The sequence below is a fragment of the Bradyrhizobium sp. genome (assembly GCF_027307225.1).
Classification (GTDB): domain Bacteria; phylum Pseudomonadota; class Alphaproteobacteria; order Rhizobiales; family Xanthobacteraceae; genus Bradyrhizobium.
Window position 1 is genome coordinate 1 of the sequence record NZ_DAHUXJ010000135.1, and the last position, 42,553, is coordinate 42,553.

Annotated in this window: 36 protein-coding genes and 1 tRNA gene; 10 read left to right on the forward strand and 27 right to left on the reverse strand. The window is 61.5% G+C overall.

Annotated elements, in window-relative coordinates:
- Nucleotides 1–1,071 (reverse strand): IS630 family transposase (locus tag M6D32_RS22470; protein ID WP_298260379.1); only part of this gene is annotated, 1,071 nt, incomplete at its 3' end.
- Between the two features lie 38 nt (nt 1,072–1,109).
- Here M6D32_RS22470 and M6D32_RS22475 point away from each other — a divergent pair.
- On the forward strand, nt 1,110–1,391 hold the full coding sequence (locus M6D32_RS22475) for a helix-turn-helix domain-containing protein (RefSeq protein ID WP_298260381.1): 282 nt from the start codon (nt 1,110–1,112) through the stop codon (nt 1,389–1,391).
- A 23-nt stretch (nt 1,392–1,414) separates the two neighbouring features.
- On the opposite strand, the gene M6D32_RS22480 is transcribed toward M6D32_RS22475, so the two are convergent.
- The 5 genes from M6D32_RS22480 to M6D32_RS22500 all read right to left on the reverse strand — a co-directional run bounded on the left by M6D32_RS22480 (nt 1,415) and on the right by M6D32_RS22500 (nt 8,354).
- On the reverse strand, nt 1,415–2,725 hold the full coding sequence (locus M6D32_RS22480; RefSeq protein ID WP_298260383.1) for a divalent metal cation transporter: 1,311 nt from the start codon (nt 2,723–2,725) through the stop codon (nt 1,415–1,417).
- A 157-nt stretch (nt 2,726–2,882) separates the two neighbouring features.
- Nucleotides 2,883–4,910: a YgiQ family radical SAM protein gene (locus tag M6D32_RS22485; RefSeq protein WP_298260385.1), complete on the reverse strand. Its 2,028-nt coding sequence runs from the start codon at nt 4,908–4,910 to the stop codon at nt 2,883–2,885.
- A gap of 85 nt (nt 4,911–4,995) precedes the next feature.
- Nucleotides 4,996–6,159 carry an LLM class flavin-dependent oxidoreductase gene (locus M6D32_RS22490; RefSeq protein WP_298260387.1) on the reverse strand — a complete coding sequence of 388 codons (1,164 nt, stop codon included), beginning with the start codon at nt 6,157–6,159 and terminating at the stop codon, nt 4,996–4,998.
- Nucleotides 6,160–6,323: 164 nt separating this feature from the next.
- Complete coding sequence (locus tag M6D32_RS22495; protein ID WP_298260389.1) at nt 6,324–7,289, reverse strand: sensor histidine kinase; 966 nt, start codon at nt 7,287–7,289, stop codon at nt 6,324–6,326.
- Nucleotides 7,290–7,406: 117 nt separating this feature from the next.
- Nucleotides 7,407–8,354, reverse strand: coding sequence for a L,D-transpeptidase family protein (locus tag M6D32_RS22500; protein WP_298260391.1), 948 nt, complete (start codon nt 8,352–8,354; stop codon nt 7,407–7,409).
- A gap of 249 nt (nt 8,355–8,603) precedes the next feature.
- On the opposite strand from M6D32_RS22500, the gene M6D32_RS22505 reads away from it, so the two are divergent.
- Both M6D32_RS22505 and M6D32_RS22510 read left to right on the forward strand, forming a co-directional pair.
- On the forward strand, nt 8,604–8,831 hold the full coding sequence (locus M6D32_RS22505; protein ID WP_298260393.1) for a hypothetical protein: 228 nt from the start codon (nt 8,604–8,606) through the stop codon (nt 8,829–8,831).
- A gap of 56 nt (nt 8,832–8,887) precedes the next feature.
- A complete protein-coding gene (locus M6D32_RS22510; protein WP_298260395.1) occupies nt 8,888–9,067 on the forward strand; it encodes a hypothetical protein in 180 nt (59 codons plus the stop codon).
- A 47-nt stretch (nt 9,068–9,114) separates the two neighbouring features.
- Here M6D32_RS22510 and M6D32_RS22515 read toward each other — a convergent pair whose 3' ends face one another.
- The 3 genes from M6D32_RS22515 to M6D32_RS22525 form a co-directional block, all read right to left on the reverse strand.
- Nucleotides 9,115–11,118, reverse strand: coding sequence for a methyl-accepting chemotaxis protein (locus tag M6D32_RS22515; protein WP_298260397.1), 2,004 nt, complete (start codon nt 11,116–11,118; stop codon nt 9,115–9,117).
- Nucleotides 11,119–11,126: 8 nt separating this feature from the next.
- Nucleotides 11,127–12,134, reverse strand: coding sequence for a TRAP transporter substrate-binding protein DctP (dctP, locus tag M6D32_RS22520; RefSeq protein WP_298260399.1), 1,008 nt, complete (start codon nt 12,132–12,134; stop codon nt 11,127–11,129).
- 151 nt (nt 12,135–12,285) lie between these two features.
- Entirely contained in the window at nt 12,286–15,414 is a 3,129-nt protein-coding gene (locus M6D32_RS22525; protein WP_298260401.1) for an EAL domain-containing protein, read from the reverse strand.
- Between the two features lie 105 nt (nt 15,415–15,519).
- Between M6D32_RS22525 and M6D32_RS22530 the strand changes: the two genes are divergently transcribed.
- Complete coding sequence (locus M6D32_RS22530; protein ID WP_298260403.1) at nt 15,520–16,875, forward strand: squalene monooxygenase; 1,356 nt, start codon at nt 15,520–15,522, stop codon at nt 16,873–16,875.
- A 66-nt stretch (nt 16,876–16,941) separates the two neighbouring features.
- On the opposite strand, the gene M6D32_RS22535 is transcribed toward M6D32_RS22530, so the two are convergent.
- The 4 genes from M6D32_RS22535 to ggt all read right to left on the reverse strand — a co-directional run bounded on the left by M6D32_RS22535 (nt 16,942) and on the right by ggt (nt 23,991).
- On the reverse strand, nt 16,942–20,241 hold the full coding sequence (locus M6D32_RS22535; protein WP_298260405.1) for an adenylate/guanylate cyclase domain-containing protein: 3,300 nt from the start codon (nt 20,239–20,241) through the stop codon (nt 16,942–16,944).
- A gap of 437 nt (nt 20,242–20,678) precedes the next feature.
- Nucleotides 20,679–21,389 (reverse strand): methyltransferase domain-containing protein, encoded by a 711-nt coding sequence (locus M6D32_RS22540; protein WP_298260407.1) that lies wholly within the window; start codon nt 21,387–21,389, stop codon nt 20,679–20,681.
- Between the two features lie 261 nt (nt 21,390–21,650).
- Complete coding sequence (locus tag M6D32_RS22545) at nt 21,651–22,070, reverse strand: hypothetical protein (RefSeq protein WP_298260409.1); 420 nt, start codon at nt 22,068–22,070, stop codon at nt 21,651–21,653.
- A gap of 274 nt (nt 22,071–22,344) precedes the next feature.
- A complete protein-coding gene (ggt, locus tag M6D32_RS22550; protein WP_298260446.1) occupies nt 22,345–23,991 on the reverse strand; it encodes a gamma-glutamyltransferase in 1,647 nt (548 codons plus the stop codon).
- A gap of 685 nt (nt 23,992–24,676) precedes the next feature.
- On the opposite strand from ggt, the gene M6D32_RS22555 reads away from it, so the two are divergent.
- Entirely contained in the window at nt 24,677–26,695 is a 2,019-nt protein-coding gene (locus tag M6D32_RS22555; RefSeq protein ID WP_298260411.1) for a hypothetical protein, read from the forward strand.
- Nucleotides 26,696–26,769: 74 nt separating this feature from the next.
- On the opposite strand, the gene M6D32_RS22560 is transcribed toward M6D32_RS22555, so the two are convergent.
- From M6D32_RS22560 to M6D32_RS22575, 4 genes are all read right to left on the reverse strand, one after another.
- Entirely contained in the window at nt 26,770–27,381 is a 612-nt protein-coding gene (locus M6D32_RS22560) for an HD family hydrolase (RefSeq protein WP_298260413.1), read from the reverse strand.
- A gap of 165 nt (nt 27,382–27,546) precedes the next feature.
- Nucleotides 27,547–28,170 carry a DNA-3-methyladenine glycosylase I gene (locus tag M6D32_RS22565; RefSeq protein WP_298260415.1) on the reverse strand — a complete coding sequence of 208 codons (624 nt, stop codon included), beginning with the start codon at nt 28,168–28,170 and terminating at the stop codon, nt 27,547–27,549.
- Nucleotides 28,167–29,048, reverse strand: a complete 882-nt coding sequence (locus M6D32_RS22570) for a folate-binding protein (RefSeq protein WP_298260417.1) — start codon at nt 29,046–29,048, stop codon at nt 28,167–28,169. Before M6D32_RS22570 ends, M6D32_RS22565 begins: the two co-directional genes overlap by 4 nt.
- Before the next feature lie 67 nt (nt 29,049–29,115).
- On the reverse strand, nt 29,116–29,379 hold the full coding sequence (locus M6D32_RS22575) for a hypothetical protein (protein WP_298260448.1): 264 nt from the start codon (nt 29,377–29,379) through the stop codon (nt 29,116–29,118).
- Between the two features lie 397 nt (nt 29,380–29,776).
- Between M6D32_RS22575 and M6D32_RS22580 the strand changes: the two genes are divergently transcribed.
- Nucleotides 29,777–31,210 carry an adenylate/guanylate cyclase domain-containing protein gene (locus tag M6D32_RS22580; protein ID WP_298260419.1) on the forward strand — a complete coding sequence of 478 codons (1,434 nt, stop codon included), beginning with the start codon at nt 29,777–29,779 and terminating at the stop codon, nt 31,208–31,210.
- A gap of 183 nt (nt 31,211–31,393) precedes the next feature.
- Here M6D32_RS22580 and M6D32_RS22585 read toward each other — a convergent pair whose 3' ends face one another.
- From M6D32_RS22585 to M6D32_RS22595, 3 genes are all read right to left on the reverse strand, one after another.
- Complete coding sequence (locus tag M6D32_RS22585) at nt 31,394–31,768, reverse strand: TIGR02301 family protein (RefSeq protein WP_298260421.1); 375 nt, start codon at nt 31,766–31,768, stop codon at nt 31,394–31,396.
- A gap of 246 nt (nt 31,769–32,014) precedes the next feature.
- Nucleotides 32,015–32,401, reverse strand: coding sequence for an NUDIX hydrolase (locus M6D32_RS22590; RefSeq protein WP_298260423.1), 387 nt, complete (start codon nt 32,399–32,401; stop codon nt 32,015–32,017).
- A 97-nt stretch (nt 32,402–32,498) separates the two neighbouring features.
- On the reverse strand, nt 32,499–32,999 hold the full coding sequence (locus tag M6D32_RS22595; RefSeq protein WP_298260425.1) for a hypothetical protein: 501 nt from the start codon (nt 32,997–32,999) through the stop codon (nt 32,499–32,501).
- A gap of 62 nt (nt 33,000–33,061) precedes the next feature.
- Here M6D32_RS22595 and M6D32_RS22600 point away from each other — a divergent pair, with 62 nt between their 5' ends.
- Nucleotides 33,062–33,820 (forward strand): SOS response-associated peptidase, encoded by a 759-nt coding sequence (locus M6D32_RS22600; RefSeq protein ID WP_298260426.1) that lies wholly within the window; start codon nt 33,062–33,064, stop codon nt 33,818–33,820.
- Nucleotides 33,821–33,828: 8 nt separating this feature from the next.
- Here M6D32_RS22600 and M6D32_RS22605 read toward each other — a convergent pair whose 3' ends face one another.
- From M6D32_RS22605 to M6D32_RS22625, 5 genes are read right to left on the reverse strand one after another with little or no spacing between them, the layout of a single operon-like run.
- Complete coding sequence (locus M6D32_RS22605; RefSeq protein ID WP_298260428.1) at nt 33,829–34,461, reverse strand: arylsulfatase; 633 nt, start codon at nt 34,459–34,461, stop codon at nt 33,829–33,831.
- A gap of 53 nt (nt 34,462–34,514) precedes the next feature.
- Nucleotides 34,515–35,096 carry an NUDIX domain-containing protein gene (locus M6D32_RS22610; RefSeq protein WP_298260430.1) on the reverse strand — a complete coding sequence of 194 codons (582 nt, stop codon included), beginning with the start codon at nt 35,094–35,096 and terminating at the stop codon, nt 34,515–34,517.
- 21 nt (nt 35,097–35,117) lie between these two features.
- Nucleotides 35,118–35,567, reverse strand: a complete 450-nt coding sequence (locus tag M6D32_RS22615; protein WP_298260432.1) for a GNAT family acetyltransferase — start codon at nt 35,565–35,567, stop codon at nt 35,118–35,120.
- Complete coding sequence (locus M6D32_RS22620; protein WP_298260434.1) at nt 35,564–36,991, reverse strand: FAD-binding oxidoreductase; 1,428 nt, start codon at nt 36,989–36,991, stop codon at nt 35,564–35,566. The genes M6D32_RS22615 and M6D32_RS22620 overlap by 4 nt, the downstream gene beginning before the upstream one ends.
- A 37-nt stretch (nt 36,992–37,028) precedes the next feature.
- Nucleotides 37,029–38,012 (reverse strand): L-threonylcarbamoyladenylate synthase, encoded by a 984-nt coding sequence (locus tag M6D32_RS22625; RefSeq protein WP_298260436.1) that lies wholly within the window; start codon nt 38,010–38,012, stop codon nt 37,029–37,031.
- A gap of 74 nt (nt 38,013–38,086) precedes the next feature.
- Between M6D32_RS22625 and M6D32_RS22630 the strand changes: the two genes are divergently transcribed.
- Nucleotides 38,087–38,163 (forward strand) — tRNA-Pro (locus tag M6D32_RS22630).
- Nucleotides 38,164–38,239: 76 nt separating this feature from the next.
- Here the strand turns inward: M6D32_RS22630 and M6D32_RS22635 are convergent.
- Both M6D32_RS22635 and M6D32_RS22640 read right to left on the reverse strand, forming a co-directional pair.
- Nucleotides 38,240–39,448 (reverse strand): site-specific integrase, encoded by a 1,209-nt coding sequence (locus tag M6D32_RS22635; protein WP_298260438.1) that lies wholly within the window; start codon nt 39,446–39,448, stop codon nt 38,240–38,242.
- 406 nt (nt 39,449–39,854) lie between these two features.
- The gene (locus M6D32_RS22640; RefSeq protein ID WP_298260440.1) at nt 39,855–40,256 is read right to left on the reverse strand and encodes a hypothetical protein; all 402 of its coding nucleotides are present in this window, start codon (nt 40,254–40,256) and stop codon (nt 39,855–39,857) included.
- A 375-nt stretch (nt 40,257–40,631) separates the two neighbouring features.
- Here M6D32_RS22640 and M6D32_RS22645 point away from each other — a divergent pair, with 375 nt between their 5' ends.
- Together M6D32_RS22645 and M6D32_RS22650 are read left to right on the forward strand one after the other, a co-directional pair.
- Complete coding sequence (locus M6D32_RS22645; RefSeq protein WP_298260442.1) at nt 40,632–40,856, forward strand: hypothetical protein; 225 nt, start codon at nt 40,632–40,634, stop codon at nt 40,854–40,856.
- A gap of 1,476 nt (nt 40,857–42,332) precedes the next feature.
- Nucleotides 42,333–42,553, forward strand: a 221-nt coding sequence (locus M6D32_RS22650) for a DUF5131 family protein (RefSeq protein ID WP_298260444.1), incomplete at its 3' end; no start/stop codon positions are given.

Genomic DNA, 42,553 nt, shown 5'->3' on the forward strand with positions numbered 1-42,553 from the left:
TTTGTCGGTTGTGAACATCCATTTGATGCGGGCTCGGGTTTTATTTCGCCGTCGTTGCCATGCTGCGATTTCGTTTCGGAGCTTTTTGGGGTCGTCGATGCGGCGGCCGAGACACTGGCGCTGAAGCACGCTGATCTCGCACTCGACCATGTTGAGCCAACTGGCGTGCTTCGGGGTGAAGTGGAACTCGAGGCGGCGCAGGATGCGGCGGGCCTCGGCGGGCGCGAAGGCCTCATACAGCGCCCCAGGCTTGTGGATCGACAAATTGTCCTGCACGACACGGATGCAGGCGGCATCGGGATAATGGACGTCGACGAGTTCGCGCATGCAGTGCGCGTAGTCCACGGCGGCGCGGCGGTCGGTGACTTTGACGTTGCGCCAGCCGCGATGAGGATCGAAGGTGACGAAGAGATTGACGGTGCCGTTGCGGCGGTACTCGTAATCGTAGCGCTCGCGCTGTCCCGGTTGGGCCGGGATCGGCTGGCGCACCTCGCCGATCAGCTGCACGGGGGTCTCGTCAAAGCAGACCAGCGGCCGCTCGGGATCCGGCGCTTCAGCATAGAGATCGAGCACATCTTCCATGCGGGCGACATATTCGCCATCGACATGGGGAATGCACCACATGTCCCTGCGCCATGGCTTGAGGTCGTTCTCGGCCAGCCGGCGACGCACGGTCTCGCCCGACAGGCTGTCGTGATCGGTGAGCTTGACCATCGTGTCGGCCAGCAGCGTCAGCGTCCAGCGTTTGCGACCGGCGGGCGGCTTGGCGCATGCCGTCGCCACCAGCAGGGCCTCTTCCTTGCCGGTCAGCTTGCGTTCTGCGCCCGGACGCGGCTCCTCGCTCAAGGCCCGCTCCAGATTGCCTTCCACGAAGCGGCGCTTGGTCCGGCTGACGGTGGAGAGGCTGACACTCACGGTCCGGGCAATCTCCTCGTCGCGGCGGCCCCTATCGGCCGCCAGCAAAATCTGCGCCCGCTTGAGCTTGCGGGCGGCATGCCTGCCGCCGCCGAGCATCGCCGTCAGTTCATCGCGCTCGGCTTGGCTCAATTCGACCCGATAACGTACATTCATGCTTTGCCTCCTTGTCGGAGGCCGGGACGAATCGATTCATGAGTCAAAAATCAGGCGCGCGCTTCACCGAGAAGCAGGGGCACTACCTCGCTTTCATCCATACCTATTCGTACATGTTCGGACAGCCACCCGCAGAAACCGACATGCAGCGCCACTTCCGCGTCAGCCCGCCTTCGGTCCACCAGATGATCGTCACCCTCGAACGAAACGGCTTCATCCGACGTCAACCCGGCGTCCCCAGAAGCATCGAAATCCTCGTGCCGCCGGAAAACTTGCCGATTCTCGAATGGCTCGGTATCAAAACGTCAAAATCACTGTGATGAACCACTAGTCGCCCCGCGGCTTAAACCGGTGAACCCATGAACGTCGTGGCGATCATCCCGACGATGCAGAAGCCCATCGCGGCGGTCGAGGCCCAGCCCAACCAATAGAGCGGCCCGGTGACGATGAGCTTTCCCATCACCTTGGGTCGGCGCGCCAGCAGCATCAGAATCACCATGACGGGGGCTGCGAGCACGCCATTGACGACGGCGCTCCAGTACAAGGCCTGAATCGGATCGAGCGGCGTGAAGTTCAAGCCGATACCGCAGAGGCCCGAGAAGCCGAGCACGGAATAGAACGCGACGGCCTCCCTGGGCTTGCGCGAGAGGCCCACTTTCCAGCGGCGGCCTTCGCTGATGGCGTACGCCGTCGCCCCGGCAAGGACGGGGACGGCCAAAAGCCCGGTCCCGATGATTCCCAATGCGAAGATGAGTTCCGCGAGGGGGCCTGCGATCGGTCTTAGCGCCTCCGCGGCCTGGGCGGAGCTTTGGATGTCGGTCTTGCCATTCGCATGAAGCGTCGCGGCCGTCGTAAAAATGATCGACAGCCCGATCAGGTTCGAGCACGCCATGCCGATCAGCGTGTCCAGCCGAATCCGACGATATTCCTTCGGCGCTTTGGACGGCTCCTGCTTGAGTGGTCTCTTGTCGGGGTCGATCCGCTGCTCCTCGGCTTCCTGCGAGGACTGCCAGATGAAGAGATAGGGCGATATCGTGGTGCCGAGGATGGCCACAAGCGTGGTGAGGAACGCGGCGTCCAGGCTCAGACGCGGAATGAGCGCGCCCTTCAATGCTTCCATCGGCGGCACTTTGACGACCGCGAGCGCGATCACGTAGGCAAACAGGCTGAGTGTCAGCCACTTCAGCACGGATACATAGCGCTGATAGTCGAAAAAGATTTGGGCAAGGATGGAGATTGCTCCGAAGAACACCACGTAGCCGATCGCAGGGCCGCCGATGATGAGCCTCAAGGCGTCGCCCATCGCGCCGAGATCGGCGGCGATGTTGATGCTATTGGCAATGAAGAGCAGGAGCACCAGGCCCCAGATGTAGACCGGACCGAAGTTGCGGCAGACGTTGCCGGCGATGCCATGGCCGGTAACGCGCCCGATGCGCGCCGAGATCTCCTGTATAGCCGTCATGAGCGGATACGTCAGCAGCATGGTCCACCCCACGCCGAAGCCGAGCTGGGCGCCGGCCTGGCTGTAGGTGCCGATGCCGGACGGATCGTCGTCGGAGGCGCCGGTTATCAGACCGGGACCCAAAGTGGAGAAGAAACGCCGCAGCCGGAAACTGGCCCGCTTCTGAACTTTTGGTTGGAGCGTCGCATCCATCGTGCGTTCCGCACTCCAAAAAGGCCGCGGCGGAATGCCGGGCCTGCGCCCTCGGAGTGGTCTGGATTTTCTCAACGTCTGAAAAGGGTTCCGGGTCCTCCTGCCGGCAGCGGCAGGGCCGATTGAGCGGGACGGGAATGCCGCTCCGGCAGCGGCATCACTTGTTCAAGGGGACGCCCTTGGTGGTGAAGCGCTGCATCCTGCCGCCGCGCACGGGCCGCCGCGTGCCGGCGGCTTTGCCGGTGCCGGGCGGCTGGTAGGACGGCACGAGCTGGTCGGGGCGCGAGCCGATCAGGTCGGCGCGGCCCATCTGCTTCAGCGCTTCGCGCAGGATCGGCCAGTTGTCGGGGTCGTGATAGCGCAGGAATGCCTTGTGCAGCCTTCGCTGCTTCAGCCCCTTGATGGCCTCAACCTTGTCGCTGCCACCGTGCCGCACGCCGCGCAGCGGGTTGACGCCGGTATGGTACATGGCGGTCGCGGTCGCCATCGGCGAGGGCAGGAATGTCTGCACCTGATCGGCGCGGTAGCGGTTCTTCTTAAGCCAGAGCGCGAGGTTCATCATGTCCTCGTCGGTCGTGCCCGGATGCGCGGCGATGAAATACGGGATCAGGTAGTATTTCTTGCCGGCCTGTTTTGCCGCAGCTTCGAACATCTGCTTGAAGCGGTCATATGCGCCGATCCCCGGTTTCATCATCTTGTCGAGCGGGCCGCGTTCGGTGTGCTCGGGGGCGATCTTCAAGTAGCCGCCGACGTGATGGGTGACGAGCTCCTTGACGTATTCCGGGCTCTTGACCGCAAGATCGTAGCGCACGCCGGAAGCGACCATCACCCGCTTGACGCCCTTGACCTCGCGCACCTTGCGATAGAGACGGATCAGATCGTCGTGCGAGGTGTTGAGGTTCTCGCAGATGTCAGGGAAGACGCATGACAGCCGGCGGCACAGCGCCTCGACCTTTGGGTCCTTGCACGCCATCCGGTACATGTTGGCGGTCGGCCCGCCGATGTCGGAGATGACGCCGGTGAAACCCGGCGTGCGGTCGCGAATGCGCTCGATCTCGCGCAGCACCGAGCCTTCCGAGCGGTTCTGGATGATGCGGCCCTCGTGCTCGGTGATGGAGCAAAACGTGCAGCCGCCGAAGCAGCCGCGCATGATGGTCACCGAGAACTTGATCATCTCCCAGGCCGGGATCTTGGCGTCGCCGTAGGATGGATGCGGCGCGCGGGCATAGGGCAGGTCGTAGACGGCGTCCATCTCGGCGGTGGAGAGCGGGATCGGCGGCGGGTTCAGCCAGAGGTCGCGGTCGCCGTGGCGCTGCACCAGCGGCCGCGCATTGCCGGGATTGCTCTCCCGGTGCAGCACGCGCGAGGCGCGCGCATAGGCCTCACGGTCCTCTTCGACCTGCTCGCACGACGGCAGCCGGATCACCGTGTCGCCGCGCTGGCGCGCCGCGCCTTCATCGGCGGAGTCGAGATCGTCGGCATGCAACTCGGCGTAGTTTTCAGGCACGCGGCGAAACAGCGCGACGCCGCGGATGGAATCGAGGTTGCGCGGCGCTTCGCCCGCGGCGAGCCGGTGCGCGACCTCGACGACGGCACGCTCGGCGTTGCCGTAGAGCAGGAGGTCTGCCTTGGCGTCGGCCAGGATCGAGCGGCGCACCTTCTCGGACCAGTAGTCGAAATGCGCGATGCGCCGTAACGATGCTTCAATGCCGCCAAGCACGATCGAAACGTCCTTGAACGCCTCGCGGCAGCGCTGCGCATAGACCAGGGTGCAGCGGTCCGGCCGCCGGCCGCCTTCGCCACCGGGCGTGTAGGCATCGTCGTGGCGCAACCTGCGGTCCGCCGTGTAGCGGTTCACCATCGAATCCATGTTGCCGCCGGTGACGCCGAAGAACACTTTCGGCTTTCCCAGCGCCTTGAAGGGCTCGGCGGACTGCCAGTCGGGCTGCGCAATGATGCCGACCCTGAAGCCTTGCGCCTCGAGCAGGCGGCCGATGATCGCCATGCCGAAGGAGGGATGATCGACATAGGCGTCGCCCGTCACCAGCACGATATCGCAGGCGTCCCAGCCGAGCGTAGTCATCTCGGCGCGGCTCATCGGCAGGAACGGCGCCGACTTGGGAGAATGTGCCCGGTGGTGCGACCAGGACATCAGGGGCTTTTCGGCGACAGCAAGGGTGTTCATGGCGCCCACACCTAAGCTCCTGGCGTGGCGAATTCAACCCGCCCGGCAGGGCGAGGCCCACAATGGACCCAACAGTACCGCAGGCTCACATGAAGTTCGGCAGCACCTTGGTCCACAGCGCTTCCGTCGACTTCATGAGCTTGTTGTGGGGAACCAGCGCATTGTAGGTGTAGCAGAACAGCCAGTCGACGGGCTGGCGTTTCATGTTGGCCTCGAGCGCGCGCGTCACGGTATCGACCGTGCCGACCAGCGCATAGCCGAGGTCGATCGATTCCTGCGCGGTCGCAAAGCGCTTCGTCTCCGGGTCCATCAGGCCGCGGCGGAATCCAAATGGCTCGAACCATGCCTTGCCGGAGAAACGCCCCGAGTCTTCCCACAACGCGATGGCCTCGTCTTCCGTGTCGGCAATGATGACATCGCGCAACAGGCCCGTGCCTTGCCCGCGCGGTTTTCCGGATACCTCGGCATAGAGGTCGTAGAGCGGCGAGGCGTAGGCGTCGTGCATCGGTGGCAGGATCGCGGTGACGCCCTCGCGCGCGGCCCAGCGAATGGAGCTCGACGACGACGCGAACGGCAGGAACACCGGCGGATGCGGCTTCTGCAACGGCTTCGGTACCACGCCGACCGACGTCAGCATGCCGTTGTCGACGCCCTTGCCGTATTTAGCGGTGGTCTCGAGATCCCAGGGCGTCGCGCCGGCCGGCACCTTCCAGTACTTGCCCTTGAAGGTCAGCATCTCCTCGGTCCAGCATTTCTTGATGATCTGCCAGTTCTCCTCGAACGCCTCGCGGTTGGCCTGATCGATCGCATCGTGATGGTGCGGCAAGGTGCCGGAGATGCCGTGCGTCTGCTGCGCCATGATGTCGACCCAGCGGCGCTGATAGCCACGGGCAAAGCCCGCACAGGCGCGCCCGCCGGTCATGTGATCGAGCATCGCGATGTCCTCGGCGACGCGGATCGGGTTGGCGGCCGGCAGCACGATGCCGAGCTGGCCGACGCGGATGCGCTTTGTTTGCATCGCGAAGTAGAGATCGAGCAACACCGGGTTGTTGGAAACCTCAAAACCCTCGATGTGAAAGTGATGCTCGGTGAAGCTCACCGAATCGTAGCCGAGGTCGTCGGCCAGTTTGACGAGTTCGGTGAGCTCCTTCAGCATGCGCTGGTAAAGTTCGGGCTTTGTCGCAGCCATGCCTGCCTCGATCTCGGCGCGCGAGCCGATGCTCGGCAGGCAAAATATCGATGCTTTCATTTTGCGTTCCTCTCCCCGTCCGTATCCTGTTGTTGGTTCATCGCTGACCGGACGACGGCATCTTAGGCGAGCCATTTGCGATCACCAATACGACGCACGCGCCGGATCGCCGGCGGGACGGGCAGATCAGCCATGATGAACAGGAGCAAACGTTGGCGGGACACTCAACCGTCGCGCGACGATCGCCGGGGGGCCCTGAGCTGTGCGGACAAGCCGGGCTGCAGCCTGGCATAGGACATCTTGCCGCCAAGCTGCTGCGTCAGCAGCATAGCGATCCGCGACCCGAGGCCGGACGGGTCGCCGTCGCCGTCGTGGCCGACGCCATTGTCCACAACGGTCAACTCAATATCCCTTTTCACCGAGAGTTCGATCCTCACTTGACCAGGCCGGCTGTCGGGAAAGGCGTACTTCAGCGTGTTTGTCACCAGTTCATTCGTGATGATGCCGATCGCCAAGGCCTGATTGTGAGGCAGATCGACATCGTCGCTGACCACCTCGAACGCGATCGGCCCGGGAGGCGCCAGAGACAGGAAGATCTTCTCGACAACCCCGCTCAGGAAGTAACGCATGCCGACGAGCCGAGAATCCTGTTTGAGCGAGAGGTGGTCGTAAACCTGCGCCGTGACATGGATCCGTCGCGCGGTCGCTTCGAGCGCTGACGCTACGGCGGGCTCAGCGCTCCTCGCCTGCAGGCGGATCATCGCGCTGAGGACAGCCAGGTTGTTCTTGGTGCGATGGGCCATTTCCTGAAGCAGCACGGACTTGGTCTTGTCCGCGTGCATTACCCGCTTCATCTCGGCGCGCAGGAATTCGGCGACCAACGCCGTGCCGGCAGCCGTAACGATGAAAAGACCGTCCTCGGGAAGATAGACCGAGCCGATGCCCGATCGGTATCCCATATAGATGCTGACGCAGGCGGCGATCGCCGCAGCCGCCAGGCCCGTGCCCCGATTGAAGACCAGACCCGACAGGAAAATGCCCGGCAGCAGCAGGAAATAGCTCGGATATCCGGTCAGCGTCTGCAGCGCCATCTGCAAGATCGCGCAAATCATCATGATCGCGGCGGCAATGCCGTAGCGCAGAGGAACAGGCAGTCGATGCTCAAGTAGCAGCGGGTACAGCTTGTTCATCCGCAATCAACCGCGCGTTGCGGTGTGGTGTTCCAGCGCGGAACTTCGCATTTTCGCTCGGCGGACGGGAACAAATCGTACGGACGGCGCCGGTGCCCGCCGATCCGGGGCGAGCTTTCACCGGCCGCTGTCGACAAAGTTCACGGGCGTGCCCTTTCCGACGCTGGCCGCCACGCGTTCGGCGTCCCAATTCGTCATCCGCACGCAGCCATGGGACTCTGCTCTGGATATCTTGCCGGGCGAGGGCGTGCCGTGGATGCCGTAGCCGTCGCCGGACAGGTTGATCCAGACGACGCCGACCGGATTGTTGGGGCCGGGTTTGATGGTGAAGGGCCTTTTCGAATGCACGCCCTTGAAGTGATAACGCGGATTGTAGCGATAGATCGGGTTCTGGTCGATTTCGGTGACCTTCAACGTGCCCGAAGGCGACGGCTTCTCCTGGCTTCCGACCGTCGCCGGGAAAAATCCGATCAGAGCGTTCGACTTGTCGAACAGCTTGACGGTCTGCCGGCTCTTGTCGACTTCGACGCGGTACGCCTTGGGAGGCGCGGCCTGATCGTCGATCGTGTTGAGGACGACGATGGTGTCGCCGGCGCGATCGAAATGCTCCCTCGGATTAAGCAGCGAGAGCAGCTGCTGGCTCATGTGGAATTTTTCGGCGATCTGTTCTCTTGTGCTGGTGTAGCCAAGCCTGGGGATATGCTTCATCGCCTCCATCTTCGAGGAAAGCTTGCGGAGAAACGGCCCGGCGATATCTTTTTCGGTCACGATGTAATCGGCGAGAACCGGCTGTTGGTCGATCTGAAGCTTTTTCCAGACGTCCTCGGTCACGTTATCCGAACTCGGTAGTTGCTCCGCCTCGGCGAAGGCGCGGAGAGCCTTTTTGGCGTTCGTTCCGAATTTTCCGTCGATCTCGCCGGGCGAAAAGTGCGCGCGATCGAGCAGAACTTCCAGCCGGATGGCAAACGGTGTCGGCTTGTCGTTCGAGATCGTCTTGGCAGGTGGCTCGGCCTTGGTGACCGCGGCCGGATCCATCCTGGCCGCGAACGCTGTACTGGCCGTCATGGCGACAACCAACGCCAGGTAGAAGTGCTTCGCTCTCCCAGCCACCTTCGCGACCCTTCTGCAATCCCGGCCGTGACATGGAACGGGCGCAGCTGCGACCTGTTCCCCGAAAACGAAGATTGAATGCCCCGCATCACCAGCCGGGCGCGATCAGGGTCGGCTTAGACTAAGGAGGACCGGCGCACTCCCGGAACTTCACGGATCGCTTGCGAGTTAGTGACCCCGATAGAGGACACGAGGCTGGGTGCTATGAACGAGATGTCGCAATTGGCCAGCGCGATGGTTACGCTCATCTTCGCGGCGGGAATGCTGATCGCCGGGCAATTGTATATGGACAGCAGGTCTGCAAAGGCCTCCATCATTCCCGTGGCCCGGCCATCCTCACCTCAGAATCCGAACAGGGAAGGCCTGGTTACTTCTGTCAAAACGTCGCACGCTTTTCAGTCCACTCAATTTCGCGGTCGTCGCCAGCAATGAGACTGATATACAGGTTCGCTCCGCTTGCACCCGAAAGGCGGCCGCAGGATCCAGGGTTGGACGGCAGCGGCCTGCGCTTTGAAACGATGGATCATGGCGGCGAATATCCCGACCAGATGCCGCAAGCCATCCGCCTGACCGACGCCGAGGGCCGCTCGTGCATCTACGTGCCGGTCATGCAGAACGGCAGGGTCGTCGACTGTCTGGGACATATGGAAGATGCAGAGGACGATTGAATCGTCCGTCTTTGCCCGATGCGGTGGCCCGGCGACGCGGCGATCGATCAGGCCGCCTTCACGTCCTCGACGAAGCCGATGACCGCCTGCCAGAGCCGGTCGGCCTGGCCGGTCAGCTCGTTGGAATTTTCCAGCGCGATGCGGGCATGCTGATCGGTTTCCGCCGCGGCCTCGAGCACGCCGGCGATGTTGCTGGAAACCTCATCGGTACCCGCCGCCGCCTGCTGGACGTTGCGCGCGATCTCGGCCGTCGCGGCACCCTGTTCCTCGACCGCGCTCGCGGTCGTGGTCGCGATCTGGTTGATCTCCATGATGACGGATTCGATGCCCTTGATCGCGGTCGCGGCTTCCTTGGTCTCGCCCTGGATCGACGAAATCTGGGCGGCGATATCCTCGGTCGCGCGCGCGGTCTGGGCCGCGAGGTTCTTGACCTCCGAGGCGACGACGGCAAAGCCTCTGCCGGCATCGCCGGCGCGCGCGGCTTCGATCGTCGCGTTGAGCGCCAGCAGGTTGGTTTGTGCAGCGATGCTGTTGATCAAGTTGATCACCTCGCCGATGCGGTCGGCCGCCTGCGACAGGCCTTCCATCGTCGCCGTGGTCCGGCTCGCCTGCTCGGCAGCGCGGCGTGCGACGTTGGCCGAGTTTTGCGCCTGCTGCCCGATCTCGCGGATCGAGGCCGACAATTCCTCGGCCGCAGAGGCGACGGTCTGAACGTTGGCCGAAGCCTGCCCCGATGCGCTGGCGACGGCGCCCGACTGGGACTTGGTCCGGTCGGCAGCGCCGCTCATGGTCGCGGCGCCGTTGTGCATCCGCTGCGCCGACTGCTTCACGGCGTCGGCAATGTCCTTGACCGCATGCTCGAGCCGCGAGGCAAGTTCTCTCAAGCCCGCCTTGCGATCCTGCTCGGTCTGCGCCGCGAGGCGGTTCTTCTCCGATTCGACCTCGGCCATGCGAATCGCGTTGTCTTTGAAGATGCTGACGGCGCGCGCCATGTTGCCGATCTGGTCGGCCCGCTCGGCGCCTTCGATTTCCACCCTCAGATCGCCGTCGGCGAGCTGCGACATGGTGCGGGTCATCCGCTTGATGAGCGTCGAGATCGAGATCGTGATGAGAACGGTGAGGATGACGGCAAGCACGCCGACGGTTACTGCGGCAATCGAGCCGGCCGTCGAGGCCTCTTCGGCAATCCTGGCCGCGGTCGAAACGGCTTCGCTGCGGCGGGCCTGATATTCGCTGCGCAGAACTTCGGCATCCTCACCAAGCTTGATGCCGGTTTTGACTTGAGCCGCATGAACCTGCTCGGTCGAAGCTGCCGAGCCGACCAACTGATCGGAGGAAGCCAGCATTTTTTCGACCTGCGGCGGCATCGCCGCGATGATCTTGGCGAGCGCCGGATCGGCCGGCGGCAACGTCTTCACCAGCGCCAGTTCCCTGCCGACCCGTTCCCGTTCGGCGGTGACGATGTCAAGGTCGCCGGCAGAGGGGGCTCCGGCGTAGCGATAGGCGACGGCGCGAAGCGCCTCGACCGCCTGTTCGAGCCGCTGGGCTGCGGGCAGCGCCGCTTCGCGCGCTGTCCCGAGTTCGAGGGTCACGGTTGTCAGCGTATTCGTAAGGCGGATGCTGCTTGCATTCATGGCCTGAAGCGCGGCCTGGCGCTTCTTGATTTCGTCGTCGAGCTTGCTGAACGCGGTATGGTATTCGGAAAGGCCGCTGCGCAGCACATCGCCGCGCGGACCGACGGCTTCGCGCACGGCGTCGATCGATTTGTCGAGCGGCTCGAAAGCCGCGAGCGTCTTCTTGCGGTCGGTGGCCGAGCCGGAGCGGAAATAATCGACGCTGATGCGGCGCAGCAGCAGAAGGTGGCGGCTGAAATTGCCGACGGTGTCGGTCGCCAGCGACGCACGCGCGATGTGAGTGACGTTGTCCCGCACGTCGCGAATCCGGGCGTTGTAGAAGATCGAGGTGCCTGCACTGAGCACCATCAAGAGTCCGAAGCCGCCGATCAGGCGACCATTCAGGCTGATGCGGTTCGCGATAGACAGTAAGGACATTGATTTTCTCATTTGCCGAACGCGCGAATGGCGTCGATCTTGTCTTTGCCGAACTGCTTCTGGAACTGGCCTTCAAGGCCGGCGAGCGAAGCCACGAAGGCCGGGCGGTCGATATCTTCGACCACTTTCATGCCGCGGTGACGCAACTCCTCGAGGCCGCTCTTCTCGGCGCGGTCGAGATAGACACGGCTGGCCTTGCTTCCCGCGAGACCGGCGGCGCGCAGCGTCAATCGATCCTCTGGCGAGATGCGCTCAAAAATCTGTTTCGAGATGAGGAAGGCGGCCGGCGAGTAAACATGCCCGGTCAAACACAGATAGTGCTGAACCCGGTCGAAATTTGTCGCCACGATGGTCGCGATCGGGTTTTCCTGGGCCTGGAACGAGCCCGACGACAGCGCCGCGTAAAGATCGGGAAACGGCAGGGAATGCACATCGGCGCCGATCGCCTTGAAGCTCTCCACCATCACCTCGGATTGCGGCACGCGGAGCTTGAGGTTCTTGAGGTCTTCGGGCCGACGGACGGCCCGGTCAAAGGTGGTGAGATGGCGCAGGCCGTTTTCACCCCAGGCGAGGCCGATGAGGCCCTTTGGTTCGAGCCGCGCCAGCGCCGCTTTGCCGATCTCGCCGTCCATCACGGCGCGGGCATGGGCAAGGTCGCGAAACAGGAAGGGGATGTCGAAGATGCTGAGTTCGGGCGCGATCGCCGTGAAGACCGCGGAGGACGTGAAGGTCATGTCGAGCGTGCCGGCAGCGGCATCCTGGCACATTTCCAGCTCGCCGCCGGTTTCGCCTGCCGGGTAGAGCTCGACCCTCAACCGGCCGCCGCAATTGTGCTCGATGTAGGTGGCGAATTCCAGCGCGCCGGCGCCGAATTGAGAGTCCCTTGGGTTGATGAAGCCCATCCGCAATACCTGCGGCTGGATCGCCGACCAGGCGCGCCGGCTCGAAAAGCCCGTAGCCATGGCGGCCGCAGCGGCTCCCGCAAGGAAGCGCCGTCGTCCTATCTTGTCACGCATGTCTTTGCCCCGCCCGCAATCAAAATTGCCGCGCGGCGTAATAGACGGCGTCAGGGTAAATAAACCGATAACGCGCGGAAAACGCGAGGCAATCGAACAAGAAGCGGGGTCGGGCCGGATCGGGGCTGGCGTCCGGCGAGGCGGGCTTGGTCTACGCCACCATGTCCTTGCGCGTGGGGATGGCGTTCAGGTCGAGCTGCGAGATCGGCACCGGGCGGCCGAACAGATAGCCTTGCACGAGGTCTACGCCTGCGGTGCGCATGTATTCCAGCTGTTCCTCGGTCTCGACTCCCTCGGCGGTCGTCACGGTTCCGAGACCTTGCGCCAGCGCGAGCGTCGAGGCCACGACCGCCTTGCAGTCGCGACGATTGAGGACGCCCTGCGTGAACGACTTGTCGATCTTGATCTTGTCGAACGGAAAATTCGCCAGATAGTTCACGGAAGAATATCCGGTGCCGAAGTCGTCGAGCGCCATGGAGATCCCGAGATTCTTGACCTGACGGATGGTGGTCAGATGGGCTTCCTGGTTCTCGAGAAGAGAGGTTTCGGTGATCTCGAGCTCCAGCCGCTCGGGCGGGAGACCGGTCTCCATCAGCGTCCGCAGGATGACCTCGAACAGGTTACCCTTCTTGAATTGGATGGCCGAGATATTGACCGCGAGCTTGACATGGGCCGGCCATGACGCCGCGTCGGCGCAGGCGCGTCGCAGGATCCATTCGCCGAGAGGGCCGATGAGGCCGGTCGTCTCCGCAAGCGGAATGAACCTGTCGGGCGAAACAAGACCCTTGGTCGGATGCCGCCACCGGACCAGAGCCTCGAGGCCGCACAGCGCGCGCGTCTTTGCGTTCATCACCGGCTGATAGAACAGTTCGAAGTCCTGCCGCTCGATCGCCTCCCGCAGTTCGCTTTCCGCCGTAAGCTGCGTGTGGGCGACCTCGAGAAGTTCGCTCCGGAAGAAGCGGTAGTCGTTCCGGCCGTTGGACTTCGCATCGTAGAGCGCAAGGTCGGCGCGCTTGAGCAGGCCCTCGGGATCGGTCTCCTGTTCGGGCGCGAGCACAATACCGATGCTGGTCCCGAGGCTCGTCCAGTTGCCGCTGAGGTCGAACGGCTTCGAAATGGCATGGATGATCTTGAGCGCGAGCGCAATCGCTCCTTCGTGCTGGTCGGGTCCGCCTTCCTGGATCACGGCAAACTCGTCGCCGCCCAATCGCGCCACCACGTCGGTTTCGCGGACGGTCGACTTCAACCGTCTTCCAACCTCGATCAGCAACTGGTCGCCGGCCGGATGCCCGAAAGTGTCGTTGACGACCTTGAACCTGTCGAGGTCGGCCATCATGACCGTGACGGTGCCTCGGCTGCGCTTCATCCGCTTGCAGGCGTCTTCGAGCCTCGCATTGAACTCGGCGCGGTTGGCAAGCCCGGTCAGCGGGTCGTGGCGCGCCAGATGAACGATCTCCGCCTCCGCCCGCCGCCGCTCGGTGATATCTTCGTGCGTCGCGAGCCAGCCGCCGTCATCCATCGGCTGCCGGCTGACAAGGATAAAGCGTCCATCGGAGAATTCGTCGATACGGTTTGAAGCCGCGTCCTTCGGAAGTTGATTGAGCGAGGCGATCTTCCGGCTGGCGTTGGTCTCTCCCTTGAGAAGGCCGCGGGAGATTCGATCGGCAATGATCGCATCGTGCGGCGTGCCGACCTTCAGGAGTTCGGGCGGCAGCTGATAAAGTTTCGCATAGCGTTCGTTCCAGACGACGAGGCGCTTCTCGCCGTCGAACATGCAAAGCCCCTGAGCCATGTTGCTCAAGGCTGCGTCGAACTGCATGTTGATGCGCGACAGTTCGCTGGACTGCTGCAGAATCTCGTTTTCCTGGCGCGAACGTTCGGTGATGTCTTCGTGGGTGGCAACCCAGCCGCCGTCCGGCAGCGGACGGTGCTTGATCTGAAATGAACGTCCGTCGCCGGAGCGCAGCGTGACGGTCTCTCCGCGGGCGGCCTGTTGCATAATCTGGTCGCAGTACTTGTCGATGTCGACTTCGATCAGTCCGACCTGGTTTCGATGAGCGATCAGATCACGGAGATGGCAACCGGGTTTCACCACATCGGACGACAAGGCGTACATCTCGAGATAGCGCTGGTTGCAGACGACAAGCCGCCGGTGCTGATCGAACAGCGTCAGGCCCTGCACCATGTTCTCGACCGCGGTGTCGAGGCGCTGCTTTTCCAGGTTAACCCGGCGCTGTGCCCCCTGATGTTGCCAGGTGAGGCGTCGCACGATCAGCATGGTCGTGATCGCGACAACGATCGCCGAGAGAATAGCGGCAATCACCAGGAACCTGGTCTGTGCTCGCCAGTCGGCGAGGGATGAAGCGACCGTCGTGGTCGCCACGATCGAAAGCGGAAATTGCGACAGGCTCTGGATGGCGACCAGGCGCTCGGCGCCGTCGACGGGGCTGAACAACCGCGTCGTACCGTGGTCGAGGCTGAGCAGGGAGGCCGCCTGTGGCGTCGAGCTCGCCTTGAAATCCCTACCCATGAACTCGTCGGCATGCGGGTAGCGCGCCAGCAAGGTCCCGTCACGATGATGCATCGAAATCGTGGCTTCTTTTCCGAGCGCGACGGCGGAAAAGAATTTTTCCAATTTTGCCGGCGCAATGGCCCGCGAAACCACGCCCAGAAAGGTGCCGTCCGGCGCAGCGACCTTGCGGGTGAGAAGGATTTTCCACACGCCCGTAAAGCGGCTGAGCACCAGTTCGATCTGCGGCTTGGCGACGTCGGTGCTGGACTTGAGTGCCTTGAAATAGGCGCGGTCGTCAATCCTGATGCGAGGAACAGTCGTCGTTTCCGATGAATTGATCAGGACGCCGTCCGCATCATAGATGTTGAGGCCCGCGACCTTCGAGGTACGGCTGACCTTTTCCACCAGCTTCATCTGCATCTCGGACGTGGACATCCGCCGTTTGAAATCGTCCGGAGACGCGACGCCGTACTGATGGACGAGGTCGATGATGTCGACGAGGGGGATTTCGGCGTCGTTCAGTTGCTGGTCGAAATGACGGGCAAGCAGCACGACGGTATTTTCCAGTTCGCGTTTGCTGCTTTGAATCGCATGATCGCGGAAGTTGAAGACCATCATCGCGGTCCCGACCGCGATGGCTGCAATCAGCAGGATGCCGCAAACGACAAGCCAGAGGATCGGATCGCGACGGCCGGACGACTCACCGTCGGCAAAAGCGCCGACGTTGGCCCGGTCCCTTCCGCCGGCCGGTTTGTCTCCAATCCGCATTGTTTCCGCTCCCCGTCGCAAAAGGATACAGTCCGAGCGTGGAGCGGCCGTTAGTAAGATCGGTTATCAAAGCGTTAATATGGGAACCCGGCCACGAGGGGCACGATGCCGAACCGAATCTGGAGGCGCGGCGTCATTATCGGCGCCGGGATCGGAGGTCTGGCGGCGGCTCGGGCGGTCTCGCCCTACCTTGAACAAGTCACCGTGCTTGAACGCGACGACCTCCCCAATGAGCCCGCGCCACGCACCGGGACGCCGCAGGATCGGCACATTCACGGCTTGCTTCCTGGAGGCTTCGAGGCGCTGGACAGGTTGTTTCCGAATTTCCGCGCGGATCTGGAGCGGGCGGGGGCAGTCAAGGCGCGGGGTGGCCGTGATGTCTGGATGGAGCGAGCCGGATTCGATCCCTTTCCGCAGCGAGATCTTGGATATGACATGTTTGGCCTATCGCGGCCCCTGCTCGAGCACATTTGCCGTCGCCGCCTGGCACAGGAGTTCAATGTTGAGCTGCGACCTTGCTCGCGAGTGACTGAACTCGTCGCTTCCCCCGATCAAGGCGCGGTCGTCGGCGTCTCCTTCAAAGGCGAAGGGGGCCGTATCGAGACGATCGCAGCGGACCTGGTGGTGGACGCGTCCGGACGCGCGGCGCCGACGCTGGCGCTGCTCGCAAAGGTCGGGCACGCGAAGCCGGAGGTGCTAGAGATCGGCATCGACCTGGCTTACTCCACCGCTCTGTTCGAAATACCCGACGACGCTCGGTCGCAATGGGTCGGGATCATGCATTTGCCGAATGTCCCGGACAGCACGCGCGCGGGCTTTCTCTTCCCGATCGAAAATCACCGGTGGCTCGTCGCGCTCGCTGGCATGCATGGCGTCGTTCCTCCGAGCGACATCGAAGGATTTTTAGCTTTCGCAAGGACGCTGCGAACGCCGACCCTGTATGATGCGATCAAGGGCGCGCACATTGTTGGCAATATCGCGCGCTACAGCTTCCCTGGCAGCGTTCGCCATCGATTCGACAAGCTCGAACGGTTCCCATCTGGCCTGATTCCGATCGCCGATTCGATCTGCCGGTTCAATCCGATCTTCGGGCAGGGAATGAGCGTGGCCGCTCAGGAAGCGGTCGCGCTCGGGAGGCTCCTCGAGAGGAGGCTCGAGCTTTCTGACCCGTTGGATGGCCTTGCGCAGGCATTTCTGTCGAGCATCCAGCAACTGCTCGAATCGCCCTGGGCCATCGCAGAGACGGATTTCGCCTACGTACAGACGCGCGGCGCCCGGCCGCCGGATTTGGCGCGCAGGCTGCGCCGTGCGGCGGCGCTGATCCAATTGGCGGCACAGGACGAAGCGGTCCACAAAGTTGTCTTCGAGGTGCGCAGCCTACTGAAGCCGCATTCTGCTTTGCGGGAGCCGTGGCTGGAGTCCAGGGTGAGGGCCGTGGTGGAATCCGTTGGAGGCAACTGACGAGGCAAGACGGTGTCCCTCGACGGCGCCGTTGGAACACGCGGATGAAAGCGTCCCGCCTGTTCGTCACGCCTGGAGAAGGGCGTAGGCGTCCCGCAAGTCCTTAAGGTCGAACCCTTCTTGGAAGCGGCCGTAGACCTCGGCGAGCCTCTGTTTGGCTTTCGCCGCCTTGTCTTCGCCTGACCAGAGCCGGCAGAGTTCTGCGGCGGCTCTAAGCTCAAGCAACTTTGCGCCCTGCTGGCCGGCGACGGCAAGTGCCCGCTCGAAATAATCCTCGGCAAGTCTCCGACGCTCGTCTTCCGGCGCTCGAGCGGTGTCTTGAAGCATGAGCCTGCCCTTGTGCCGATAGAGCTCGGCCTCATACCAGCGCTCGCCGGAATTGCGAACTGCGGCCTCTGCTTCATCCAGCAAACGGAACGCCTGCTTCAACTCGCCGATCATGGCCAGCGCCTCCGCCATCAGAGCGAGATAGTACGGCCGCATAATGCCAGCCCCTGTGGCCTGATAGCCCGCGACGCCCTGGCGCATCAGCGCGATGCCCTCGTCGACCTTGTTGCCGGCGGTCAGCGCCCAGCCGCGCAAGATCGTCCCAATCAGCTGCCAGAACACGAACTCACGCTCGGCAGAGATCGCGATTGCCGCGTCTGCGTCTTTTTCGGCGGCGCCTGCGTTCTGACTGAGCTGATGGATCCATGCCGAGAAGTCGAGCGCGGCAGCCAGACTGTAGGGATGCGACAATTCCTGCGCTAGCGCCAAGGCCTCGTCATTTCTCTTGAGCGCCTGCTCGGGAAGCCCCAGGAACCAAAGACAGAAGGCGGCCTGCGACCGACAGACCACGCCGGGATCCTGCCCATAGGCGAAGGCCAGGGGCGCGTGCTTCTCGCGGTCGTAGATATCGATCCCCTGATCGAGCTCGCTCAGCGCCGATTCAAACTGTCCTAGATTCGTCAGCGAGACCCCCAGCGCATGGTGGGCCAGAATGAGGAGGTCCGTGTCGTTCACGGCCCCCGCTATGCGGCGGCACTGGTGAGCCAACTCGTGGGCTTTCCCGTGTTCCGCACAGGCGATGTAGAAAACCCATAGTCCCCACAGGACGGGAAACAGCTGGGGAGCATCTCCGGAAAGTTTGCATATCTCATGCGCGCGCTCGTAGACTTTTCCCACCTCGGGGGACGCAAAGCCCCTGGTCGCAATGAGAGGTGTCCCGAGCGCGAGCTGTAGCGCGAGCTCCCGCTGAAGCCGCTCCGGGCTCTCCGGCAAAGTCAGGAGCTGTTCTTGTGCCTTGGTCAGGTGAGCGATCGCTTCGAGATTCGCCGACCGCCGCATCGCGTTCGCCGCCGCCGCTTGCCAGTAGGGAAGCGCCGCGTCCTTGAGATCCGCACCGGTGTAATGGTGCGCCACAAGCTCCGGCTGGGCTTCGACGATTTCCGGAAACCGCGCCTTCAACGTCTCGGCGACCTTGCGGTGATGCTCCTTCCGCTTGCTCCTCACCAGTGACTGATAAGCCGCCTCTTGAATCAGCGCATGTTTGAATCGATAGCTCGGTGACGAGGCGACGCTCTGATCGAAGAGAAGCTCCGCCGCGACGAGCTTCCTCAACTCAGCGTTCAGCCACTCTTCGCCGCCGGACATCACCTCGCGCAGCAGCTTTGCCGAAAATTCGGAGCCAAGCACGGAAGCGATCTGCGCGACCTGTTTGGCCTGGCCTAAGCGATCGAGCCTCGCCGTCAGCATGTCCCGCAGCGTCGCGGGGATATCGCGCCGGGGCGGGCTTGCACTTCCTCGCTCGATCAGAACCTTGGTCAACTCTTCGATGAAGAGCGGGACGCCCTCGGTCCGGTCGATGATTTCTTCGACGGTTGAGTTCGAGAGCGCCCTGTCCCGGGTCAGGTTCGCTATCATCTCCGCGCTTCCACCTCGCGACAGGCGGTCAAGTCTGACGTGCTCCACGTAAGGCCGCCCGTGCCACGGAGGCGTGAATTCGGGTCGGAACGTCACTGCGAGCAGAAGCGGAAGGTTCGGCGCACGATCCACCAGAAGGCTCAAAAGCTCGAGCGACGTCGGGTCGATCCAGTGAACGTCTTCGAACACCATCAGCGTCGGCTGACGGGCAAGCCCTTCGAGCTGCGCTATCAAGGCCTGCAGTGTTTTCTCGCGCCTCTTCTGCGGACTGAGGTCGAGAGGCGGGAATCGGCCCTCAGTGCAAATCGAAAGAAGCTCCGCGATCAGGGGCATAACCTCGTCGACGTTGACCAACGCTCGGCTGAGCGTCGCCTCTAGCTTGTTGAGCTTTTGCTCGGGCATGTCGTCATGTTCAATTCTGGCCGCCCTTTGGAGCTGCCCGATGACGGGGTAGAGCGCGCTCCCCTGGCGATGCGGTGCACAGAACACCCTCACTTCAAGATGCGGCTTGTCCTTGAGCCGGTCGAGCAGACCCTGAACCAGGCGCGACTTTCCGATGCCGGGCTCGCTGGAGATCAGCAAGACACGACCATTTCCCGCCTTGGCCTTCTCCCAGCACCCGACCATTAAGTCGGTCTCTTGTTCTCGGCCGACCAGCGGTGTATCCGGGGTACGCAGCGCCCTGAAACGGTTGACGGTTTCGGCCGATTTGATGACCCGCCAGGTTTCAATCGGCATCGCGAAGCCTTTGAGTCGCCTGGCATCGACCGGGGCGTATTCGAAAAGGTCCCTGACCAGTTGCCGGGTTTCGCCGCTGATCACGACAGTGTTCGGCTCGGCGCAAGTCTGAAGGCGAGCCGCGAGGTTGGGCGTTTCGCCCACCACGTCGTGACTCTGCTCCGTGCCGGCGCCGAACAGGTCTCCGATCAGGACCAGGCCGCTTGCAATGCCAACCCGCACTTGCAGTGGCCGTCCGATGTCGTCACGAAGCTGCCCGACGTTTTCGACCAGGCCGAGCCCCGCATTCACCGCGCGTTCGGCGTCGTCCTCGCTTGCCCGCGGGTATCCGAAATAGGCAAGCACGCCGTCGCCCAGATATCGCGCGACGAAGCCGCCCGTCTCTGTGAGAACGCGCACGCAGCATTTGCGATATCGCGACATGATTTCGTTAAGCGCTTCCGGATCGAGACGGGTGGAAAGTGCGGTCGATCCGACCAAGTCGCAGAAAAGAATTGTCAAGTGCCGGCGCTCGGCATCGCCCTGAAGCTGAAACGACTCCCGATGCGGGTAAGCCTGCGCGACGGCGCTCAGCAATCTTTTGCGTTCGGCAGGCGGGATCCCCAATTTCTCGAGATCCTGCTCGGAGAGGCTGGAGAGGGCGGAAACATCGATCCCGCTTTCGTGGAGACCGGCTGCATACTCAGCCAGGCCGATCGACCTCAGGAAGTCTGCGATCGTGGTCACGACGCCCTCCAATTCTCGACCAAGCGGTCAAGCGATCGGAACTTGTTTACTTGTTGACCCGACGAGAATACCGATTGGCGCCATTTTGCATCGTCTCGCGTCCATTTTCCAGCAAAACCCGGCGCCGCAACGTTCGTCGCCTGCGTGAGGAGTAGCGCCGCTTAGCAAATTTGTTTCTAGTACCGCCGATCTGAAGTCCGTGCACCACAAGCGGCGCACTCGATCAGGGACTTCAGATCGACAAAGCGGTACTAGAATCAATAAGTTTGCTAGTGCCCACGACTTTCCGAAGTTCGTGAAGGTGGGTGCTGCGATGGAGCACGAACTTCGGAAAGCGGGCACTAGGGATCGAGCTGAGCCGCTCGTCGCAATCAGTCAAGCGGGGTCACGGTTCAGGACGGAATCTCGGCTGCCGGCAAAGCCGGCTGAGACTGAGGTTATCTTTCGCGGCCCTTCGCGAAGCTGATCATCGCATAACGGAGGCCGCCGTGCGCCAATCCGTCGCGGACCAGGGCGTGCGCCCGGCGCGAAGCCGAATAGCGCGCTGCGGTTTCTCCGCTCGCAGCGGCGCCGTCAGACTCCAGGTCGATGAGCGCGAGCGTCGTCGTCCAGAAGTGCACGGTCTGTTCCGTCACGTCGACGACCGAGCCCATCTTCAACCCGCTTTCGCGCGCCGCCGCGAAATATTCGTCGATAGTGCCGATCCGGGTATGCCAGTGGCTATTGAACAAATCCGCGTATTTTGGATCTTCGAGAAAACAATCGATAATGAAGATCGAGCCTCCCGGCCTCAGCAACGAGGCCGTGCGACCCAGCCAGTCTCTGCGCGGAAGGTATCCGGAGCTGTCGATCGCGACCGCGGCGTCGAAGCGGTTCTCACCAGGCAGGTCGGCTGCGTCGCAGATGAGCGGTGTGACCTGATGGCTGACCCCGGCCTCCATCGAGAAACGCGTCACCCACTCCTTGTGGGATGGTACACAGGTGACCGCCGTTACCTGCGCTCCGAATTCCTTGGCCCAAAAAATCGAGCCGCCGCCGAGGCCGCAGCCGACATCGAGGATCTCGCCGCTCAGTTCACTGGACGCATCCCACACTTCGGCCGCGCGCCGAAGCATAAGCTCCTGCCCGTCGACGAGCGCGCGGCGCAACACCGGGATCGTAGCGCCTTCCGACGGCGCATCGTCCACGAGGCCCGTATGATAGTGGACGCACGGACCGGGACCGTACCGCGTCAGGATCGATTGAGTCTTCTGATGAAAATACGCGATTACGTCCTGAAGGAACGCTGGGGGCACACAGTTCAATCCCAATGTTCGGGTAGAGCATCAATTCTACGCAGCTGACAGGCTGCCCAGAAGAGAGCTACCGACAAATGGCCTAGTAGAACAAGACGCAGAGACCGTTAAGTTCTAATCACCCACCAAGTGTTGGGCCCAAATAACGGTCAGCAAGAAACCTTTCGCGGGGGAAAATTGGAAAGCGTAATTGATCGATACTTTTACGTGATGGCTGGCCTTATGAGTCCATAGCGCGACCCCCTGCACCGCCAACGGATAAACGCTTGGAAACCAGGTAATTTCATTGGTCGGATCGAACTGTAGATCGGCCGGAGTACCCGTGCTTATACTTTTAAAATACGCAATGACATTCGCCTTGCCCACTGTATAGCCGGGTTGGCTCAAGTTGTAGGCTACAACATCATTATCAAGATAGTTTCCGTATGTAGGCCAGTCGTTTTTGTTGAAGGCATCAGTGGCGTTATTGAACGTTCCCAATACGCCCTGTACCTGCGCAGCTGTACTGGTAATTTGCGCGGCTGTTAATACCATTGCTTTCTCCACCTAATTATTTTGTTCGTCGCAATTACAAACAAGATATTTGGCGGGCGCGGTTCGCGTCGATCACCGAACCCAGCACCACAGCATAAGCCTCAAAAGCCAACTCTTGGAAGGTAACTGGGCTGGTCGAAGCACTTTGTTTACCGGCCGTCAGGTCAGCATCCTTGACCTGGCGTGCCAGTTAGCGGGTTTCCCGTCTCGGTTGGTTGATGCAGATCAATGGTCTGCTTTGAATGCGGCGTCGTGTCGTCGACCGATTCCGCCGCTAATAGCCTTCCGCGAGCCCGGTGCCGCGGCGGGGATCGTTCGCGCCGTAATATTTGTTTCGCGCGACCGGCTTTCCGCCAAGGCTCGGCGCGCCGACGATGATGGCGGCGAGGTGATTGGCCGGCAGTGAATCGCTGAAGCGATATCCCATGCCTTCCAGGATGCGGCGGGTGTCGGGTGAAATTGCGTACGGCTCGACGCTCGTCACGTCCGGCAGCCACTGGTGATGGATGCGCGGGGCGTCGACGGCTTCCTGAATGTTCATGCCGAAGTCGACGACGTTAAGGATGGTTTGCAATACCGCCGTGATGATACGCCTCCCGCCCGGCGTGCCGAGAACGAGCACCGGCTTGCCATCCCTGGTGAGGATCGTCGGGCTCATCGAACTCAAGGGAATCTTGCCGGGCGCCACGGCGTTCGCGTCGCCCGGCACAACCCCATAGGCGTTGAGCCGGCCCGGGTCCGGCGTGAAATCGTCCATCTCGTCGTTCATCAGCACCCCTGTGCCGGCGGCGACGACTTTCGCGCCGAACCAGTCATTCAGCGTGTAGGTCAGCGAGACGGCGTTGCCGTCATGGTCGATAATTGAAAAGTGCGTGGTGTGAGAGCCTTCATGGGCGATCGCCTCCTTGCCGAGTTCGCTGGAGATGCCGGCCTTGTCGGCAGCGATGGAATCGCGGATTTTGGCCGCATAGTTCTTGTCGATCAGCCGTGTCACCGGATTTTTGACGAAGGCCGGATCGCCGAGCAGGGTGTTGCGATCGGCATAGGCGTGACGCATCGCCTCGATCTCGTCATGCAGCACCTGCGCGGAGCCCCAGCCGAGCTGGTGGAGCGGATATCCCTCCAGAATGTTCAGCATCTCGCACAACGTCGTACCGCCCGAGCTCGGTGGCGGCGCCGAGATCACATGATAGCCGCGATAGTCGCATTCCAGCGGCGCCAGTTCGCGCGTCCTGTAGCTTGCGAGATCCTCTTCGCTGATGATTCCGCTGCCCGCGCGGCTCGCTTTGACGATGGCGGCTGCGGTCTTGCCGCGATAGAAGCCATCCGTGCCGTGCGCTTTGATCAGGCGCAACGTGTCGGCGAGCTCCGGTTGAACCAGTTTTTGGCCAGCCACAAAGGGCTGGTCCTTGTTGAGGAAAATCCTGGCAGTTGACGGAAATTTCCTGAAATCGTCGGTCGCCGTCGCCAGCATATCGACATCGCCCTGGTCGAGCGTGTATCCATCGTCGGCCAGTTCGATCGCGGGTCGGAGCAATGCGGCCCGCGACATCGTTCCGTATTTCCGGCGCGCATATTCCAGGCCCGACACGGTGCCGGGGATGCCGACGGCAAGCCAGCCGACCGTGCTCAGGCCTTTGACGATCTTTCCGTCGTTGTCGAGATACATGTCGCGGGTCGCCGCCCGCGGCGCCTTCTCGCGAAAGTCGAGGAATGTCTTGCGACCGTCGGCAAAGCGGATGGTCATGAAGCCGCCGCCACCCAGATTGCCGGCGGCGGGATAGACCACGGCGAGCGCGTACCCGACCGCGACCGCGGCATCGACCGCGTTGCCGCCACGCTTGAGAACGTTGACCCCGACGTCGGTTGCCAGGTGTTGCGCCGTGACCACCATGCCCCTTTCGGCGGCCACCGGCCGCATCGAGGCGGCATGGATGGTGGGAACCAAAACCGTCGACCACAGGCAGGTCAGCAGGAGGAAGGCCGCCGTCAACCTGCCAAAGGCGAGGTCAAATTGATCTGATCGGGTTTTCAACTTGAGCCTCGAAGCGCGCAATGACTTGGCCTCTCCGATTGGGTATCTTACCATCTCGCTACTAGAGCTCCGATTCCGAAGTTCGCAAGTTACTGAGGCGACCTCCGATGCGAAGTTCGGAATCAAAGGAGCTCTAGCAAAATTTGGCTTCTAGTGCCCATTTTCCGAAGTTCGTGCTCCATCGCAGCGCCCACTTTCACGAACTTCGGAAAGTCATGGGCACTAGCAAACTTATTGATTCTAGTACCGCTTTATCGATCTGAAGTCCCTGATCGAATTCGCCGCTTGTGGTGCAGGGACTTCAGATCGGCGGTACTAGTGCGGCTTTTGAATTTGAAGTTCCTATAACGAACTCGCGGCGAAGCTGATAGGAACTTCAAATTCGCCGCACTAGCAGGGTCGAATGAAGGTTCTGACGACTTTTAGCAAGGTTTATCTTCGAATGCTCTTAGTGATCCGATTCTAACATTCGCTCCCCCATTCTCAGCGGGCACTTTTGCGAATGTTAGAATCAAAGGATCACCAACATCTATGGGATTCTAGTGGAGCTTGGGATTTGACATTCGCTTTCATGTTTGCTGCTGGGTGGGGAACGAATGTCAAATCCGCTCTACTAGTGCGCCGCTTTGCCGCTGCCACGGCGTTCTCGCTGATCACAGCCGGACTTTTCCAGATTTCGCCAGCCGCTGCCGCATCCGACGCTTGCGCCGATGTGACCGTCCTGCCGGCCCCGTTCTCGCCCTGGACCGGCGCAGCGCTGCGGGTGATGGTGATCGCCGGGAAGCCGCTGGCGGGCACGCTGTCGCTGATTGCGCCCGATGGCAGCGTCGCGGCCAGGTCGGCTGACCGGCACGAAGGCCCGCCTTTTTCCTGGTTTGCCGAAGTCGCGCACCCCGCCGCCGGCTCCTGGCGCGCGACGCTGGAAGGCACGCCCGCTGGTTGCGCACCCGTGAGCCGCGACATCACGGTGGCGGCGCGTAGACCGGAGCCTTTCCGGATTCCTGCGGGAATGATCTGGCCGACGCGCAACAACTGGAACAGCACCAGCGAAGCGTTGTTCTCGGCATGGATCGAAAAGTTGTTCGACGCGCCGCCCGACGAGGATCTGAACTGGAAGGTCTGGTACGAAGTGCTGCGCGATCCCAAGCGCAATTTTCTCTCCAACTATCTCGGCCGCAACGAGGACGTCACGCAAACCGGCCTTCGCCCGGACTGCGCCGATTTCGTCTATTTCCTGCGCGCCTATTTCGCCTTCAAGATGGGGCTGCCATTCGGCTATTCGAGTTGCTCGCGCGGCGGTGGTGGCAGGCCTCCCAGGTGCGGCGAGTGGTTCGATGTCGAGCATCCCGAAGTGACGCGTCCGCCTCCGCCGCCCGATCAGGTGGCGGCCGCCCAGGCCGCTGAGGCGCCGCCGCCACCGCCGCCACCGGCGCGAACATCGAGCTTGCTGCGGCTGTTCGGCCAATCCGATGCGCCGGCAGAGCAACCCGCTGCCGCCTTGTCTGCAATGCCGCCGCCGCCAAAGCCGCAGCGTCCGACCAATTTCGCCCAATATCTGCGCGATGTCGGCGACGTGGTTCATACCGGGGCGGTGCGCGCCGGCGACGACAGGGCCGATTTCTACACCGTGCCGCTGACCAGGGAGGCGCTGCGCCCGGGCACGGTCTATGCCGATCCATACGGTCATGTGCTGATGCTGGTGCGCCGGGTGCCGGAAGTGAAGGGAACGCCGGGCGTATTCCTGGCCGTCGATGCCGAACCCGACGGGTCGATCACGCGCAAGCGTTTCTGGCGCGGCAATTTCCTCTTCGTGCACGAGCCGGCGCTCGGCACGCCGGGCTTCAAGCATTTTCGTCCGATCCTGCGCGATAAGAACGGTCCGCTGCATCGGCCGAGCAACGCCGAGATCAACAGGAATCCGCAATTTGCGGACTTCTCGGCCGAGCAGTCACAGATGCCGGCCGAAGATTTTTACGACCGCATGGACGACGTCATGTCGCCCGAGCCGCTCGACCCGGTGCGCGCGATGGAAGATGCGATCGCAAGCCTCAGCGAGCAGATCAGGACGCGCGTCACCGCGGTGGAAAACGGTCGCAAATTCCAGATCAAGCAGCGCGGCGACACCTCGATGCCGGAGGGCGCCTCGATCTTCCAGGCGAGCGGCGCCTGGGAGGATTTCTCGACGCCGGCACGCGATCTACGTCTGTTGATCGCGATCGACGTCGTGCGGAATTTTCCCGCTCGTTTCGCGCGCCGCGCGGATCGCTACGCTCTACCGCCGGGCAAGAGCGTTACTGAGGTGAAGAACGAGTTGCAGGCGGCGCTCGCTTCGGAACTCGCCTCGCGCAAGGTCACGTACACCCGCAGCGACGGTTCGCAGTGGACGCTGTCGGTCAAGGACGTCGTCGATCGCGCAACCGATCTCGAGATGGCCTATAATCCGAACGACTGCGTCGAGCTTCGCTGGGGCGCGGCCGAGAACAGCGATGAGGCCTCGACATGCCGGCGCCATGCGCCACGGGCGCAGCGCACCCGGATGTCGAATTACCGCCCCTGGTTCCGCGACCGGCACTGGCCATCGCATACGTAAGCGGCAGGGCCTGTTTCATCGGAAAAGCCGGATAGTTTCGAGGCTGCCGATGCGTTCCGCGCCTTACCAGGCTCTCATGACGGCGCCAGCGCCTTGAACCGCGCGAGAAAGCGTTTCTCGGCCTTCGCCGCACTCCACGGCGTCAAATAATCTTCCTGTGTCGCCGGCGATAGCCCGGGATCGCGGCCGAACAGCCGCCTGGCTTCGTCCGCCGCGAAGCCGGCCAGTTCCGTGGCTTCGAGATAGGCCGCACCCTTGTCGGCCGCCTTGATCGCTTCAGCGATCTTGCCGTCCAGAACGGCCGGCAGTCCAAAGCGGATGTGGATCGCTGACAGCAGGCGCTTTTCGACCGACTTGTAGCCTTCGCCAAGCACGGCCTTGAACGGCGAGATCATGTCGCCGATCACATATTCGGGGGCATCGTGCAGGAGCGCGGCGAGGCGCCAGGTGACGTCGACCCGCGGCGTCTGCTCGCGCATCACGGCTTCAACCAGCAAGGTGTGCTGAGCGACCGAAAAGATGTGCGGCCCGCTGGTCTGTCCGTTCCAGCGCGCCACGCGCGCCAGCCCGTGGGCAATGTCGGCGATCTCGATATCGAGCGGCGAGGGGTCGATCAGGTTAAGCCGGCGTCCCGAAAGCATCCGCTGCCAGACCCTGGTGCCCTCTTTCCGAACTTCGCGACCCATCGCGGCAACCTGTTACGCGAAGTTCGGAAAGTAAAGGGCACCGGCAATATATGACTGCAGTACCGCTTTCGATCTGAGGTCCCGGGACGAGGTCGCCGCTTAGGTTGCGGGGACCTCAGACCGGCGGGTACTGCCGGGTGGGGTCTTCAGCCGGTTTCCTCGCGATCATTTGGCGGAGAGGCGGGGGCTGCGGCGTTTGCCGGCGCAGTGTTCATGGCAGAAGCAGGTGAGGAGATGGTCGTTGACCATGCCGGTTGCCTGCATGAAGGCATAAACGATGGTGGGGCCGACGAACTTGAACCCGCGCGAGGAAAGCTCTTTCGACATCTTGATCGACAGCGGCGTCGCCGCGGGAACGCTGGCGGTGGTCTTGAACTGATTGACCTTTGGCTTGCCGTCGACGAAGTCCCACAAAAACTTCGAAAAGCCGGGACCTTCCTCCATGATTTTCAGGTAGGATTTGGCGCTCGCGATCGTGCCCTCGATCTTGGCGCGGTTGCGGACGATGCCGGCATCGTTCATCAGCGCGTGAATCTTCCTGGGCGTGTAGCGCGCAATCTTCTCCGGCTGGAAGTCGCCGAAGGCTTTGCGGAAATGATCGCGCTTGCGCAGGATGGTGATCCAGGACAGCCCGGCCTGGAAGCCGTCGAGGATCAGCTTTTCGTAGAGCGCGCGGTCGTCGAATTCGGGTACGCCCCATTCGGTGTCGTGATAGGCGACGTAAAGCGGATCTTCGCCCGGCCAGGGGCACCGCGTCAGGCCGTCGGCGTGCAGGCGCGCTTTCGTCATGCGACGGTCTGCTTCGGCTGCAGGCGCAGTTCATCGGGTTCTGCAATGCGGATCGAGAGGCCTCCCGCTGTCAGCGGCGTGCCTGCTTTCAGCGCCTCGCCGGCCCGGTCGATCCGGATCAGCGCAAGGGCGTGACCGTCGGCGGCCGATCCCATGGTGCCGACCGTTTTGTCACCGGCAAGGACAGCCGAGCCCGGCTCCGGCGCAGGCCCGTCCAGCACGAGCCGCACGGTGCGCGTGCGGGCGGTGCCGCGATGCTGCATCCGCGACACCACCTCCTGGCCGACATAGCAGCCCTTGTCGAAATCGACGCCGTGAAGGCGGTCCATGTTGGTTTCGTGCGGGAAGGCGTCGCCATACATGAAGTCGAGACCGCCGCGGGGCGCGCCCACCGCAATGCGGTGCGCCTCATAGGACTTAGCATCGATGAGCTCCGCGCCGATCAGGCCAGCCGCCTTTGGCGCGAGTTCGGCGGGAACGAGAATCCGCAAGCCAAGCTCGGGGTTACGCGGATCGGTGAAGGTGAGATCTGGCTTCAACGCCGCATCGCCGTCCCAGGCGGCAAGTACGCCGAGGCGGTCGGAGAGATTCTCGATCCCGACCTTGGCGCGCAGCCGGTAGAAGGTGAGTTTATCGGTCAGCGCCTGCGCCAGCGCTTTCGGGCAATCGATCAGGAAACCGCCGCCATGGCCTGGGGGTGCCTCGGTGATCAGGAAATCGATCGTGATCTTGCCTTGCGGCGTCAGCAGCGCGCCGAAACGGCCCTGTCCTGGCTCGAGCCGCGCGGTATCGGTGGTGATGAGGCCGTTGAGGAAGTCGCGGGCCGTTTCGCCGGAGACTTTGACCACGCCGCGGTCGGGCAGAAACGCAGCTTTCATATCCTACATATCTCATGTGACATCTCGCATGAGAAGGTAGGCCGTTGATCGGCAAACAACAAGGCGCTTATTGTCGTGCAGTAGCCGTGGAAAACTCGCCGTTGCGCACGCGAACGACAAGGCCCTCGACGAATTTGGCGACTGCGTCTTCGCCATAGGTGCGGACCAGTTCGGCGAAGGCCGCAAACAGGCTCGCTTGCGCGAGGCAATCGCCATCGACACCATCATGTCGCGCTTCCGCCCAGGCCTCGTTGAGATAGCTGAGCGCGGCCTGCTTCTGTTCCTGGTCGGGCAAGAGGTCGCGGGCGATGAAAGGCGCAGGATGGCTCATGAACTTGAAAGCAGCTTTGGAGGCGAGGAAGGAGACGTGGTGTAGCATGCCAGGCGGGGCGGGCTAGAGCAGTTCTTTAGGAAAGGTTAACGGACCTCAATAAATCCGTCCGTGGCATCGCTGCGATGGCGGGATCGCTTGTTTCACGGCTTGACGTTTCCGATTCGATGGCTGCGATGTTGCCGGTCGTGCTCCGCATGCATATCGGACGGCATGGGCGCGATCAAATTGCATCAGAGCCGTTGGTCATCCGAGTCAATTGAGAGAGCGGTCAAGCGAGGAGCTGTAGCCAGCTAAAATACCGTCCCGATGGGCTCGCCCCTAACTCGTGAATTGTGTATTCAGGCTTAAGCGAACGCCGGCGATGATCGAGGTTTTTTGACCGCGGTATCATGCGATGATCGACGAAAAAAAGCTTGAGGAACGGTTGGTAGCGCTCGAAGCCGCCAAATCCTGGTCCCCGCGCGTGGTCTCGCGGCTGGAAATGCTGCTGCGCTCGGGCACAGACGAGGCGCTCTACCGCGTCAATCCGATTCAGTTCGCCACGGAGAAATCGATCGCCGAGGCTGAAGCGATTGATCTTTTCCTGCATGCCTGCGTGGCTGGTCTGTTCGACATGGACTGGCAGCTCGTTTGTCCGATGTGCTCCGACGTTGTCGAGAGCTTCCGATCCTTGCGCAAACTGCACACGCATTTCCATTGCCACCTCTGTCAAACCGATTACGACGCCGCGCTCGACGATTACATCACGGTGACGTTTACGGTTTCGCCCGCCGTGAGAAGCATCCGCTTCCACAAGCCGGAGGCGCTTTCGGCCTGGGATTACGTCTTCCACCACAAGCTGACGTCGGGCGGCGTGTTGCCAGACGGCGTGCCGTGGAGCGAGGCTGCCAAAACCCTGGTGAGGGTGCTCACCCGCATCGAGCCTGCTTCCGTGGTCAACCTCGAAGTTGATGCCGCCGAGGGCGCGCTTCTTGGCCAGGATTTCGACAGTGACGCCCAATTCTTTTTTCCGGTCGCAAGCGGGACGGGCGTAACGCCACCCCATGTGCCGGTCGTGCTCGAGGGCGGCAAATGCTTGGCCGCCACAGCCAGCATCGCACCTGGCAAGGTCGTGTTCGAAGTTCGCAACGCCGGCAAGCTGGCGGTGGTATTCGGCATCCTGCAGCTTCCGATGGCGTCGTTTCAACGCCCGCCGCTTCGCTTCGCGCCGTCCCTGACCGGCAAGCGACTGCTGATGACACAAACCTTTCGCGACTTCTTCCGCTCCGAGGTGATCGGTGCGACGGAGGGAATTGCGGTTCTCGATGTTACCCTCGTGTTCACCGATCTCAAGGGCTCGACGGCGCTTTACGAGAGGATCGGCGACCTCAATGCCTACATTCAGGTGCAGCGGCACTTCCAGCATCTCCTCGATGCCACCGTTCGGCACAACGGCGCCGTCACCAAGACGATCGGTGACGCCGTGATGGCGGCGTTTGTCACTTCGGCCGATGCGGTGCAGGCAGCGCTCGATATGCGCGAGGCCGTGGATCAGCTCAATCGCGACCGGGTGCAGCGCGATTTCATCCTGAAGATCGGCGTGCATAGGGGAGCCTCGATCGCGGTCACGCTCAACGAGCGGCTCGATTATTTCGGCCAGACGGTGAATATCGCAGCGCGGGTGCAAAACCTTGCCAATGGCGACGAGATTTGCATCACCGAAGAAGTTTACGGCGCGCCGGGGGTCGTGGAAATTATCGCGCCATACCCGGTGACAAAGAGCGAGGCGGAACTCAAGGGCGTCAGCAAGGCGATGTCGGTCTATCGTCTGGCCCCAATGGAGTCCTGATAGTCACTTGGCGAGTACCGCTAGTGTCCCGGTTCTGACATTCGTATCATATCGCGGCAGGCACTTTTACGAATGTCAGAACCAAAGGGACACTAGCAACTATATGATTCTAGTGTGGCTTTGACTCTGACGTTCCTTTGAGGAACTCGCTGCAAGACTGAAAGGAACGTCAGAGTCGCCGCACTAGTTCGCGTAGCGCGCGGTCAGGTCTCGGGAGATTTTCAGCCCCTCGTCGATGTAGCGGCGGATCGCGAGCGTCGCCGCCGGCGTGCAGGTGCGGTAGGTCTGCTGGAAGCCGTTATAGCCGCGGTTGAAGCCGGCGATCATGCGAGTGCGCCGCTCTCCACTTGGGGTTTCGGCATCGAGCAGCGCCTGCATCTCGTTGCGCCATTTGGCGCCTTCGTTGCTGCCGCAGATGCCACGGAGGTAGTGCAGCGTTCCGAGGATCTCGGCGAACCGCTGCAGCTCATTGTCGAACGGCGCGGCGGCTTCTTCTGCACGCGCAGAACCAGCGAGGCAGCAGAGGGCGAGGAGGGCAATGGAGAAAAGCTTCGGCATCAACGGATCCGGGGAAAGCCAGTGCGGCGAATTTGAAGTTCCTATCGGTTTCGCGGCAAGTTCGTTATAGGAACTTCAAATTCAAAGCTGCACTGGAAAATAATATTAGCTAGAGCTCTTTCGATCCCGAAGTTCGCGTCAGAGGTTGTTGCGATCGCTCGCGAACTCTGGGATCGGAGCTCTAGTTTGATATGCCCCCTCGGGGTGTGCGACGCAAGCTGCGGATTTTCGCCCGCCGGCGGTCGGCTACAGGCCCAAAACGCCCTTCGCCGACTGGATCACACCTGAAAGGCCATCGGTAATCCTGAGGTCGTCCAGCGCGTCGGCGGCAACCCACCGGTAGTCGTCGTGTTCCTCGTTCAGATGAGGCTCGCCGGCGCTCCAGCGCGCCGCAAAGGAAAGGATCACGTAGTGCCCGTGGCCTTCGGCCTTCGGCACGACCTCGCGCCAGCTGGCCAGGCCCACGACCTCGATCTTCAACGCGGTCTCCTCCATCACTTCGCGGTGTAGCGCAGCATGAAGGGTTTCGCCGAACTCAACGCGGCCGCCAGGCAACGAATAAAAGCCCTTTCCGGGCGAGCGCGCGCGCCGCACCAACAAGACCTTGTTGTCGCGAAAGATCGAGGCGCTCACTGCGAGCTGGGGATGGGATGAAGGAGAGGATGTCAAGGCAGGATCCGGGAAGAGACTGTTCGTGCGAAGCTTAAGACAGGATCGTGCAGAATCGCAATCAATGGGTCATGATGTATTCGACGTCGGCCGCGCCGTCGCCGTTGATCATCCCGCCAGCCTGCATCACCAGCGGCTTGACCCAGCCCGAGGCCTGCTCCGCCAGTTTCGCCCGGGTTGCGTCCTGTTGCGCTTCGCGCATGGCGTCACTCACCGCGGTGAGGATCGCAGTGATGGAATTCGTGATGTTGTCGAACTCGGCGCGGATGCGCTTATCGGCGGCATTATAGGCCTCGATCGCCAGGTCCCTGGCCTTGAAATTGGAGGCCGTAAAATGCTCTGCATAGGAGAGCGGCCGCCAGCCGAGAAAATCCTCGGCGCATTCGGGTATATCCGGAATCATTTCAAGCAGCATCACGGCTTCGTTGAAGTGATTCAGGTAGTCGGTGGCCAGCCCTGTGCGGGGATTGATGTTGGCCGCGCGCAATTCCTCGGCCAGCACCGCAAAGTCGGCGACGGTCTCGGAAGCGGGCCGTACGGGATTGGCAGCGGGTGAAGTCATCTGCCGCAGTGTTAGGGTTGGCGGTTAAAAGGTGCTGAATTTCATCTAGGTGGGTACGACAAATGTGCGGACGCTTCGTTATCACCTCGCCGCCGGAGGCTCTTCGGCAATTTTTCGGCTATTTTGAACAGCCTAACTTCCCGCCACGGTTTAATGTTGCACCTACGCAACCAATACCTGTCGTTATAAACCACGATGGCCGACATTTTCGCCTGATGCGCTGGGGATTTTGGCCGGCCTGGGTGAAAGATCCCCGTAAATTTACGCACCTGATCAATGCGCGCGCCGAGACCGTGAAGGAGAAGCCGGCGTTCAAAAATGCGATCCGGCGACGGCGCTGCCTGATTCCGGCGGATGGATATTACGAGTGGCAATCGATGGAGGGCGGTAAACGTCCGTATTTCGTCCACCGGCGCGACGGCGCTCCGATCGCCTTTGCCGGCGTGGCGGAGACCTGGATCGGACCGAATGGCGAAGAAGTGGAGACGGTGGCAATTGTCACGGCGCCGGCGAGCGTCGACCTTGCCGTGCTGCATCCGCGCGTGCCGGTTGCGATCGCGCCACTCGATTTCGGGTTTTGGCTCGATTGCCGCTCCGATGAAGCAGACAGCGTGACGCCGCTGATGCGCGGCCCCGAAAAGGGTGAATTCGCATGGCACGAAATTTCGTCGCGGGTCAATCACGTCGCCAATGACGATGCGCAACTGGTCCTGCCGATCACGGAAGAACAGCGCGAGGCCGAGCGTCCGAAGCCGAAGAAGGCGAGTGCGCGCAAAGTGGCTTCCGCCGATTTCGACGACGGGCAGGGGAGCCTGTTCTGATTGTTCCGTTAGGACTTGAGCAACTGCTTCAGCTTGGTCACCGCGCTGTCGGGCGTCGTCAACACCGGCAGCTTGGTCGCCTCCGCGACCATTTCGGCGGCGGGTGCCATGCTGTACTGCGCCAGCGCGATCAGGTCGCAGTCGCGCAGGTCGCGTGAGGCCTGCACCACCAGGCGATCGTGCTCGGCGCGGTCGCCGCGATCGAGCGCCGCCATCGCGCCTTCCGCCAACTTCGGCACCAGCTGGATCGTGCCGGGAAATTCGCCCGGCATCGACTGCAAGGTCGGCGGAAAGGTCGAAAGAAGCCCGATGCGGTGGCCGCGCTCGACCGCCTGCTCGATCATCGCCTGGTTTGGCTTCAATACGGGCATCGGCGAAAGATCGCGCGCGACAGCCTCGATGCAGGGACCGAACGCCGAGCAGGTAAAGAGGATCGCGTTGGCGCCGGTGGAGACGGCGTAGTGTCCGAGCGCGAGGAAGCGGTCGGTCATGTCGGGCGTCAGCCTGCCATCGCGCGCCACATCCGCCGACAGGCTGTCGTCGAGCAGGTTCATCAGCGTGGCCTGCGGCCAAAGTCGCGCGAACGAGGCTTCGATCGGCGCCAGCGAATGCTTTAACGCGTGGATGAGCGCGATGCGCATTTTTAAATTCTCGTTACAAGGCGGGGTGAGTGTCAACATGGAGCCGTCGGGCGTCACCTGAAGATGTTCAGCGCTGCATATTGCAACAGCATGATGGTCTTGGCATCGACGATGCGGCCGTCGTCGATCATGGCGAGCGCCTCGTCGACCGGCAATTCCAGCACTTCGATTTCCTCGCCTTCGTCCGCGAGACCGCCGCCCGGACCGATACGCATCTTCGCGTCATATTCGGCGACAAAGAAATGCATTTTTTCGGTCACCGCGCCCGGGGCCATGAAAGCCTCGAAAATCTTGCGGACCTCGCCGAGCCGGTAGCCGGTTTCCTCTTCCGCCTCGGCGCGAATGCGCTTCTCGGGCGTTTCGTTGTCCAATAGCCCGGCGGCGGCTTCGATCAGCAGATCGCCGTAACCTCTGACGTTAGCGGGATAGCGAAATTGCCGGACCAGCACGACCGTTCGTTGCGACAGATTGTAGGGCAGCAAGGCGGCCGCGTTGTCGCGGTGGTAGGTCTCGCGGCTTTGCGACTGCCACTCGCCATCGTCGCGCCGCCATTCGAAGGTCGTAGTCGTCAACACGCAGTAGCCGTCGGATAGCACGCGTTCGCTTTTGATGCGGATACGGTCGGAGACGGTCATGTCAGCCCTTCTGGAATTCGATCAAGGCGTCGGTTCACGGCCATCGAGCCATTTGGAGAAGATGACGCGCTCCTGCTCGGAATAGCCCAATGATTGATAGAAATCCTTTACGCCCTCATTGTTGGGCCGCACCATCAGTTGCAGTTTGGCGATGCCGGCTTCGCGCAGCCAGTTCTCGGCTGCATGCATGATCACGCGGCCGTAACCTTTTCCGCGATGACCGGGATCGATGGCGAGGTAATAGACCCAGCCGCGATGGCCGTCGTGCCCGACCAGAACCGTGGCGGCGATAGCGCCACCATCACGGCCGATCAGCACGGTTGCATTGGATCCGTTGCGGGCAAGCGCGATGTCGGCGGCCGGATCGTTCCACGGCCGCGTCAAACCGCAGGTTCGCCAAAGTGCGATCACTTCGTCCACGTCAGCGTCGCGGATCAGTGCTATCGCGAGCGGGGGGAAAGGGGCAGTCACAGCACCTTGCCGGGGTTCATGATCCCGAGCGGATCGAGCAGCGCCTTGATGGAGCGCATCAGCTCGATCGCGACCTTGTCCTTCACCTCGGGCAATTCGTCGCGCTTGAGCACGCCGATGCCATGTTCGGCCGAGATCGATCCGCCCATCCGCAGCACGACCTCGTACACCACAGCGTTCACGTCATGCCAGCGGGCGAGGAAATCTGCGGCATTGGCGCCGGCCGGCTGGCTGACATTGTAATGGATATTGCCGTCGCCGAGATGGCCGAACGGCACCGGCCGCGATCCCGGAATGAGTTTGACGACGGCCGCATTGGCTTGCGCGATGAAGTCGGGGACGGCTGCGACCGGCACCGAAATGTCGTGCTTGATCGAACCGCCTTCGGGCTTCTGCGCCGCCGACATTTCGTCGCGCAATTTCCAGAACGCCGCGCACTGGCTCAAATTCGCGGCGATCACCGCGTCGTCGACGATGCCTTCTTCCATGCCGCGGCCCAGGATCGATTCCAGCGTCGCGCGCGCGTCGTCGCGCGGCGAGGACAGCTCCATCAGCACGAACCAGGGATGCTTGTCCGCGAGCGGCGCGCGAATGTCGATGCCATGGCGGACGCTGAAATCGACGGCGATGTCGGCGAGCAGCTCAAAACTGGTGAGGCTGCCGGCAGCTTCGGTTTGCGAGATCGACAACAGCTTCAAGGCATCGGCTGGCGATTTCAGGCCGACGAAGGCGGTCTCGATGGTGCGCGGCTTCGGAAACAGCTTCAGCGTTGCCGCGGTGATGATGCCGAGCGTGCCTTCCGCGCCGATGAAGAGGTTGCGCAGATCGTAGCCGGTATTGTCCTTTTTCAGTTTCGATAGCGCATTGAGAATGCGCCCGTCGGCGAGCACCAACTCAAGCCCGAGCGCCATTTCGCGCGCCACGCCGAACGCAAGCGCGCCTGTGCCGCCGGCATTGGTGGAGAGATTGCCGCCGATGGTGCAGCTTCCTTCTGCGCCCAGCGACAGCGGGAAATAGCGATCGACTTCGGCCGCCGTTTGCTGCGCGACCTGCAGCACCACGCCGGATTCGCAGGTCATGGTGCTGGAGGCTGCATCGATGTCGCGGATCTTGTCGAGCCGCCGCGTCGAGACAACGACCTCGCCCTGATGCGGCACCTGTCCGCCGACCAGGCCCGTGTTGCCGCCCTGCGGCACCAGCGCGATTTTTTGTTCGGTGGCGAGCTTGCAGATCGCGGAGACCTCCGCCGTCGAGCCCGGCCGGAGCACCAGCGGAGACCGTCCGTGATAGAGCCCGCGCTCTTCGGTCACGTAGGGCGCGACATCGGCCGGTGCCGTCACCGCATACTTGTCGCCGACGATGGCGCGAAATCGCGCAATCAGTTCCGGTGAAAGCGGCGACATCGGTGTCTGGACGATGTTCATTGGCGTCCCTTTTCGTCTCTGCTTTTCTTGCGTGTTGTTATCTGCCGATCGCGGCGCGGCGCAGCCGGTCGTTGATGGCTTCGCCCAGCCCATGCTGCGGCACCGGCATCACGGCGATGGCGCGGGCGAGCTTCGCATCGAGCGCTCGAAGATAGCCGAAAAGGTTGGCGGCGGCCTCGGTAAGATCGCCGCCTTCGGATAGGTTCATGGCCGCTTTTGCCGCATGGCCGCCATTCACCGTGGCCGGACCGAAAGCGAGCAGCGCCTCATCGGGCGCGACGTCGGTGGCGTTGAGCCGAACCGGCGTGCGCGGCGCGTAATGCGAGGCCAGCATGCCCGGTGCAAGCGGCCTATCGTCCTTGCCCGCCGCGTCCTCCGGCAGCCGCCGCAGGGGACAGCCGAGCACGCGCTCGATTTCCTCGCGCGGCAGCCCGCCCGGCCGGAGCAGCATCGGTTCTTCAAAGCAGCCCAGAATCGTGGACTCGACGCCGACCTTGACCGCCCCGCCGTCCAGAATGAGATCGACGCGGCCCGCAAGATCGCCCGCCACGTGCGCCGCCAGGGTTGGCGAGACATGGCCGGAGAGATTGGCGGAGGGGGCGACCACCGCCCCGCCAAAGGCGCGCAGCAGGGCTTTCGCGACCGGATGAGCGGGAACGCGGATCGCCACCGTATCGAGGCCCGCGGTGGCGAGTTCCGCGACCGGGCATTGGGAGGTTTTGGGCAGCACCAGCGTCAGGGGACCCGGCCAGAAGGCTTCCGCGAGCTTTAGGGCGGTCGCATCAAAGCGAGCAATCGGCCGGGCCGCCGCGAGGTCCACGACGTGGGCAATCAGGGGGTTGAAGGAGGGCCGTTCCTTGGCCTCATAGACCTTGGCAACGGCAGAGGCCTGGGCGGCATCGGCGCCAAGCCCATAGACGGTCTCGGTCGGGAAGGCGACCAGGCCGCCTGCCGCCAGCCGCCGCGCGGCTTCCGCCACGGCGGCGGCGCTGGCTGGCAAAATCTGTGTTTTCAGGTCCACCCTCACTCGGTCAAAATCCTTAAGTCCGGCTTCTTGCAGTGCGCGAAGGCGGACGCTATAAGCCGCCTTCTTGTCGGAGCGTGGCTCAGCCCGGTAGAGCACTGCGTTCGGGACGCAGGGGTCGCAGGTTCGAATCCTGCCGCTCCGACCATTATCTTCAAATACTTAGTCTTTTCCTTTATTTCTACCCCCCGAAATATCCCCCGAAGAATAGCTGCCGCCCCAAATCAGGCCGCAGCTTTCCTCGACGACTTCTTCGCCGTGATACCTTCGACAGCCTCGGCAAGATAGTCGGGATGGTGGTGTCCGTAGACCCGTTCCAAGACCTCTACAGTCATGCCGAGATAGCCCGCCGCGGTCCACAAATTGACCCCACGCTGCATGAGCCAAGTTGCGGCGGTGTGGCGCATGGTATGCGGCGTGACGGGTCCGGCCGACAAATCAATCTTGGATTCCTTAACCACCGTTCGGAAGGCTTTCTTGACCGATAAAACGGGCTTTCCGTTCCATTCGACGAAATGCTCCTTGGCGATGCCAAGCCGGTCCCAGCGCCTCAAATGAGCCAGGAGACGGGGTGGGATAGGTGCCGGAGGCTGACGCTTGTTTGTCCGCTTCTTGCCTATCGCCTTGCGGTAGTAAACCCCGTTTTGGAGATCGACGTATGACTTGCCGGGCGCGCGCACCTTAGCCGCCGACGCAATCGCCCCAGCTCGGGTTCCGGTGTAAAAGCCGATCAGTAGGAAACGGGCAACGTGCCGAAGTGGTCGGCGATCCGTGAGGACCTTCTGGCCCTTATTAGGACCGACGTGAATGGTTTGAACTTCTCGGTAGCGCCAAGCCTTCCAAATCATGGCCGCGGCCTCGCTGCGCGTAAGCCATCGGTCCCGGGCCTCACCCTTGTCGGGCAACCAGACGCTGACCTTGCCATAGTGCAGATTCTCGCTGCTGTGGAAATTGATGGCGGCACGCAATATCTCAAGGTCGCGTCGCGCGCCTCCTTCGCCACCGCCCTCGCTAATCCGATGCTTCACGTATGATTTACATAGCTGGGTATTGATCTCGCTAAGCATCTTGCCGCCGAACAACTCGTTTATTCGGCCAATTGCTTGTTCAAGGTGGCGTTCCTTGGAGGTCTTCTCCTCTTCGGGTTTGTCCGGGTCAACTTTGTCGTTTAGGTAGACCAGGAGGACATCCGCGATATCGATTTCCTTGATGTCATCAGATGTATTCCGTGGATTGTACTGCCGCGAAATGTAGTTCGCTAAGGCTTGCTGGACTTCCGCTGGCGGTTTGAGTTGAGACGGGTTCGCAAGACATCCTGTGGAGACTTCAGTTTTGCCGTCTCGGATGACCCAGACTGATTTTTGGTAGAGCTTGCCATCCTTGTAACGAGCGGCGCGGCGTCGGATGTAAGGGCCTTGGCTTGCACGCGACATAATTCCCTCATTCGTTTTATCTCTGCTAGCGTCACGAAATCCTTGTTTGCGATGCGCTCAATTCGAAGCCGACCGCGCGCGGCTTCGCGTCGCAAGCCCGATGCTGTCATCGAACCGTCGGGAAAAGCTAACTTCGCGGCTACAGAAAGACGGAGAGGCGCGTCAGGATCAAACTGACAAGAATCGTGCGAACCACCCATAACCAATCACCTTCCGAAGCCCGGCGACGGACTTCAGTTGACGACTGGACAGCTAGCAGTCGCAGGATCCGAAATTGACTGTCTTATGGTGTGGTGTAGGGGAGACTTGGCGGCCTATAAAGCATGCCAACGAGTTCAAATAGTACGGAATAAGCGCGCAGAGTCCAAGGTCGGTTCGTGGTTGCAACCCATATCGTCGCTGAAGGTCAGTCACCATCGTAAATGTCGGAATCGCTCGCAAGCAGCCCGGCGTGCTTCATAAAATCAAAGCCACCATTTTGGACGTGCCTCACATCCTCTGTGCCGAGATCATCAAGCAGCCGTTTCGATGATAGTCGGGACCAGTTGAGGACGGCGGATGTCCTGATGGCCGCATACGTCGTCCCGGCGAAGAAAAGCGTCCAGCCGCCCCTAAAGAGCCATTCCTGAACTTCGTCCACGAAGTCCCGATCCAAACGCTGGCGGCCCCATAGTCGGCGCAGCGTCAGTTCGGAAAGTCGAACCCGTGTTGTGGAAGCAGGATCTTGGTTTCTAAGTTCAATCAGGCGCAGCAAGACAATCGCGCACTCCTGCGCGCCGAGAAGGCGGGGTAGCTCCATTTTTTTCATTTGGCATATATCGCATAAAAATGTGATATACGCAAGAAAAATATTCGTATATACGCAAAAACCGGGTTTCTGGGATTGAGGTCCCTTGGCCGCGAAATTGTCTCGTGAAAAGTCGGAGTGGCAGGCATGGCGTATGATGCGATTCGAAGGCGAAACGTTCGGGGAGGGCGTTTGAGACCGCCTACATGGGGCGGACCGGTTCGCCCCTCGCCCGCGGCCCAGCGCCGCCGCGACCTCCAAATGGCTCAGGAGGAGACGAAGAGGAAATTTCCGAATCTCGACGCGAAACTTGAAAGGATCGCCAAGAGAATAAGGGAGGCTCGTCTCTCGGGGCGACGGTTCGCTTATAAGGAGCCTCTTCGGGATCTCTACGAGATGGCATACGACTGGAACGAGGCAGACAAGCTAGATGCGCGCATCCGACATGTTGCCAATCTTCGTGGGATTCCGATTCGAGCCAACGCGAACCCGTTCAGCGTTCTTATCAAAGCCTTGCTGGGCCAGAGCGCGGATAGAAAGACAGTAAGTCGCTGGTCGGTTCAGTTGAAAAAAGCGATGGACGATGATGTCGCCCCTAAAGACCTGAATACGCACATCTGATCAGCATCCCGATCAATCTGCATGAGGTAGTTTCGAGAGTTTTGGTGATGTCCTTTCGAGGGACAACCATATGGTGTTGATCGTAGGCGAGCGGACAGTTTGCCTTGCCTGATTCATCGAGCGGCTAAACTAATTCTTGTAAAGAACATTAGCAGCGAGCGAACGTGTTGGTTGCCCAACGTCAGTAGTGGTCTGCCTCATCGGGACGCTCTTCATATGAAAGAGAATTGTTTCCAACGTCCGTTCAAGAGACAATCAGATATGTACTATCAATCTTACAGAGACCGTCTACGTATAATACAAGCCTACGATGAAATGTTGGAAGCGAGGCTGGAGACTTCGAAGGGTTACTTCGTAAACTTTATGTTCAATGAGCTACCCGGTGGTCGGGCGGCAAAATTGCAGCAGATGCGGAAACAAATAGAACGTTTTCATGGTCTCTTGACGAGACATATTGTGCGGAAGCCTGAATCCGACGGTTGGCGTCATCTGCGACCGGTGTTGATTGTTGCGCCGGACCTTCCTGTGCCCAAGCGTGTGAAAACGTCAGGTAGCAGAATTGGCGCGAATGACGGGCTGCATATCAATGGAATTTTGCTTGTGCCGCCGAGGCGGCGTCCCGCGAAAACAAAGAAGGAAGTACCACGAAAGCAGTCGAGACTTCGAATCTCTGTTCGGAAACACCTTCAGGAAAAGCACCGGGTCTTTTTCAATGAGAGCTTAGCAAGGGCACACGTCACGAGGGTCCAGCACGGAACCATGGCCGACTACATGTTCAAGACTGTCAAGAAGGGCTTGGCGGACTGGGACGATGTTCTGATCTTGAACTAATGTCTCCTGAATGGATGGTCCGTGCGTCTTTAACGGAAACGCTAACTCCAGCTTCGATCTTGTAAATGCTCCGGGTGGTCGCGATGGCGTGACCGCCGAATGGAGCATATCGTGAAGTCGAGAATAGACGCATTTGTTGCCGAGATCGCCCGAACCGTCGATTCTAGAATTCTGGCCGACGATTCCAATTTCGCAGGTTTGTGGCGACCTTACCGATCTCACGTGTTGCTTACTCATCTGGTGAGACGCGACGTTGCGAGAATCGAAAAGTGGAGCGGAACCGTTCGTTGGCTGCCCTCTCGTACCCTCGAAAGAAAGTTCGGCGTGAAAGGGCACATCATCCCGGACGAGGTCGAGCGAACCGAACGTCCGTTAGGCATGAATACACTCGCTGACGAGTTTTCAGAATATCTCAGAGCTAACACTGCGTTGGTTGATGAAGTCACATCGTATTTTCTGAGGCGCTTTGCAATGTATGAAAAAGGATTATTCGAGTATCGCGGAAAAAGGGGCGGGAGGTGCCAATTTCGGAGGACTTAGCGCCGCTCCGAGTACTCGGATGAAGCTGGCGATAGCCACGCTAACCCAATCTTGTAAATCCGTAATGATCGACGCAACCGCGCCTGATCAATATGGAGAAAAAAGATGGGTGAATATTCAAAAATCGAATGGTGCGATCATACGTTCAATCCATGGATTGGCTGCCAAAAAGTCTCGCCGGGATGTGACCATTGTTACGCCGAAGCAATGATGGATCACCGATATAAGAGGGTTGAATGGGGCCCGCACGGCGAGCGCCAGCGAACGTCGGAACAAAACTGGAAAAAGCCTATCCAGTGGAACGCGCAGGCCCGCGCATTTACAAA

Coding starts and splice junctions, on each gene's coding strand:
- M6D32_RS22475 (WP_298260381.1), top strand. CDS start 1,110: ATGAGTCAAAAATCAGGCGCGCGCTTCACCGAGAAGCAGGGGCACTAC.
- M6D32_RS22480 (WP_298260383.1), bottom strand. CDS start 2,725: ATGGATGCGACGCTCCAACCAAAAGTTCAGAAGCGGGCCAGTTTCCGG.
- M6D32_RS22605 (WP_298260428.1), bottom strand. CDS start 34,461: ATGCGCATCGCGCTCATCCACGCGTTAAAGCATTCGCTGGCGCCGATC.
- M6D32_RS22610 (WP_298260430.1), bottom strand. CDS start 35,096: ATGACCGTCTCCGACCGTATCCGCATCAAAAGCGAACGCGTGCTATCC.
- M6D32_RS22635 (WP_298260438.1), bottom strand. CDS start 39,448: ATGTCGCGTGCAAGCCAAGGCCCTTACATCCGACGCCGCGCCGCTCGT.
- M6D32_RS22570 (WP_298260417.1), bottom strand. CDS start 29,048: ATGAAAGCTGCGTTTCTGCCCGACCGCGGCGTGGTCAAAGTCTCCGGC.
- M6D32_RS22575 (WP_298260448.1), bottom strand. CDS start 29,379: ATGAGCCATCCTGCGCCTTTCATCGCCCGCGACCTCTTGCCCGACCAG.
- M6D32_RS22525 (WP_298260401.1), bottom strand. CDS start 15,414: ATGCGGATTGGAGACAAACCGGCCGGCGGAAGGGACCGGGCCAACGTC.
- M6D32_RS22495 (WP_298260389.1), bottom strand. CDS start 7,289: ATGAACAAGCTGTACCCGCTGCTACTTGAGCATCGACTGCCTGTTCCT.
- M6D32_RS22560 (WP_298260413.1), bottom strand. CDS start 27,381: ATGGGTCGCGAAGTTCGGAAAGAGGGCACCAGGGTCTGGCAGCGGATG.
- dctP (WP_298260399.1), bottom strand. CDS start 12,134: ATGCGTGACAAGATAGGACGACGGCGCTTCCTTGCGGGAGCCGCTGCG.
- M6D32_RS22515 (WP_298260397.1), bottom strand. CDS start 11,118: ATGTCCTTACTGTCTATCGCGAACCGCATCAGCCTGAATGGTCGCCTG.
- M6D32_RS22585 (WP_298260421.1), bottom strand. CDS start 31,768: ATGCCGAAGCTTTTCTCCATTGCCCTCCTCGCCCTCTGCTGCCTCGCT.
- M6D32_RS22565 (WP_298260415.1), bottom strand. CDS start 28,170: ATGACGAAAGCGCGCCTGCACGCCGACGGCCTGACGCGGTGCCCCTGG.
- M6D32_RS22545 (WP_298260409.1), bottom strand. CDS start 22,070: ATGGTATTAACAGCCGCGCAAATTACCAGTACAGCTGCGCAGGTACAG.
- M6D32_RS22530 (WP_298260403.1), top strand. CDS start 15,520: ATGCCGAACCGAATCTGGAGGCGCGGCGTCATTATCGGCGCCGGGATC.
- M6D32_RS22600 (WP_298260426.1), top strand. CDS start 33,062: ATGTGCGGACGCTTCGTTATCACCTCGCCGCCGGAGGCTCTTCGGCAA.
- M6D32_RS22620 (WP_298260434.1), bottom strand. CDS start 36,991: ATGAACATCGTCCAGACACCGATGTCGCCGCTTTCACCGGAACTGATT.
- M6D32_RS22485 (WP_298260385.1), bottom strand. CDS start 4,910: ATGAACACCCTTGCTGTCGCCGAAAAGCCCCTGATGTCCTGGTCGCAC.
- M6D32_RS22505 (WP_298260393.1), top strand. CDS start 8,604: ATGAACGAGATGTCGCAATTGGCCAGCGCGATGGTTACGCTCATCTTC.
- M6D32_RS22555 (WP_298260411.1), top strand. CDS start 24,677: ATGTTTGCTGCTGGGTGGGGAACGAATGTCAAATCCGCTCTACTAGTG.
- M6D32_RS22500 (WP_298260391.1), bottom strand. CDS start 8,354: ATGACGGCCAGTACAGCGTTCGCGGCCAGGATGGATCCGGCCGCGGTC.
- M6D32_RS22645 (WP_298260442.1), top strand. CDS start 40,632: ATGGCATACGACTGGAACGAGGCAGACAAGCTAGATGCGCGCATCCGA.
- M6D32_RS22595 (WP_298260425.1), bottom strand. CDS start 32,999: ATGACTTCACCCGCTGCCAATCCCGTACGGCCCGCTTCCGAGACCGTC.
- M6D32_RS22490 (WP_298260387.1), bottom strand. CDS start 6,159: ATGAAAGCATCGATATTTTGCCTGCCGAGCATCGGCTCGCGCGCCGAG.
- M6D32_RS22640 (WP_298260440.1), bottom strand. CDS start 40,256: ATGAAAAAAATGGAGCTACCCCGCCTTCTCGGCGCGCAGGAGTGCGCG.
- ggt (WP_298260446.1), bottom strand. CDS start 23,991: ATGCGGCCGGTGGCCGCCGAAAGGGGCATGGTGGTCACGGCGCAACAC.
- M6D32_RS22580 (WP_298260419.1), top strand. CDS start 29,777: ATGATCGACGAAAAAAAGCTTGAGGAACGGTTGGTAGCGCTCGAAGCC.